Raw genomic sequence first — 57,671 nt, forward strand, 5'->3', positions numbered from 1 at the left:
CAGAGAAGGGAAAATATAGTACACAGCGTATAAGATTTAACTCCAATTCTTCTGCTTAATTTTTTGTTACATACTTATAAATTTTTCCCACGGCTTACTTACTCCCAGTCAAAAAAATGAAAGGAATAATTGCTGTGTGAGGATCTTGGCGCAACCTAGCCAAAACGGTGTAGCCATCCATATCTGGCATTTGAATATCGCAAATCACTAAGTCGGGTAAATGCTGTTGTGCTTTCTGGATACCAGCTACTCCATCTTCAGCACCTATGGTGTCAAAACCTTGAGCCTCAAGAACCTCTAAGAAGAGATTGCGAGTAACAGCATCATCTTCAATTACAAGAATTTTTTTCGACGATTCGTATCTCATTTTTCCATCACTAGGATTTTTGTGGCAGGGAATGATGACCAAATTTTATGCCGAGTCATTTGTTAAAAAAGTTATGTGTGTTGAGTTGAAAATGATTATTAATTAACAACTCAGAACACTACCATTAGGAAACCAGCAAATCTCTAATTCTGGCTATAGCACCAATGAAGAGTTAGATTGAACTAACGTAATAAAGGCCAGAATCAATATCCCTAGTCACTCGGTTAAATAAGTCAGTGCTATAGCCATTGATGAGTTGCTAATCATAAATTTCTAAAATCATCATGGTGCTATTGGCTATTTATAAAGAAATGGAATTCAAAAGAATCAGAAGTTATTTAATGCTTTTAAAGATAATTTTAACAATAAAAAGAGAAATTTTTATATTGGTAATATAAAGATATTATTGCTAGATACATAAGTAAGCACTATCTTAGTGTTCATTCAATATTAGAAGAGTAAAATAGTGTTTATTCTTACTGACAGATAATTATTTTTTATAAATTAAAACCAAATATATAAGACTTGATATAGTCAAAATTACAATATCAAAAAACTACCTTTTTTATCCTTTTGACTATATTAATAAAATTAAGGGCAATATCTGATGTTTATGCTTTAACTTAATTCACATAGATATACATAACTGACTTCAACCCATTAGATATAACAATAATGCAGTTTTTAGCCATCTTCAGCAATTTATCTCTGAGAAAGATTTTGATCATCTCTTTTAAAGTTATATCCAAAAATGCAATAAGTAATATGCTGCAAAACTCTATGCTAATTTTGATTTTAGCTAATCATTTATAACTGTTATGCAATCAAGATAAAAACCATAAGCCAAAAACTTTAGTGCATAATAAAATAATTTTGTCAATTCTAATTTAGATATATTTGTTCTAAGATTTATAGTTTTAATAAGTAAATTATTGCTCATTAATTTAACTGACCCTAAATTTGCTCACTTAGGTATCTAATAACATGATTGGACAGCTTGTCATCTGTCACAAGGAGTAAATTATTTTTATCGCTCATGCACTTATAGCTTACAAATATTCCAAAAGAAATAGGAAATATTAAGTAAGGATGTATTGATAAATACAATTTATGATTTTTTTGGTACTTATACCTTCTGAAAGGTCTAATTTGAGGACATTGCAAGAGAAGTTCAATAAAATCACATCTCTTTACTACATATATAAAACTTAATAAATTCCATATCACCTTTCCAAAGTCTAAGTTGGTTTGACGCTAATGAAAATAAATAAGATTTCAAAAGCGAAAAAATAGACATATCTATCAAAAAATCGTTCATATACTCCTTTGCTAAAGATTGAGTAAGCTTAACGAAGAAGCAGCTTCTGCAATACGGTTTATCTGTAAGAGCGGGTTTAACAAGATATTTTATGATCCTGGTTAATCCCGCCCCTACTTTCAATATAAAGTTGTAATAGTTATTAACTTTATTTAATTTAACTTAAGCATTATTTTGTAATCTTGTTATTTCAGATATGGACAATGCTCTTGAAGAAATTGTAGCAAATGATGTGATTCGTAGAGTCAAATATTAAACATTTATAATAGTTAATCATTTTTAGAATAAGTCCGGCTGGTATTTATTGTAATAGATGGGCAGACATCAAAGCTAGATAACTTGCTGGATTGGAGAAAGTAAAAATAAGATAAATGTTGCCAAATACAAAACAAGTTTTATTTACATGCAAGAGCGTATTTTATGACTCAAAATCTCACTGATTATCAAACAGAAACGGTTAAAAAAATCAACAATGAACAAATTGAGCAAATTCTCAAAGCGATTATTGCTGGGAAATATTCCTGGGCATGTGTTTTAATTCTGCGTTTTGCTGGGTACAATCCCATAGACTATATACCTTACCGCACCTACATTCGACTGCTCAAAAATAACTGCTTAGTCGAAAGTTCAAAACAAGATACAACTGATACTAAGGCTGTAGAAGCGTTAAGCCTAAAATCGACCTGGCTTCATCTTTGAAAATAAAAATAATCAAGATAGAAAGATTAGTATAAATGAATGTCAGAAATTGAGGCTATTTCAAGGAAATTGACCACAAAGTTCCACGAGGCAAGGATGAAGACTGAAAACTTTAAATGTCCGGTTATTTACAGATATATATTTGTTAAAGGCATTTTCTCAAAGGCCAATTAAGAAGAATATCTGTTAGATAGCCTGAAATTTTATAATTCATACTTTTTTGGTCACGCCATCCTTAGCAATTATGACTTACCCAGTTACTACCCCTAATAATTATTTGCAACCTACTCTGAAAGAGATTATATGGCAGAAAAAGCATGAAGTTGCACAAATCCAGCAAGAGATGTCTTTGGCTTCTTTGCAACGCCAGTTAGCTGCTACGCCGACTGTGCGAGATTTTATCTCTGCTTTGCAACAGAGTCATTACCAACCTTCTATTATTGCAGAGGTGAAAAAAGCATCCCTAATTCATGGAATTATTAAAGCAGACTTGGACTCAGTAGCGATCGCTAAAGCTTATGAACGTGGTGGCGCAACTTGTATCTCTGTCTTCACCGATCAGAAGTTCTTTTATGGCAGCTTTGAAAATTTACGCACCATCCGCTACCGGGTAAAATTGCCTCTACTGTGCAAGGAGTTCATTTTAGATCCCTGCCAAATTTATTTAGCACGGGCAGCAGGCGCAGATGCAGTACTATTGATTGCGGCAATTCTCTCAGATAAGGAACTTCAAAACTTTTTGCGAGTGATTCACTATTTGGGAATGAATGCTTTGATAGAAGTCCATACTTTAGCAGAACTAGATCGGGTGTTAAAGCTTGATGATGTACGCCTAATAGGAATTAACAATCAAAGTCTAGAAGATTTTAGCATCAATATTGACACAACTAAGCAACTACTAGCAGCTAGGCGATCGCAACTACAAAGCTTGGGTATTATCGTTGTTAGTGAGTCTGGCTTGTATACACCTGCTGATTTATCCCTTGTAGCTGAAGCTGGTACACATGCCGTTATACTTGGCGAATCTCTAGTTAAACAAGAAGATATACAACAGAGTGTGCGTAATCTGCTCAAACCTACAGCTATTTTCAGATAAATAGAGCAAATTCTATATATCTTTCTTTGCTGCACTCTTGCTTCTCTAATCAAGCTTTTTGGGATTAGCGTAGACGCGGAGGGGCTTATCGTCAGACATCGCTCATTGAAAAGCAGATGTTGTAATTTTGGTGTATAGTGTAACCCTCGACTTTAACAGATTTTGGGTTGACACTTTATAGACTGGCTGAAGATTCATAAATTTATACGGAATTAATACCAGCAACACTGAAATTGATAGCAACAACATCACTTATGAGCAAAATTATGAACACAACTAAAAGATATTTTTTACCACTGATTTTTGTGACAATGGTTGTCAGTCTCAGCAGTTGTAATTCTAACCCCACCGCTCGTAAAATTGACAGTCCAACGCCATACTCTACAACAACACCAACGAATACCGTATCTTCTCAGACTTCTAGCCAAATTCCTAGCGTAGCTCAGTTGAGAGAAAAATCTCCTAATCAAGCATCTCCTAAAGAAAATACGCCTTCCTCATCAATTCCTAAACCTGTCACTAGCAAAACTACTAATGTCACGCTATACACAAGTGATACCCAGTGTCAAGAATTCATTCCTGAAAAAGTTTCAGTACCAGCCGAAGAACCAGTTACAAACGTAGTAAGTAAGATTTTAGAAAAACGAGATACAAGCGACTTTAGCTTGTCTGGATATCGCGTCAATATCAAAAATGGCGTTGCTACAGTTGATCTCCGAATATCTCCGGAGTCAAAGCGGCAAATAGCTTCTCTTTCTAGCTGTGAACAGTTTGCTCTATTTGGCAGTCTCCGCAAAACCTTAACGAGCAATAGTCAATGGAATATTAAAGAGGTTCGCTTCACTGAACGAGGTGAGGATATTGTTCTTTAGCTAAAGATAGTAGTAAGTGCCGTCATTAGCTAGCTAAAAAGATTTTCAATCTGAACAGCCACAGGACTTATAGATCAGCAGTTGCCAAAACAGTATATGTTTTAGCCAATTGAAAACATCTGTAAATAGTGGTATAATTTACATCAGCCTTAAGTTTATGGCAGCAATTCGCGGGCGTAATTCAGTGGTAGAATGTCATCTTCCCATGGTGAACGTCGTGGGTTCGAGTCCCATCGCCCGCTTTAAAATTTAGAATCTAAACTACCAATATAATTGTTTCTGTTGGTATGGTTGGTTTTGAGTTTGTGGAACCAGACTTCACTCGGCTTCTAGAGTCTGCGATCGCTATCACTACACTACAAATACTACAGGTTGCCCATAAAGCGACGAAATTCAATAGACTAATATTCCTATTGGGAATTGTCAGATGCAGGGAGTAAAAACGTCTAGACGCTCGCTAATAGATGACGGCTAATGGTAAAAAACAATTAGCGATTAGCAATTAGCACTATGGCAAATTTTCTCCAACCGCCAAGATTACGCATTGGTCAAGACACTGAAGAAGAACGACGCGCCACTTGGCTAGAACTTTTTTATGATTTGGTTTTTGTAGTTGCAGTTTCTCAACTCGCCCACAATCTCAACGAGGATATTTCTCTATCAGGATTATTTGGGTTTGTAGTTCTATTTATACCAGTTTGGTGGTCATGGATTGGTACCACATTCTACGCCAACCGTTTTGATAGCGATGATGTAGGACATCGATTACTGATTGGTATACAAATGCTCACAGCAGCAGCAATGGCTATTAATATCCACCACGGCTTGGGTGAGAGTTCCCCTGGTTTTGCCATTTCTTATGCTCTGGGCCGGGCTGTACTTGTAATAGAGTATATCCGTGCTGGAAGACATATTCCCTCCGCACGTCCTTTAACTACTCGCTACGCTATTGGTTTTGCGATCGCAGCCTTGCTTTGGTTGATATCAGCATTTATACCCATTCCTTGGCGGTTCGGATTTTGGACGTTAGGAATCATTATTGACTTTGCTACACCTTTAACAGGATACAAGTTTCAAATGGGGTTACTTCCCCACGCCTCCCACTTACCAGAACGTTTCGGGCTATTTACCATTATTGTCTTAGGTGAAGCAATCATTGCAGTGGTCAATGGTGTTTCTGAGCAGAAATGGGATATTTTAACAGTGATTTCTAGCGTGTTTGGTCTGATTATCGCCTTTAGCTGGTGGTGGGTTTATTTTGATAATTTGGGTGGTAAACCTATTGAGACGGCGCGGAAAGAAGGAAAGGTCAGTGTTGTCAATCTCTGGTTATACACCCATTTACCGCTAGTGATTGGGATTACTGCTGCTGGTGTTGGTGTAGAACAAATTTTGGTGAGTAAGGCAACTTTAGCATTACCCGATTCCCAGCGATGGCTCATCTGTGGCTCAGTAGCATTATGCTCTCTAGCTGTCAGTATTCTTCACCGATTTGGAGTGATCCGTTATTGCAAAATTCGTTCCCAGTACCGACTTGGGGGTGCAGTTATGCTGCTAGCGATCGCTATCTTTGGCAAAGGTTTGTTACCTGTTGCAGTCATTGCCCTTGTAGCAGTAGTTTCTGCTGTCCAAGTCGTTCAAGATTTGTATCAGAGTCGTCCCACTACCCGCTTGGTTGACCCGGAAATTTAGTTTAGGGACTTCCAAGAAATAAATTATCCAAAATTATTTATCAATTTGTAGGGGCGCACAGCTAGCTGTGTGCCCCTACTCAATTCATAGCCGTCTATCAGAGGTAGCAGAACCAAACGAGGAATGTCATCATTAGAAGATGTACCTTTAGGTATTTAAGTCAAGTAGGCGAAATATTTATTAATATTATAAATAGGCAGTGTAAATTCAACGGCAGGAGTCAGAAAAGAATTCTTAGTGGCAGGTATTTCGCATTAATCATCAAATTTATCAACAACGGGATAGAAGCTCATGAAAGACCAGAAACCATCAGACTCTAAGCAATTCGTCGGAAATCTCAAGAACGGGATTTGGCTGTTTGGACTGTCATCCTGGGTATTTGGGATTACCGATCGCAGTATTGCTTCATTTGCAGATGGCTATCTATCAGCTTTAGACTTGACGCAACTATTCACTGCGGCTACATTCTTTGTGGCGTGGCTATTTTTGAAACCGGCATCCAGAGTCTAAGATCGGTGGCTGGTTGAGTATCGAGTCACTCTTAACGCTAGTACTGTCAAGATTCGGAAAGTTAGGATATCGTCAGAGTCGGGCAAGTAAGCTCGTGGATTGTACTTATGATGGGTTCGGGAATTTTCACCATCCAGACTTCTCAAATTGTTGCTAGATTGGATCTTTTTCCTTTTAAGGTGAGAGTTATAGCTTTTTTGATTTGGGTGTATCTAAAAAAATTTTCTAATTTTCCGGAATTGATTATGCTCAGGTGGTAGTCTCTATCAGACAAGCGATTTATACTGAAACTCTATAACGAAACCTTCGGGGTATATAACCCCATATTAAAAGCCCGGTCATGAAGACCGGGCTTTTATTAACACTTAGGAGTTAGGAATTGTTCTTAACTCCCAACTACTAATTAAATTAGGCAAAAGCAGCAGTTGTTACATCGTTATTCGATAGAATTTCTTGCAACTCTTCGGCATCTACCGTTTCTTTCTCAACCAACATTTGGGCGATTTGATCTAAAATGTGACGGTTGCCTACTAACACTTCTTTAGCGCGTGTATAGGCTACATCCACAAGTTTACGCACTTCTTCATCAATGGCGGCGGCAGTTTCTTCAGAGAAATCACGCTCTGACATGATATCCCGTCCCAGGAACATGTTACCTTGTTGACGACCAAGGGCAACTGGGCCTAAGCGATCGCTCATCCCAAATCGGGTAATCATCTGACGCGCAACCCGTGCTACTTGCTGCAAGTCATTAGAAGCACCAGTGGTAACTTCTTCTTCACCAAAGATTAATTCTTCAGCAATCCGACCACCCAAAGCCACAGCCATCTGATTTTCCAGATAAGCGCGGCTGTATAAACCAGTGTCCATCCGGTCTTCGCTAGGGGTAAACCAAGTTAAACCACCAGCACGACCGCGAGGGATGATGCTAATTTTTTGTACTGGGTCATAGTCGGGCATTAAAGCACCAACTAAAGCGTGACCGGCTTCGTGATATGCCACCAAGGTTTTGCGCTTCTCGCTCATTACCCGGTCTTTCTTCTCTGGCCCAGCTAATACGCGATCGATTGCGTCGTTGATTTCATCCATTGAAATCTCAGTCAAATTCCGGCGTGCTGCCAAAATTGCGGCTTCATTCAGCAGGTTGGATAAATCTGCACCAGTAAATCCAGGGGTACGACGAGCGATTTTATCCAAGTCCACATCTTTCGCCAAGGTTTTGCCACGGGCGTGAACCTTGAGAATTTCACTGCGTCCGGCATAGTCGGGACGGTCTACCACAACTTGACGGTCAAAGCGACCAGGACGCAACAGTGCTGCATCTAGAACATCAGGACGGTTGGTAGCAGCAATAATGATGATGCCTGTATTACCTTCAAAGCCGTCCATTTCGGTTAGCAACTGGTTGAGGGTTTGTTCCCGCTCATCGTTACCACCGCCTAAACCGGCACCCCGTTGACGACCTACTGCGTCAATTTCATCGATGAAGACGATACAAGGAGCATTGGTCTTAGCTTGTTCAAACAAATCGCGGACGCGGGATGCACCTACACCGACGAACATTTCGACAAATTCTGAACCGGAGATTGAGAAGAAGGGTACACCTGCTTCACCAGCTACGGCACGCGCGAGGAGGGTTTTACCTGTACCAGGAGGGCCAACTAACAACACACCTTTAGGAATTTTTGCACCAACGGCGGTAAAGCGATCGGCGTTTTTCAGGAAGTCTACAACTTCGTTTAATTCCAACTTGGCTTGGTCAATACCAGCGACATCGCCAAATGTCACCTGAGTTTGTGGTTCCATTTGCACTCTGGCTTTGGATTTGCCAAAGTTCATCGCTTGGCTGCCTGGGCCACTTTGAGCGCGACGTAGTAAGAAGAATAAGCCAACCAAAAGCAATACAGGGAAAAATAAGCTGCTCAGTGCCTTAAACCAAAATCCTTCGTCGGTTTGGGGCAATACAGAAATATCAACGCCTTTAGAAGTCAGAGTATTAATCAAGTCTGGATCGTTGACTAAGGTAACAATCCGTTTAGCTGGGTCATATTTGGGTGTAACCAGTGCTGTGGAGCGATCTGCACTCAAACTGACTTTTTCTACTCTGCCTTGCTGAACTTCTTGAATAAAGCGACTGTATCGCCATGTCTCTCTGCTTTGGGGTTGTTTGTCAAAAAATGCTGTTCCCAGCGCAATGACGACAATAAACAGCAGCGCGTACAGCCCTGCATTTCTCCATCTTTTATTCACTAAGGTCTATCCTCCGGTATTTTTCGCGCAATCGCCTAGCTTCTCTGCTCGGAAAGGTGATTATTAAGAATTATGTTAACTTATCTTAAGATATAACAAATTTGGCGTGGTTGTCATGCTAAAAAAAGCTCCCTTATTAGCTGAAAACTATGATGGTAGGGATTACATTGTAGCGACCCTGAAGGCAGATGAACGGTATGAATGGGAATAATTTCTACCACACTATTAGTGTAGGCGATCGCTTCAAATCTCTGGACTAACTCGGCACTCCAAGTTTCTTCTCGCACTGGCTGTTGGTGCTTTTGCAACCAGTTTACAAGTTGCGATCGCACAATTCCCGGCAAAATTCCGGCCTTTATTGGTGGAGTGTACCAACTGCGATCGCACCATCCCCAAAGGTTGCCTGTACTGGTTTCTAGCCAATTTCCTTGAGTATCGACTAATATTGCTTCTTGAGCATCTGAGCTAGTTTTTGCCAACCAAGCACTTAAATAATTTCCAGTTTTATGAGAAGGGAGAGAGCGAGAAAATTCAGGACTGGTAACAGCGCATAAGGTACCATTTTTTTGTTTTTCTGTCAAATTTTGTGGTAATAATCTACCAGTTATCCATTCCCGTCCATCGGGAAAGAGAGTAATTCTGAGAACGGGGAAGTGTGCAAGGAGAATTTGAGCGCCTTGAAGTAGACGCTTCCAGTCTGGTTGCTGCCAACCAAAAGATTGGATTGAGAAAAGTAAGCGATCGCAATGTGCTTGCCAATTAGTTAAATTACTATCTAGGGAGTTCTCATAAACCCGCAACGTTGTAAAAACGGTAGCCCCATAAAGTAAACCCGGATCGTTAATGTTTAGTTCTAGGGTTTGAGAGTGAATTAATTTGCCGTCATACCAAAAAATATTATTTGTCACAACCAAATTGCTTATCGTTACAACTACATTGAAAAGTGATGACTTGTAATACTCATACGCTGCATGAGATAAAACCTGTGAGCTGCAAATCGCTGAACACCAGAATCAAGACTCAGGTGTTTACACTCATGATTTCTGGCATATTCAATTAGCCACTGAAATAACTGCTGACCATAGCTATGCGATCGTTTCAACTCATCAACAACTAAATCATCAATGTATAAAAACCTACCCAATGCTAAACAAGTAGAAATGCGAAATCCAGTTACTGCTACAGCTTGCTTTTCTACCTCCAAAAATGCAAGTTGATATCCTTCTTTCATTTGATATCGAACTTGTTCTACAAAGTTATCCTGCTCAAGGTGAGGGCGCAACTGAGAGATAACAGGAAAACACCCTAATATTTGAAAGTCAGATTCTGCCAATTGTATTGACATCAGTATTACCTTACTCAATCATGTATGAAAAACTTGAAAATAATTGAGCGAATATAATCCTCTATTACACTTGCAATATTTAATCTTTAGGGGGAAATATAATTTTATTAGTCCCTTCGGGAGTTGTAACTATTTTTCCTCCCAAAGCTTCGATTTCCTTAATTGCGCGTTTCTGAGTTCTCTCATCAGCATGATTATTTAAAACCATTGACCATGTAGAAATTTGAGCATATTTACTATTAGGATTTCGACTCAGAAATTCCGCAGTTCTTTGGGAAGTATTAGCTATAAGCTGACTCTCTGGATCTGAAAATTTACTCGCCCAGTTTGCCGCCATTGCAAAAGACTGTTGGGCAGCTTTAGCATTGCCTAAAAATAATAACTCATCGACTCCTTTATAACGCCAAACATAATAAGACCTTTCGGGAACTGAGGGAGATATTGATTTTAAGCCTTTCTCTGATAGTGCGATCGTGCGTTCTGGCATAGCAGCATACAATGAAGTACTGATAGAAAGACTCCGATACGCTGCTAAAAATCGTGGGTCACGTTCTAAAATTACTTCAAAATATTCTGGACTTAAACTGTAACCTGTTTTATCCCGAACTTCATCATCTCCGAAGTACTGTAAGAAATTGAGATATACCAAATCTGCAATTAAATTTTTATAACTAAAAGTAGGCATTTTTTTGAGAAAACTCAAACGGAGATGTTCTGATTTTATTTCTTTTTTTAGAGTCTCTAAAGAGGCAGATTTTTTACTATCTATAAGTGTTTGCAATTGAAGGAATTGAATCAAGCCAATTCCTAAAATAGACACACAAATTATCAAAGGTGTAGCTATGGCTTTACGCTGTAACAACATATTTTTCTTGTCTTATCAGGCAGAAGCAACTCATTATATATAATATACTTCTTATAAAATTACTCAGCTATGTAGTCACAGAAGAGTATCTATTGAGCAGCTACTATCGCAGTCTATCTTTACTTCAAGAGAAACTGAAAACGGGTAGAACCGCAAGCCAAGCTCAAAGTATTATATTATACATGACATAAGTATGTATGGCATGATTTATGCTTTCTTATTTGCAAAATCTAAATAAATTATTTTCTTTTTTGAGATTAAATTAGCTGCTACAAATTCTAGCATTACTTTTCTTAAGTTCCTTTGATATTACTGAGTTTTGTTAAGTAACAGTAGTAAGATTTAGAACATCATTTAAAATAAAATTTTGTTCGCAATTAGACCTGTTGTGTCCTTAATCTTATGCTAGATACTGTAGTTACGAACAACTTGGAAAATAATAGTCTATCGATTCAGGCAAAAAATAGTGATTTTAAAACAATAGTTACTAATCTTAATGCCGATAAAAAAGGACTGGATGTTGATGAAATTATTGATGCCATCAAAACAGTAATAGTTGAAGCTATTGATTTAAAAATTACTACTTGGGTAGCAGAGTCATCTGATCAGCAACAAAATGACATAGAAGTAGCCAAACCAGGTAATCGAATATATACCCGAATTAATCTTGTTAGTGGTGATATCCAAAATGAGATTGGTAGTCAATTTACTGATAGTGGCCCCTATAAAGAAATTCGCGAATTTCATTTGACTCAAATTAGAGATGGTCGGGAGATTATTCACAAGAACATAGAAAGTGTGGAAAAATTGTATGGATTTTTTATGGAAATTGTGAAAAATCGCAAAAAATCAGAACTTTAAGCATTCTTTGTTAATTACCCATTTAAGCTAAAATAGCTACCGAAACCTAGCCAAATCGTTAAGTTTATTTACTTATATCTAGCTATTAATAAAATGCTACAGCCAGAACTGTGAGAGGGTGAAACTATGGCTAATAATATTCAAACTAAAGATCAAAATGGTATTCAGACTCGAAACCGAAATGTTGCTCAACCTCAAGATATCCAAAACCAAGCTAGAGTCTTGTTAAACAATTTAGTATCTTCTGTACAGACATTAGTTTCTGACATCACAGCCTTAGAAGTAAATACGATGGTTGTAGATAGAATTAATGCTTCAAAGTTTAATGCTTGGGAGGCATATCAAGAAATTTATTCTATACACGATCCTGACTACTTTAAGGCAAAAGGTATTCCAGAAGAAGGTTCTCAAGCTCAAGAACTGCATAAGCGTTATAGAAGTCTATTTAACCAAATTGAAAGAGAATATTTTTACCTTCTTCTTGAAGAAGGGTCAGATTTTTATAATCCACAGGATGAGCGAGTAAAACGATATCGCCAGAGGCTTGAATATGCGAAGAAGCATCAAACAAACCTAGTCGAAGCCGATCAGGAGCATGTTAAGCTAGCTCAACCAATACTACCTGCTCCAACTCCCATTCTTGATGACAAAGATGGAAACAATCAAGAAGATTGGGTTGAAACTTTTAAAGAGATTCAAAGACTTTTAAATAATGATAAATTTGTTCGTACTTTACGTAAAATGTATGAACTTAAAGCTGCACTTGATGGTGGTAATGTGAAAAGTACCAAAACTGATATTATTTTTGCTCAAACTGTCATGCAGTTAGATGGAGATATTATTACTCGTTACCATAAAGAACTGTTTACTCTATCTGAAGACGCGAAAAATCTCATCATTAATACACATAATCAAGGAGTTATTTCTGGAGAAAAGCAGTGGCGTGGAACATTTAGTTTTTTGATTAGTTTGGTACAGGGTATCGCAAATTTATCTCGATAATGAACGCCAACATAACAAAAACAGACAACCAAGCTGATGTTGTACTCTCTCTATTTCTACAAGTTCCTCAAGGCGATCGCTTTGAACTTAAGGTTGAGCGATCGCAGTGTAGTTTTTACCTAAATGAGACAGTTGTAGAACAGATTCAGCAAGCACAAAAAACTGGTGTTTCTCTATACATTCCGCCAAAACTGATAATTCCTCTTTTGTATTACGCCTGTTTCGGCAAGAATGTTGTTTTCGGAAATAAAAAAGAAGTTACTGAAAAAGAAGTTAGTAATTTTTTTTACGTTACTGTTATAGTCAATATTATAAAATCTTTTCTGAGTAAAACTGCACGGGGCAAAGCAAGTTTAGAGTCTGGACTCACTTTTAATTCTTACTATGAGCAGCCTGAATCAGTTTCAGATACTTATAAAGAGAAAGATATTATTTTGCAAAGCACTGTCCTTCTTCATGGTGATATATTCCACAAAATCAAGTTGGATTTTATACAAAATTCCAACTGTTCCACAATTATTTCTGCTCATTATTGGCTAACCGAACAAATACTAAGTTGCTTTCGGACTAAACTAAATCCGCTAGTTTGGGAGATAGCTTCCCTATTTCCTGCTGGTTTGATTGTCTCCAGTTTATATACAGCAAACGCAATATTATCAATATTTGCTTTCATAGGCTTCACTATACTATTTGCTACTACTCGCTATGTACTTATAAATCAGCTTCAAAGACGTACTTCCATCAACTCTAAATTTATAAATTGGTTGGCATGGACGCTGATTTGTATTATACCTATCTTTGTTGTTAGTGCTATTCATAGTTTTAGGGATGTTAATGCATTATTTTTGTCATTCTTGTCACTTATTGCCCCAAAAATTTCAGAGTACATTTTAAATTTTATAAGACCAATATCTGGAAAATTTATCCTACGTCGGTTACTATCGAATGTAAATTAAGCATAATGCAAAACTCCTCTATAAATTCTTAAGAGGAAACTCTTAAACGAAGCTAGTTTAGCCAACTCTTACAACAAGTTAGCTTTTTGATAATTTTTAGTTTTTTAATATTTGCCAACAATGTTGAGCGATCGCCCAATCTTCTTGAGTATGAATCACTAATATTCGCACTGTTGAGTCAGTTGTCGCAATATCTTCATCCACTGGCTGTTGTTGATTTTTTTCAATATCAAGTTTCAATCCCAAAAAACCGAAGGCTTCACAGGCGGCTTGGCGAATTTCCGCAGAGTGTTCACCCACACCTGCTGTAAACACCAGAGCATCTAATCCACCCAAGCTGGTAAGCATTGCACCGATACCAGAACGCAGACGATGCACGTAGATATCCCATGCCAATTGAGCGCGGGAATTACCTTGAGCGTTGGCGTAGCCCGTCGTAGACATCGCTTCTCTCACCTCACGCATATCGCTAGATACACCCGAAATTCCCTTTAATCCAGAAGCTTTATTTAATATCTCATCCAACTTTTCGACGGAATAATCGCAATACCGCAACAGATAAATCAGAATTCCCGGATCAACTGAACCAGAACGACTACCCATCATCAATCCTTCTAAGGGCGTGAATCCCATTGTGGTATCAATACTGCGGCCGTTTTTAATTGCTGCTAAAGAGCAACCATTGCCCAGATGACAGGTAATTAACCGCTCAGGTGGAACATCGCGATCGAGGATTTGGGCAGTACGTTGGGAACAGTATTGGTGACTGATACCATGAAACCCATAGCGACGAATACCTTGCTCTACCCACTCATAAGGGCCGGGATAGATTGCTGCTGCATCAGGGAGAGTGGCATGAAATCCAGTATCAAAGACTGCTACTTGGGTGACATCTTTTAAGATTTCTTCAATTGCTTCTATACCTTCCAAGGCAACTGGATTATGTGCTGGAGCGAGATTAGATAAGCTAGCGATCGCCTTTTTGACATCCTCCGTAATTACCACACTATCTCGATAATCCTGTCCACCATGTACTATCCGATGCCCAACCACATCGATATCTGACAACCGATCTATTACTTTTGTAGCACCATCACTCAGAGTATGAAGCATATAGGTGAGGTGTGCCTGTGGGGAATCATCAGAGATGGTTTCTTGCAGTGTTGCACCTGTAGCAGTTTTCACCTCAATTTCGGCCACACCGCGATCTTGAGTCCAGTTGATTTTCCCTTCCCAAAGGGGTTGAGATGCTTGGGTGGAGAAAGCCTCATCTGTAATCTCATACAGACAACTTTTTTGGGTACTCGATCCGGCATTCAGCACCAATATCTTCATAGGACGACATAAAAACATGATCTCCTTTGATCATGTCACTAAGTGTAGCCTAATGCTTCTTGTATATAGGGATAATATGTAGCAAAGGTGTGTTTCCATAATTAAAATTTGTTGAATCTATACCTTGGATATGTTTTAGGTAGAGGAAATTCCTCTAAGTAAAGCTGCGTTGCCTCTCTCAAGCTAGCAATTGCCTGTTCGATTGTCTCTCCCTGATCAACCTACCAACTTCGGGACACTCAGCTATATACATATCGTCCTCTTTATAAATGAGGACTGCAAAGCTGCGAGTTTTCATCGTACTGTATCTTCATTCGCTTCAAGGTTTTGTCTCATCTCTGCACCGACAGCGCGAGCAGCCGGATCTGAACTTTGTAGTAGTGTACTTGACACATTGTGCTGCTCAACTTGGCTTCGGTTTTGACTAAGTTTGTACTTACCTTCCAAACGTGTAACAGTTATTTCAAATCCCACAATTCCATTCATCATACCTTCACGAAATCCGTCAGGTAAACTGTGCCAATGCGATTTGTAGTCAGCTTCATAGGTGTCTATCATCTCGTTTATCATTTGGTTCATTGATTCTGGGGAGTCATTGAGCATAATAACTTTGGGAATACCATAGGCGTGAACAGCAATATAGTTCCACGTCGGTACGCTCTCATAATTTTCATACAAGGTAGGAGAAATGTAAGCGTGTGACCCAGTGAAGATAGCAAGTGATTCAGTATCAAGGGCTTGCGATTGAGGATTTTGCTTTGCCAGATGACCAATTAATTTAATATTATCCTCTTGCATTGCAATAACAAGAGGAACGTGTGAAGCATAAGGTACACCGTCTACTATCGATACCAATGTAGCAAAACTATTCGCTTTCATAAAGGCAATTAGTTTATCTACATTATTTTCTTGAAAAGCAGTTGGTCTATACATGGCTATTTAACCTTACTATTAACTTATAAAAGTCTCGTTAATTCTCCTTTATATAGCAACTCAAGAATGCCAAATTTCTAATACCCCTGCTCTCAATTCGGCAACCCCTCAACCCGCATCAAATCCAATTCCCGCTCAAATATTTCATCAATTGGCAACATTTGACCATCAACAGTCATAAATTTATGGTCTTTTGTTGCCCGAATCACTGAACCATCTTCCAAGCAATACTCAAACACCTCTTGTTGTCCGCGATCGTGCCACTGTGCTACAGATTGCGTGTAAATATTTCCATTAATATCAATGCTATAAATAGTACATTCAATGCGTTTTTCTACAATTTTACCAATCGGTAATAATCCATATTCTACTGTCAATATTTCCGTGTCATAACTTAAACAATATTCAGCAAACTTCAACATTTGCTCAAATAATTCATCAGCAACTTTTTTCGGAACACCATTTTTCGCTGCGCCATCCACGAATTTTTCTCGCTGCTTTTGCATCTCAGAAACTTTCTTTTTACCCATCGCCCGACGCAGCAAGTCAGCTTGTCCTAAAGAATATCCAGCCATATCCTGAGCAATTTTCATGATTTGCTCTTGATAGACCATAATTCCATAGGTTTCGTCTAATATTGGTTCTAAAACAGTGTGTTGATAATCAATATTTTCTCGACCATGTTTGCGGTTAATAAACTTAGGAATCAGACCCGCATCTAATGGGCCCGGTCGATAAAGTGCCAAAATTGAAGAAATATCTTCTATATTAGAAGGCTTCAAATCTCGCACTATCTGACGCATTCCCGAAGATTCTAATTGAAATATACCTTCTAACTCACCTGCTTCTAATAATTCATAAGTTTTTTGTACATCTTTAGGTAAGCTGCTATGTTCACCTTTAGCTAATATCTTCTGGGCTTTTCTTTCCTGGCGAGGAATTTCATCAGGATCGACCCGATATCCTCTAGTTTCTTGAATCAAATCAACGGTTTTTTGAATCAGGGTCAGGTTCCGCAAACCCAGGAAATCCATTTTCAACAAACCCATTGATTCCAAGTCTTCCATGAAATACTGGGTAATCACGGAACCATCATTATTCTTCTGTAGCGGGACAATTTCATCAAGTGGTTCGTCTGAAATTACCACCCCGGCCGCATGAACACCAAAGGTTTTGTTAGTTCCTTCAATTCGCATCGCCATATCAAGCCAATGTCGAACATGGGGTTCTTTATCATATTTCTCTTTAAACTCTGGTTCTGGAGTTTTATCGGAAACCATCACCTTGAGTTTAGTTGGTTTCCCCCGCACTACAGGAATTAATTTCGCCATTTTGTCAGCTTCCCCGTAGGGAATATTCAATACTCTGGCGACATCTTTCAAAACTGCTTTAGAGGTTAGACGGTTAAAAGTAATGATTTGAGCAACTCTATCTGCGCCATATTTCTCAGTGACATATTCAATAACTTTATCCCGTTGTTCAATACAGAAATCTGTATCAATATCAGGCATTGATTTGCGTTCGGGGTTCAAAAAACGCTCAAATAGTAGCCCATGATGCACAGGGTCAATATTAGTAATTCGCATTGCATAAGCGACTAATGAACCAGCCGCCGAACCCCGACCTGGCCCAACAGGAATGTTATTATCTCTAGCAAATTTGATGTAGTCCCATACAACTAAAAAGTATTTGGAAAAACCCATCTGCTGAATCATTTTCAGTTCGTATTCCAATCTTTCTTTATAGACGGAATCAACTTCCTGGCGAGATTTGCGATTTAATCGTTCTAAAAGTCCATTCCATGCAACATCTTCGGCGTAAGTGTCAGCAGTATGACCAGAGGGAATGGGGGGTGTAGGAATCTGAGGCTCACCCATAATATGGTAAGGCTCGACTTTATCAGCGACTTCTTCAGTAGTGGCTACAGCTTCAGCAATCACATCATCTGGCAAATGATCACGAAATAGCTGCCGCATCTCATCACCAGATTTGAGATATTCTGTGCCGCTATAACGCATCCGTTTATCTTCAATAATTAATTTGCCAGTTTGAATACATAGCAAAGCATCATGGGCTTCAACGTCAAAACAAGAAATAAAATGTGAATCATTAGTAGCAATAATTTTAATGCCTAGTTCTCTAGCAATTTTCACTATTTCAACATTCACAATTCGGTCTTCTTGGGAGCCGTGGTCTTGAATTTCTAGATAATAATCATCACCAAATACATCTTTATACCACTGAGCAACTTTCCGGGCTGCATCTGGTCTATTACTGAGAATCGCTTGAGGAACTTCTCCACCCAAGCAAGCACTGGTGACAATCAGTCCCTCATGGTATTGTTTTAGTAAATCTTTATTAATACAAGGACGTGAAAAAATTCCTTTGCCTTGAACACCTTGAAGATGAGAAATTGTGGTTAATTTGACTAAATTTTTGTAACCTTTGGTATTTTTAGCTAAAACGACTTGATGATATTTTGGGCGACGTTCTTGTTTTTCGATATCGCCATTAATTACATACATTTCATTGCCGATAATCGGCTTAATATTTTGACTACGGCAGATTTTGATCAGTTCAACGGCTCCATACATGACACCATGATCCGTAAGAGCGATCGCTTTCATCCCCAGTTTGATCGCTTGATCTACCAACTCTGGTAGCTGACTGGCCCCATCTAGTAGACTGTAGTCACTGTGAATATGTAAAGGCACAAAGGACATAAGCATCTCCAACCACAAGCCAAAATATCTTTAGGGGTCTACCTTGTGGTATACCCTTTCAAGCCGGATTTTGCAAAGCAACGGAATATTACATTAGCAGTTTTTACCTAAAATTAAAGCTGTTCTTTTTCCGAAATTGTCACTGTCATCAGTGTTGTTTTAATAGTTACAGCAGTTAATCAGCATCTAACTAATGAGTGAAACAGAGAGTACTACTTCGCCTGAAACCAAAGCTAGCCCTTGGTGGCAGCGTATCCCTCTCACATTGCAAATTCTCATCGCCCTAGTAGCCGCAGTCAGCGTTGGAATTGCCCTTGGTGCGGGAAATCCCAATCCCAGCAATGCCACCTTAATTAACAATTTAGCAATTCCGGCTGAGTTGGTGCTAAAGGCTCTCCGGGCCCTAGCTACGCCCCTGATTTTGGTAGCAGTGCTGCATACCTTAATGACTACCGATATCCCTGGTACAGCCGGACGGCGGCTGGCAGTGCTACTTTTGACTAACACTACCGTAGCCATTTTAGTGGGACTTTTGGTAGCGAATGTGCTGCGTCCGGGAACGTGGGGCAATGTAGCTACTTCAACAACTACAGAAATAACTACTCAGAGTCTAGACCCTTGGGGAATACTCAAAGATGCTGTACCCGAAGCTGTCCTCAAGCCATTAGTTGATAATAATGTTATTCAACTAATTGTTATTGCCCTAAGTTTTGGCATCGTCCTACGAGGCTTAAAATCTGAACAAATTGCCCAAGGGAAAAAAGGATACCAGCCGATAGAGGATGTCATCGGGATTTTGTTTGAGGCGGTAGTCGGTGTCCTCAACTGGGTAATTGCCTTAGTGCCTTTCGCCGTTTTTGGGATTGTTGCTAAAACAGTTGCTATGCAAGGATTTACACCGTTTAAATCTTTGGGTGCATTTATTCTGGCGGTGCTGTTAGCGCTGGCATTGCAGGCGTGCTATTACCTCACTAGAGTAAAATTTGGTTCTTGGGTACCCCCGCTAAAATTCCTAGCTGGCGGATCTGATGCCTTTTTAACAGCTTTTTCAACTTCCTCCTCTGCGGCGGCAATGCCCGTAACTTTTGAGGTTTTGCAAACAAAAGTTGGTTTAAGAGAATCTTCTGCTGCTTTGGGGGCATTAGTAGGGGCAAATTTCAATAATGATGGCACTGCCCTTTATGAAGCAATGTCTGCGTTGTACATTTCCCAACTGATTGGGCAACATCTGACTCTAGGACAGCAGTTAATTGTCATTCTGACCTCGATTTTTGCATCTGTAGGTGCGGCGAATATTCCCAATGCTGGACTGGTAACGATGACACTAGTGTTCACTTCTGTAGGCTTACCTACCCAGTACATTGCTTTGCTAGTTACCATCGACTGGTTTTTAGATCGCTGCCGCACCGCGATTAATGTTATGGGAGATATGACTGTCAGTGCTTTACTTGACGGCAAAAAGCCTCGTTCTTTAGACGAGGCTTAGTTTGAAGCTTTTCAGGTAGTTAATGCTGTTGGGGCCCTTTGGCATCACATTCTTTAGCCCAACAGCGTTCTAGAAGTCGAAGCCGCCAGATCAATGCAAAGCGTTGGGGATTCAATACTAATTTAGTATCGTGACTAAATAAAGGCTGGTTCAGATACTGCCAAAGGGGAAACTTAATTTGGGTGTGTTTTGGAGCCATAAGAACAACAAATATTATAAAAGTTTAGCGGCCATAGTCGGCATTTTGTCTAGCAATTGCCTGATAGTGTTTTTCTAGTTAAAGACTACACTGCGGTTTTGCAATTGTCCTGGTGGCAATTGCGGAATTTCATCAAGTAAATTTATATTATTTCCGCTTTAATACTGAAATTGTACTCACCCCTGACCATTGATGACATCAGTTGAGTTGCCAAAAGTTTTGCAGGATAACTTTTTCATCAGCCATCCCTTCAAAAGTGATTTCCAGATTGTTACTATTCTGAGTGAGTAGTAGATTTCGGGCAGTTAGAGGATAGGCGTTGCTGAATTAAAGTATGAATCTGGATGTAGAGACGTAGCAGTGCTACTTCTCTACAAGGATTTTGGTATTATGCAAAATCATTTTCATACATGGAATCAGCAACGCCAGAGGATATTTTAAAAGTTGCAAAATATACTATAAATTCCGCTTCCAAACCTCTTCTCAAAAGTTAAAGAGGCTTTAAAACCCCCATTTCCTTGTAGGGAATAGGACTAGGGGTTTAAGTTTCCGAGGCTTAGATGTTAGCAATCATACTTTTCAAACAACTCTAAGTCAGCTCGTCTTGCTTTCTAGAATCAATAATGTGGATTCCTATATCTATACCTTTAATATTGCAACTTATGTATGACAACAGCGCATAAATAAAGATAACTATGCCCAGCATCTCTAGCACTTCTTCTATAGTTGTTATGAAGACATAAATCATGTTATGGGGGGTGTAGTAATATTCATAGTATCCACCTACCAATTCACTCACAATTGCACCTGCTACGTAGATTGTTCCAGCAATGAAAAATAAGCGTCGTGTCTTGCCAGGAAGAGTAGCCACAAATCGCCCAAATACTAGCAAAAAGAGGAGTATGAAGATAGCACCCGCAATCACCCAAGCGTAGTAAAGAAAACCACTAGTATTAAATGTATCTCGCAGTGGTGCAGTTAGTCTTTCATGAAGACCGATCAATTCATCTAAGAATAAACCAGCAAAAACTATTGACAATCCTCTCCATGCCCAGACATCTTTATTCTTAGCTAACCTCTGAGCTTGGAAGATGATCTCCAGCAGAATAGAACAAAATAGTAAAGCTCCTCCAGAGTAAATTGCAGGAATATTATCCTCGCTGTTGAGATCGAATAGAATGCTAAAGATATCTCTCCCAGGAAAGTCAGGTAGATAGTAGACATTGTAATTAGCCAAAAGACTGACAAGAGTCAAGCACAATACTACGCCTAGCAGGAATTTGAGGGTTTTGTTGGCAGAAAGATATACTTTCAATTTATGCGATGATTGCAACGCTGCGATCGCATCTTCTGGTTTTATAGAACTTCTTGATTCAACTATAGATATCCTGTCACTCTTAGCATTGTCTGAATAAGACTGGTTTTTGAGGATCTTGCGTCGCTCTGGCAATACAACTTGTGACATGAAGTACTCAATGGTTTGCTGTTTAACAAAACCATGCATTGCCAGAATTTCTCCCAACTGCTCACCACTCAACTCTTGTGTCTTGAGTGCTATGTCTAATTCATCTGGAGTAATTAGTTCAGCTTCAACTAAGTACGTCCCAAGGGGCTTAAGCTGAAAACCTTGTGTGTCTATTTTCCTAATCAATTAGGATCTCCTTCTTTTTGCTGCCTGAATGTAATAAATTTTTAGGCTTTTAGTCATGAAAAATTACAATTACCAGATAATATCAGATTTTAAGAGTTTCATAACCTTTACTTAATCACATTTTGCATAGGCTAAATTATTAACTATACAAGTGTAAATTTATGCTGAAGCAAAGATGAATTTATTAAGTAGATACGTCAGTTCTGCCGTTGCTGTTATTTCTAAACGCATTGTTCCTAGCAAAAAAATAAATCCACCTATCACTCTCATGTGTAGGTGGATTTATTCAGATGTGCAGACATCTAGCGCGGTTGATTGTATCCGTAGCAGACAGAGTAAGTAGCAAAAATCCTGCTAGAGTTGCATTACAGGTAATCTTCAACTTAGGATGATTACCTATAATTAGTAATGAGTGCCAGTTTTGCGATGGTTGATGGCAGTAACAGCATCAGGTTTGAGTAATTTACCCTCGTCCACAGTTGCATATACAACCCAGTGATCGCCACATTCCAGTCGTTGATTGACTGAGCATTCCAAATATGCTAGAGCGTCGGTGAGGACAGTACAACCGTTATCTGCAACTGCTGTACTAAAGTTAGCAAACCGATCTTCTCCAGGCGCGAAAGATTTGCGGAAATGTTTCATGTAGTCTTGATGATTGCCTTCAGGTAGAATATTTAAGGCAAACTTACCGCCTGGATACATCAAAGATTCGATCGCTCGGTCTTTAGCGATCGCCACACTTATTCCAGGTGGGTTGAAGGTAGCTTGAGAAACCCAAGCGCCTAACATGGCGGTAGACACTTCTCCTTGTTTCGCTGTGATCACGCATACGGAACCAACAATGCGACCAACAGCCTGTTCTACTGGAGTAGCGGCTTGTTGTGGTACACGTACTTTTTTAGCCTTTTTCAGTGTTTGGGCAAAGTCTGTACCTAGTTCTTCACAGAATTTGAGTGTGACATCATCAGGTTTAAACTTGACCTTCAATGTGTCAAAGCCAAAACGGTATCCAGAATCCCGGAGTTTACCTTCTATTAAGTCAAAGGCTTCGCCACTCCAACCATAAGAACCAAAGACTCCAGCGAGTTTGCTGTTGTCACCGCTTGAGATCACAATCCCTAAAGCAGTATGAATAGGAGTTGGCGCATGACCACCGATAGTAGGAGAACCGATGATAAAACCTTCTGACTGTGCTAGGTTGATGCGAATTTCATCAGGGGTGGCAAATTCGCAGTTAATTGATTTGACTGCGACTCCACCTTTAGTTAATCCCAGAGCGATCGCTTGTGCTAAAGTCGCCGTGTTGCCGTAAGCTGAAGCGTAAAGTAGGGCAACGGAAATCTCGCGATCATTATGAGAACGGCTCCATTCTGCATAAGCTTTGGTAAGCTCGATTAAGCTGGTGCGTACTAAAGGCCCATGACCCACAGCATACATTCTCACCTGCAAATCTGATATTTTCTCCAAAGCTGCTTGCACATGAGGAGTTTGGGGAGCCATCAGGCAGTTAAAGTAGTAACGCTGGTCTTCTTTGAGCGCTTCCCAATTATCATCAAACACTTCATCACCACAGAGATGAGTTGCAAATAACTTATCTGTGTAGAGAATTTGGGTTTGCTGATCGTAGGTACAAAGTCCTTCGGGCCAACGTGGGCTAGGAGTGGGCAAGAATTTCAAAACATGACCTTTGCCTAAATCCAGAGTTTCTTTCCCCCGCATCACCAAGACTTTCAAATCTTGCTCTAGAAAAGCAGCACGCAAATTGTTTGCACCGGGAAGAGAACAGACAAAAGTTACCTGTGGTGCCAGTTCTAAAATTGCTTTGAGGGTTGCAACTCGATTGGGACTAAAATGACCCAGGATTATATAATCCAAACTTTGTAAATCTAAAGTCTGCCGCAATGCCTCTAAATAAATTTCGGTAAAGCTTTCTGGCGGTGGATCAATAAGTGCGGTTTTATCAGCTTCAATTAAATAGCAATTGGAGGTAGTACCTCTTTCAAGTGCATATTCAATTTCAAACCGCAGACGTGACCAACTACGTGCTTTGATCGCCTTAGTATTTGTAGCAATTGGTAGAACTTGTACGTCGCGTGGCTTGGAATTGGTCATAGCTGTTAAAAGTTAGCGAATTGGGCATTGGGCATTGGGCATTGGGAATTGGGAATTGGGCATTGGGCATTGGGAACAAGGAGAATAACCCATACTCCTTACCCCATGCCCTATGCCCCATTCCCTATGCCCATATTTAGTAGTAATTACCTACTTTGCGATGGCGAACGGCTGTGAGTCCATCGTTTTTAGAGACACGACCTTCTTGGACTGTGCAGTATAAAATCCAGTGGTCGCTGCATTCCATGCTGCTTTGTATTTCACATTCCATGTATGCCAAAGCATCAGTTAGAATCGGAGAACCGTTTTTCGCTGTTTGAGTTTTCACTCCTGCAAAGCGGTCAGCACCAGGATGCAAGCGCTTGAGGAAATGCTTTTTCAATTCTTGATAATTGCCTTCTTCCAAAACGTTGAGGACGAAGCGATCGCCTACTTGCATTAAGGAATCAATGGCGCGGTCTTTCGCAACGGCAATTGTTAATCCTAATGGTTGCAAACTCGCTTGCGTTACCCAGGATGCCAGCATTGCACTTGAGGCATTATCTTTTTTAGTGGTGACTATATATAGTCCACTACTAATACGACCCAATGCCTTTTCCATGTTGACATCAAGAGACTTGATTTGCTTGATGTTGCGATCGCGCACTAGCAATTGTCCGATGTCTTTACCAGCTTCTTCACACAACTGGAATGTTGATGCGCTGGGAGTCTCTTTAATCCGAATGGGTGGGAAAGCTTCTTTGATGCCAGAGTCAAGAAATTGTCTGCGGAGTGTATCAATGGGTTCATCATCCCCACCGTAACATTCAAACAGCCCAAGAAATTGCTTGTTCTTAGCGACAGCTAGCACTGAACTGATACTAGCTTGGGCGGCGGCGGCGGTACTTGGAGGCATACCAATAATGATGCCAGCAGCTCTTCCAGCTAGTTCTTGAATTTCTTGGCTCTCAGCAGTACTTAAATCTAGTACTTCTACTCCAACCCCAGTTTTCAGGATACCTTCGGCAATTGCGTGACCAAGGCGCTCGCCATAACCGTAATCTGAGACAAAAAACAAGCCTACTGTTGTTTCTGCTTTAGCTTGTTTTTGGCTCCAATTTTCGTAACACCCGGTCAGAACATCTAAATGGTGGTATAATAAGGGGCCGTGACCATTTGCGATAATATTAATCTTTCCTAGATCGCCCATCCGCTTCATCGCATTCAGCAGCGAACGAGCGTTAGGGCCCATCAAGCAGTCGTAGTAAAATCTAAAGTCAGCTTCGATCGCTTCTAAATCTTCGTCAAAGGTGCGATCGTCACAAAAGTGCATCCCAAAAGCATCACAGGTGTAGAGAATTTGGGTTTTGCGGTCAAAGCTAAAGATTGTATCCGGCCAGTGCAGATTAGGCGCACTCACGAATTCCATTTCGTGTCCTTTGCCGATATCGATGCGATCACCAGTTTTGACAACCCGCTTAGAAAATGGGTCGTGTACTAAGCCTTCCAAAAATTGCAGCGCAACTTTTGAGGCTAAAACAGTAGCTCTAGGAGCTAATTGCAGGACATCTTCTACTAAGCCGCTATGGTCTGGCTCTGTGTGGCTAACAATTATGTAATCAATTGTCTTGGGGTTAACAAGACCTTTGAGAGTCTCTAAATACAGATCGCGAAACTTCTGGTGAGAAGTATCAATCAAAACTGTTTGTTCGCCCCTAATTAGATATGAATTGTAGGTTGTACCGTTTTGCAGTCCGAATTCGATATCGAAACGATCGCGATCCCAGTCAAGAGAGCGAATCGCCGTTGTGTTAGGGGCAATTTCTACAGTTTGTATAGTTAGCCGATGTTGAGCGTTCTCTGCGTTGGCCTTGCCGGTCGTAGACATCGCTACCATTATTCGTCTCCGAGCGCAAATTGTCAGGTTTTTCTTCTGCCCCCATTCTCTCTATTATTTTTTGTTTAAGTTGTAATGAATATCAGTTTTTGAGAAATTTAACTTGTATCAATTGTTGCTGTTTTCTAGCAAGAAATATGACTCAAAAAATCTACTGAATATTAATTTATTCCGAAAAATATACTTAGTATTTTGTTTTGCTATTTATCTATTTTTATTCTAATTTAAAAATATCATTTTCTTTATATTATTCGACAATAAAAGCTGAAAACCTCAAAACTAATATCATACATCTAAGACTATTATATAAAACTTAGTGCAACTCAGAAGCCTACTCTTTAATTGCTTTTGCCTCTTAAATGGCTGCATAAGGAAGTTGATAAATAAAAGTTAATTCTTTTGAGAATGACGTATAAATGATAAAAATATACTAGGTTTTACAAACAAACTCTGTAGTTATGGCGTAGAATAATTGTCTTAAGAGGATAGATTAAAAGTTAGTTTTTTAAGACGCTATTTTACAAAAAAGTAGGAAAAGTAGGAAAGGTAGGAAAAGTAGGAAAGGTGGTAAAAATAGGAAAAGCAACACAATTTTTCTATCTTAAATAGGTATTGAATATATTTTTATTTCAAGCAATAATATTGTTATGTGAAATATAAAATTTATGTGAAGTCGAGAAAATAGATATTTTTGGGAGATAGGTAAGAAAAATTTCCAGAGATGAGTTGAATAAAAAGGAATAAGGCTTCTATGTATATGCTTTTCTGCTCATTTCAATGGAAAATAGCGTGAAAATTATTTTTAAAGTTTCGATAAATCGCCGTATTCATAAGAATAATTGAAGAATTTTAATGATACAGTCCTTTATTATCGACTTTAGACATTAATTAGAATAACGCTAACAAATTCTTAAGAAAAGATGGCAACAATTAACTGTGTAAAAGGTTATTAATTATGGGATGCAGATTAAAAGTCTTTCTAACTGAGCAAGAAAAGCTGACTTTAGAAGAGTTAAGAAAAGCCAAACAAGTTCCTCAACGCACCAAGGATCGGGCTCAAGTCTTACTGCTAAATAATCGTGGCTTAAAAAATGAGCAAATTGCTAAAGGTTTGAACTGGGCAATTTCAACAGTACGTCAAACTCTTCATCGTTGGGAAAAGATGGGTTTAGCAGGTCTGTGGGATGCTCCTGGCCGAGGTGGAAAACCTCGATATTCAGAATCAGATTTGGTTTATCTAGAAAATTGTTTAGCTCAAGAGTCACAGACTTATAACTCTAAACAATTAGCAAAAAAGCTGGCATCTGAACGCCAAGTAAGCTTGAGTGCAGATCGGTTACGACGGGTACTTAAACAAAGGGGAAGAAGGTTTGGAACCGCACGCAAACAACTCCAGGAACATAATAATTAGTTGAAGAACAATAACTAAGAAGAATTCAGAAGTCAGGAGTAAAGCCAGAGACACTCCGCCTCTGGTCAGAATCAAGACGCTCGTTCGCTTTTAGTATCTAGTATCTCCCCTTCTCCCAAAGGGAGAGGCTAGCGCCAAGGGAGAAGACTCGGCCATAGCCCAATACGGTTCAGTTAAGGGCTACTGGCAAAACCTTGGGTTTTTGAGACGCGATAAATCGCCGTCTCTACAAGGGTTTTGGTCTTATCTGAACTGTATTGGCTCATAGCCTTGCTATGCCCGTACCACTTCCCTACGGGAGGGACGCTACGCGAACGTGGAAGCAAGCTACGCATAGCGTCTCGTAGAGAAGGCGCTACGCTATAAGTCGGGGCTACTGACTCGTGAATTCTTTTTTGATAAAACAAAATCCACCAAACATTTTACTGTTTGGTGGACTTGTTATTTATTCTTAGTGGATCCGAGCAGAGTCGAACTGCTGTCCAAATTGGGTATTGACCCCCCGCTCATTCACAGGTTTAGCCTTTCTGACCCTCAAGGCGGGAATCGTTCATTATCCCGAACGTAGGATTCTCTGATTTAATCTTAGCTAGCAAGCCAACCAGAGAACGCTTACTAGAGCATCCGTTGGGGTTTGGTCTTCAGTCCTTAACGGAGTCAAACCGAAGACGCTCGAACCTATAAGAGGTGTTTAGGCAGCTACTAGAGCATCCTTACGAGCAAAGTTAACGATGTTATTCGCATTTACTTTTTGTTTGAGCCTTTGATTTCCGAGAGGAGACTCACTCTCGACCTGAATCACAGAGCAGCGTTCGCCAACCTGTCGAAACCGTGACGGACCCATGCACTTCATACTTCGATTATAATACGCGATTCTTGAATTTGTAATTCGTAATTCGTAATTCGTAATTATCAAAGTCAGAATATATGGCTCCACTTAGTCAAAATAGCCAATCGCTAATTTTAAAACCATTAGCAATTGGCTATTTGCCATAATCCACAACAAATATTTTCCTAAGTTAGTGCTTCAGCACCACCTACAACTTCTAGGAGTTCTTGGGTAATGGCAGCTTGTCGAGCTTTGTTGTAAGACAGTGTGAGGGTATTAATCAATTCGCCCGCATTTTCACTAGCATTACTCATAGCTGTCATCCGCGCTGCTAGTTCACTAGCCGCAGATTCTTGCAGCGCCCGCAATAGCTGGTTACTCAGATACAGGGGCAACAGAGAATCGAGGATCTGTACTGGATCTTGCTCGAAAATCATGTCAGGAGCCAACGCGCGAACTTGGCTAGCCACTTTTTCCCGTTCTACTTCAAATTTACCACCACGGGTTGTTAAGCGGAAGATTTCGTCATCACCCGCTTCTAGACCTTGCGGATCGAGGGGCAGTAAGGTTTGGATTACAGGACGGGAGCTAACCAAGGAAAGAAATCTGGTATAGATTAATTCGATGCGGTCTACTTCTTCCGAAAGGAATAAGGAAAGTAGTTGATCGGCAATCTGATTGGCTTCGGCTGCGGTGGGAATTTGCTCTAAGCCGCTGTAAGTGGCATCAATTGGCTGATCGCGGCGTTGAAAGTACTGTGTAGCTTTGCGCCCAACGATCACAAATTGATAGTTTAAACCTTCTGCCTTGATTTCCTTGGCGCGATTCTCTGCACGACGGATAACGTTATTATTGTAGCCGCCGCATAAACCGCGATCGCCTGAAATTACCAATAGCCCGACTGACTTAACTTCTCTTTTTTTCAGTAGTGGCAGGTTTGCTTCTTCAAAGCGCAAACGGCTTTGCAAACCATATAATACTTGTGCCAAGCGATCGGCAAAGGGGCGAGTCGCTAGTACTTGTTCTTGCGCCCGACGCACTCTAGCCGCAGCTACGAGACGCATGGCTTCTGTGATTTTTTTGGTGTTTTTGACCGACTGAATGCGATCGCGTATTGCTTTTAGATTGGCCATAACTTTAAGTTCTGAGTCCTGAGTTCTGAGTTCTGAGTTCTGAGTCCTGAGTTCTGAGTTTGAAATTTTGAGTTTTGAATGAAAAACTTTCTTCAACTCAACACTTATAGCTACTCAGCACTCGGCACTCAGCACTCAGCACTGTAATTACGCTGCTGCTTTGAAAGTCTTCTTGTATTCGGTAAGTGCTTCTTTCAAGGCAGCTTCTTCTGCATCACCTAGTGCTTTGGAGGCTCTTACTCCTTCGGCATACTGGGTTTTACCAGTCTTTAAGTACTCCCGCAGACCTTGGGTAAAGGTGGTGACTTTATCTACAGGCACATCATCCAAGTATCCATTGATACCAGCATAAAGAATTGCTACTTGCTCGTATACTGAGAGTGGCGAATTTTGTGGTTGCTTAAGAAGTTCGCGCAACCGTTGACCTCGTGCCAACTGGTCTTGAGTGGCTTTATCTAAGTCAGAAGCAAATTGAGCGAAGGCTTGCAAGTCGTCAAATTGGGCTAGTTCCAATTTAATCTTACCGGCAACTTTTTTCATTGCCTTGGTTTGCGCCGCAGAACCTACGCGGGATACTGAAATACCTGGGTTCACAGCCGGACGGATACCAGCGTTGAACAAGTCAGAAGATAGGAATATCTGACCATCGGTAATGGAAATTACGTTTGTGGGGATGTATGCCGAAACGTCACCAGCTTGGGTTTCGATGATTGGTAGGGCGGTCATGCTGCCTTTACCTAATTCATCACTCAGCTTGGCGGCTCTTTCTAACAAACGAGAGTGAATGTAGAATACATCTCCGGGGTAAGCTTCGCGTCCGGGTGGGCGACGTAGCAGCAGGGACATTTGGCGATAAGCTTGGGCTTGCTTGGAAAGATCGTCGTAAATTACTAGGGTAGCTTTGCCTTTGTACATAAAGTACTCGGCAATAGTTGCGCCTGTGTAAGGAGCTAGGTATTGTAGTGTTGCTGGTTCACTGGCACTAGCGGCAACGACGATGGTGTAATCCATCGCGCCTTTTTCTTGCAATGTCTGCACCACGTTAGCTACGGTGGAAGCCTTTTGACCGATGGCAACGTAGACACAAACTACATCTTCTTCTTTTTGGTTGATGATGGTGTCGATCGCGATCGCAGTTTTACCGGTTTGGCGATCGCCAATGATCAATTCCCGTTGACCGCGACCGATGGGAATCATTGAGTCAATAGCTGTAATCCCCGTTTGCATGGGTTCGTGTACAGATCGACGAGCAATAATACCAGGCGCTGGAGATTCAATCAAACGGCTTTCTGAGGATTTGATGTCTCCCTTACCATCGATGGGGCGACCCAAAGCGTCTACAACTCTTCCAATTAAGGCTTCCCCTACTGGAATTTGAGCAATTCTACCAGTAGCGGTTACAGAACTACCTTCCTGAATTTCTAGCCCTTCACCCATCAACACCGCGCCCACGTTGTCTTCTTCTAAGTTTTGGGCGATGCCAATTGTGCCATCTTCAAATTCTAAGAGTTCCCCAGCCATAGCCTTTTCTAGACCATAGATCCGGGCAATACCGTCACCTACTTGTAGGACAGTACCAACGTTAGCAACTTTGACCTCTTGATCGTATTGCTCGATTTGTTGTTGGATAATGCTGCTAATTTCGTCAGGTCTAATTGATATGCTCATGTGTCTATCTTGTTTACTTTCGAGACGGAATTCAGTGCTGAGTGCTGAGTTAAGAGTGCTGAGTTAAGAGTGAGTAGTGATGAGTTAAAAAAGCAAAGGTTAAAAGTTAAAAGTCAAAATAAATTACTGTTTACTTAACTCCCAACTCCTAACTCCTAACTCCTAACTCCCAACTTCTAATCCTAACCTTCTAGCTATTAGTTAAGCGCAATGAAAGGCGGCGCAGTTGACCCCGGATACTGGCATCAATTACCTGCGAACCTACTTTAATAATCACACCACCAATTAACTCACTGTCTACCTTAGTTTCTAGTTCTACCTGGCGAGCATTACTGATGGCAATGACCTTTTGGATAATTGCCTGCTGTTGAGCTTCTGTGAGGGGAACGGCTGAAATTACTTCCGCTAATACGGTTTGATTCAGCTGCCGCAACAGCGCCAGATATTGTTGAAAAATCGATTCCAAGAATGCAATGCGGCGTTTGTCTACTAGTATCAACAAAAAGTTGCGTAAGTAGGGGTTAGAGCCTTCACCGAGTATTTGTTTGATGAGAGCTTTTTTGTTCTCAGCCTGAATAAACGGGTTGCTGAAGAAGTTGTGTAGCTGTTTGTCTGCTCTGAGCAATCCCAGGAAAGTACGCGCATCTTCCCCGAACTCTTCTGTCAAATTTTTCGATTGCGCTATTGACAAAAGTGCCTGTGCGTAAGGTTGGGCTACTTCGGCTGCCGCTACCTGACTTGTCATACATTGCCTCCCAATTGTGCGATGCTACGATCAATTAAACTCTGTTGAGCATCGTCGGCAATCCCGCCTTTGAGTTGCGATTCGACTTTTTGCAATGCTAGTGTAGCAACTCGTTGCCGTAGTTGAGCGATCGCTCGCTCGGTTTCGGAATTTAAATCTGCTGCTGCTGTTTGTTTCAAGCGTTCTACGTCTTGCGCTGCTTTCGCTAACAAGGCTTCTTTCGCTTTTTGAGCATTTTCTACGGACGATTGGCGGATACGTTCTGCTTCTGCTTGAGATTGCTTCAACTGCTCTTGCGCTTGGGAAAGGGCAGTCTTTGCATCTTTTAAGCGCCCTTCTGCTTCCTGAATTGCGGTGGCAATATTGGATTGTCGCTCGTTCAGGATATTGCTTAAAACTTTACGTCCGAAGTAGAATAGTATGCCAACCAGAATCGCTAGATTGATCAGATTGGTTTCAAAAATGTCTAGGTTTAGACCGAAACCACCTTCTGCTGCGCCTTCTGCCAATTCAGAGTGAACAGCGTTCGCTTCTGCGGCAAGTAATAAGAATGTCCCCATGATACCCATTTACAAGTGCGCTGCTCGCTTGCTAGTACGTTGTATTTTTCCCTAGGGAAGGAAATTTAAGTATCTTTTCCCTGTCAGGAAATTAAGTATCTTTCCCAAGAAGGGAAAAAGTGCCTTTTTTTGACACTTAAATTTTGCGCTCTGGACTAGGGGCCAGTTGCGCGTATGCTTTACACAGAACCAATCTCGTTAGCTTATCTAACTGGAGTTGGCCCCAATAGTTTTTCTAGAATCTGCCTACTTAGAGCATCAACTTGTTGCTCTAAGGTGCTAAAAGCTTCTTGTTTTTGTTGCTCTATTTCAACAGAAGCTTGTTCTCGTTGAGACTGAGCTTCCTTTTGGGCCTCAGCGATTTTCTCGGCAGTAATTTTCTTAGCTTCAAGTTGAGCTGCTTCTACAGTAGCTTGCGATTGTCTGCGAGCATCTGCGAGTTGCTGCTCATATTCGGTAGCCAAGCGTTCGGCTTTAGCCAAGCTTTCTTTCGCCTCAAGGGTATTCGTTCGGATGTAACTATCGCGATCGTCTAGTACCTTGGTCAGTGGCTTATAGAAAATTGCATTCAACACAGCTGCTAATAGCAGGAATTGCAATGCCATGAAGGGCAAGGTAGCATCGAAATCAAACATTTGTCTCCTCTTTGGCTGGAGTAGCAGTTTTCATGGCTAGCAACGTCATCCAACCTTTCATATTTTAGAGACCCATAGCCAACAAGGGTCAACTGAACATTATAACTATTGAGATACCCAAAACGTTTTGATTGTAGAGGCGTGATGATTCACGTCTCCACACTCGCAAAAATTTTCAGGTATTAACCGAAGGGGTTAGCGAACAGCAATACCAGGGCAATTACTAGACCATAGATAGTCAAGGATTCCATGAATGCCAAGGTTAATAGCAGAGTACCGCGAATTTTTCCTTCTGCTTCAGGTTGACGAGCAATACCTTCTACTGCTTGTCCAGCAGCGTTACCTTGACCAATACCAGGGCCAATTGCAGCTAAACCAATCGCTAAAGCAGCAGCGAGAACTGAAGCAGCCTGAACTAATGGATCCATGTTGATTTTCCTTGCTTTGATTACAAAACTAACAAAAGTACGTTAACGACTAGAAACGTGGTTTTCACGCTGCACATGAGTTCTTTGATCGCGCTTTGCGATGTTTTGAGCAAAATGCTCTTGGAACTGTGCTATCAACTGAGAAGTTTAATGCTCCTCATGTTCTTCTCCACCATGTCCCTCCATTGCCTCATGAATGTATGCTCCGGCGAGGGTGGCGAAAACCAGAGCTTGAATGGCACTGGTAAATAAACCCAAGGCCATTACAGGCAGAGGTACAAATAGAGGAACTAGCAGCACCAATACCGCGACTACCAATTCATCCGCCAAAATATTACCAAATAGCCGGAAGCTTAGGGAGAGGGGCTTGGTGAAATCTTCGAGAATTGCGATCGGCAACAAAACGGGTGTTGGCTCTATATATTTCTTAAAGTAGCCTAAACCCCGCTTGCTAAAACCCGCGTAAAAGTACGCTAAGGAAGTTAGCAGTGCTAATGCAACAGTCGTATTGATGTCATTGGTTGGAGCTGCCAATTCGCCTGAAGGTAGCTTGATGAGCTTCCAGGGAATTAGCGCACCTGACCAGTTCGATACGAAAATAAACAAGAACAATGTGCCAATAAATGGCACCCAAGGGCGGTACTCTTTCTCACCAAGTTGGTTTTTGGCCAAATCACGAATAAATTCTAGGGCATATTCCATCAAATTCTGGATGCCCTTGGGAATTCTTTGTGCGTTGCGAGTAGCAGCTATTGAAGCCACTACTAAAATGCTAATCACAAACCATGACGTGAGAAAAACTTGCCCATGAATTTTAAGATTGCCCAACTGCCAGTAGAAATGATGACCTACTTCTAATTCGGCGAGGGGAAAAGAATTAAAGGCGTTTAAGACACTAAGCATTTGCATTCTTCAAGCATTTTCCCCAACGATCGAGGATGGGATTACTATCTTTGTGAGCCTGACTTTTTAAGAATCAGGAATGAACGCAATTTGCACCATATAGACGAGGAGCGTGGCTTTGTAAGTTAGAAATCCCAAAAATATGGGCAAAATCTGTAGCTCACGCCATTGAGTTGCCACGATCATGACTCCCATAAATAGAGCAAAACGAGTTTTGCTCAAACTGGTTTTTTCACTACCAAGTTGCTCAACGTCTCTAGCCAACATTTTTAAGTAAACCACACCTGTACACGCCCCAATTAAATAATTTAGGGCAATGTTTAAGGAATAAAAAATCCACACAGAGATAAAAATAACCCCCGTCAAGACAAGCGTGATTACCAACAATCGCTGGAAGAGTTGATAAAACTCTTGCATAGAGTTACCTGATTCTGTGTCTCCAGAATCAGTTTTAGCATCTTGTTGCGTTGTCGGAGTGGGCGCAATTGATTCGTCTGACAAGCTCACGAGACTTGAAACCAGTACAGTTAAATTATGATGACTGCACATTCAGTCAGCTGAATCATATCACGATCCGGTAACAATACTTTAGGAAAAAACAATTAACTTCTTGGCAACGTTACACAGTCAGTAAAATCGCGCTCCCAGAAGCGAGAGAGCGGCTGATGATGTAAAAGACTGTGTGGGTGAATAATCAAATTATCGCTGCCGAAAAATTCAAAATTTCTTCCAATTCCAGCTTTTTTGAGTAGATTATTGTCCTCCAAAGTCGTTACATAGCATCTTGGTGTTTGAAGTAATTGGGTGTCAATAAAATCAACTGGTGCTTGAGGAGTGTATGGGCGTACCGCAAATCAGAAATCGGAGAGTAGCGGCTTCTCATTAAGCAGCGCACCACTGCTGAATTTCAGAAAACTCCAACTTTTGGGATTTAGAATACCCGTTTGTTGGGCACTTTCCTAATCTACATTAATTTACCAAAAGTGGTGATGGGCGATCGCTCATCACCATAAGTATAAATTGCTTTTATTAAGCCAGCGTGGAATTGGAGTGCGATTAAGCAGGTGTTAATAATATCAGTTGCTGCTGAAGAAGTTTTCTGACTTCATCTAATCCCAGTTGCACATCTGTCAAAATATCTGCAACTGTAGAATTAGCATCACACTTTTGCATAAATTCAAACTCTGGTTCAGATAAATTAACAATTTGGTAATTGTAATTAAAGAAGCATTGACTAGGAAATCCTTCAATACAAGGATTAAGTTCGGGAATCGCTGCTAATAAAGCTTTGTCGTCTGACCAGTCAGTTTTAACTAAGGGAGGACGGCCAAGGAAAAACTCGTAATGAGTTACTTCTGGATCTAGTAATTCTATCAGGCGATAAAGCTGGCGATCGCTCAATTCTTTTGCCCGTTCTACTAACTCTGGTGCTTTGCCTAAAAGTCTATCCAAATCCCAGAAACTTGGATTCGAGAAACCAATAAACTCTAATCCCGAAGCATCAATCAATTCAAACAGCGTCTCAATGTTGTAGTCAATTTCCTGGGGATGAACATACATATCAGCAAAGTTTTCATCCTTGTGGTTTTCTAATGACCAACGCTGCTTATCGTATTTGACAATTCGATTATTTTCTGGTAAAGAAGCGAATATTTGTCGTCCGACTTGGACACCATCGCGGTAGTCGCCTTTTTTGTCACCTTGGAGAAGTGCGATCGCTTTTTGCATGAGTTGAATTTCCCAGCGTCCTAACTCTCCGTACACAAAAATGTGCATCAAGCCGCCTGGGGCTAACTTCTGCGCCAAAGCTTGAATACCGCGAATCGGATCGGAGGTGTGGTGCAAAACGCCAACACAGTTAATTAAATCAAACTCACCCGGTAACTGTTCCACATCGAACAGGCTGAGGTGATGAAACTCAACACGGTTAGCACCAGAACGCTGGCAACGTTCTTTTGCTACATCTAAAGCCCCAGTACTGAGATCAATCCCCACAACAGAAGCCTGGGGATTGAGATGAACAAGGTACTCTGTACTTACCCCTGTACCGCAACCTGCATCTAAAATCCGAATATCTTGCCTTTGGGGTTTTTGACCTGTGCAAAAATTATGAGCAGCTAGCCAGTTCCAGCGCCAGTTATAGCCTGGAGGTGGCTCATCCAACAGGGCCTCCGGCGGAAAGGGATAGGTATTGTAGAGTTTGGCAACAGCAGCACTAACAGTTTGGGAATCGGACATGATGAGGAATAACGCAGCATTTCTGAGTTTAGCGGATAGTGGATGATTAGGGCAAAGATTACTATTACTTATTTCCTGCTAATTATCCAACAGCAAAGTCAGTAAATTCGCGTTTATAAGGAGCATGAAATCCTAATACAATATCTTCTTTAGGTACACCAGCAGCAATTAATTCATTAGCGATGCCGATTTCTGTACCATCTCTTTGTATCCAAATCTTTTGGTCTTTGATATCAACATGAATGATGACTCCATAGATTCTCCGTTGTTCTTTCCAGCCAATATTTAAGACTTGATAATGATGGCGTTCTGCGTCAAACAACAGTTGAATTTCTGTGCCATTAGCCACATCATTAGCGGAATGGTTACTTAAAATATCTTGAATAATTTGAGAGTAATTTATTCCTTCCATAAAACAATGTCCTGACTTAAAGAATTAAATATTAAAAGTTTAATTTGATATTCTTTTAAAGAATCTTGAATAAATTGACGTGAGAAAAAGTCTTGGTATGTATGTTGGCTAATAGCTAGATATAGAATGCGTTCTGGTTCTTCTTTTTTTAATGCTAGTCGATAAATTCAAGGTTTGACCTAAAGCGAGATGAAATTCTGTTACTTCAGATGCACCTACAAAGGATTTAATTTCTACAGCTATTTTTTGACCTTGTTTTTGTGCTGCTAATAGTCTTTCTGCTCCTAAATCCACAAAAAATTCAATATCATCAACTTTCAGATGCAGTGGGTCATGGGTAATCATCCAACCATCTTTTTCTAAAGCAGTGCGGACAGATTGATGGAATATATCTTTAGAAGGCATAGGTATCGTAAAGTCTGGCAACAGCAACGCTAACGGTTTGGGAGTTTGACATTTCAGAATCAATATAGCAGCAATTCTGAGTTTAGCGAATGCGGAACACTTCAGGTATAGAGATAATTGCGATCGCCATCAGCCCATATATTTTAAGCAGGAAAATTGTTTCAGTAAAAACACTACTGTTTAAGTATTTATTAACTAATAAACTTTAATTGTGATTTGTATAAAAATTTACTTATCTAGGAGCATTAAATGGCCGTAGGAATGCCTGAATTCGTTGAAAATCCAGAAAATCGTTGCCCTGTAATTCTGTTACTCGATACTTCTGGCTCTATGTCAGGTCAGCCTATCCAAGAGTTAAATCGAGGACTTGCTGCTTTCAAGGCAGATGTACTAAAAGATTCCCAAGCATCGCTGAGTGTGGAAGTGGCTATGATTACATTCGGCCCCATAGTTAAACTCACGCAAGACTTTGTAACGATTGACCAATTTACACCGCCTATATTGGAAGTAGGTGGTTTAACCCCAATGGGTGGGGCGATTGAGTATGCTTTAGATTTTCTAGAAAACCGTAAACAAACTTATAAAGATAACGGTATTCTCTATTATCGCCCTTGGGTATTTTTGATTACAGACGGAGAGCCAAATGACTCCTGGCAGCCAGCCGCGCAAAGGTTGAGAGAAGCAGAAGCACAAAGCCGACTGTCATTTTTTGCGGTTGGTGTACAGGGTGCTGATATGAATATCCTCAAACAAATTTCTCCTCCTGAACGTCCACCAGTTATGCTAAATGGCTTAGATTTTCGTGAGTTGTTTGTCTGGCTTTCTACTTCGATGAAACGGGTTTCTAGTGGCAAAGTAGGGCAGGCTGTAGCTTTACCAGCTATGGGATGGGGTCAAATTACTAGTTAGAGGAAATTTTGTGAATTGGAAAGCTGTTGCACGTTCCGAGATTGGAACAAGTCATCAAAAACAGGGGATAGTTTGTCAAGATTATGGAAATTATCGCATCTTGGATGATGTGATTGTAGGTGCTGTTGCTGATGGTGCTGGTAGTGCCAAACATTCTGATATTGGTTCTCGGTTGGCGGTAGAAACGGTACTCAAATGCTTTTCTGAAATTAATGAATTTCCTCAGAAGGAAGATTATCAACCACTATCCAAAGAAGAAGCTCAGAAAGTGTTTTCTGAGATTGTAAACAAAGTTATTACAGAATTACAGAAGCAAGCAAATGAAGAAGATTATTCTATCAATGATTTAGCTTGTACATTATTGGTTTTTCTGGCAACTCCTGACTACGTTGCAGCTATGCAAATCGGAGATGGATTTATTGTAATTCGTTCCCAAGAGTCAGAATATCAACTGTTGTTTCAGCCAGATAAAGGTGAGTTTGCCAATGAAACAACTTTTATTACCTCAACAAATGCACTAAAAGAAATGCAGGTAAAGGTCATTCCCGAAAAACAAGAGTTTATTTGTGCTTCCACTGATGGACTAGAAAAAGTAGCAATTCGCTTGAGTGACTGGCAACCCTTCTCGCCTTTCTTTAAACCTTTGGAGGAATACTTGCATGAACCTGTTAATTCAGAGGATGAAGATAAATATTTGATGGAATTCCTCAACTCTGAACGGCTAAATTCTCGCACTGACGATGATAAAACCTTACTTTTGTGCTTGTTTGATAGAGAGTAAAATTCGATGACAGTTCTCACCTGTGCCAGTACGGGAAAATCAATTACTCTGTTGGGTGAACCGATCGCTAATAGTGGTGAAGGTAAGGTATGGCGAACTAATCACAATGGTTACTTAGCAAAAATTTACCACTTGCAAAGTCCTGAGCGTGTGCAAAAGTTGGCGGTGATGATAGCGCACCGCCCCAAAGAGCCAAACTCTCACCCGAATCATATTTCTTTTGCTTGGCCTAAGTCGGTATTGAAAGATGCTCAAGGTGATTGTGTGGGCTTTTTGATGCCGGAAATTAAGGAAGGAAAAGAACTTATTAATGTATACAATTACCAAAAAAAAAGGCTTTGAAACTTGATGTTGATTGGCGTTTTCTCCACACAACAGCGCTGAATATCGCCTCAATTATTGAAGCAATTCACATTTCTGGCTATGTTTTAGGTGACATCAAGCAGCAAAATATCCTTGTTAACGATCGCGCCTTACCTTCAATTATTGATACTGACTCCTTTCAGGTTCGGAATCCGGTAAATGGCAAGATTTATCGTTGTCCAGTTGGTTCACCAGACTATACACCACCGGAACTGATTGATAAAAATTTTTCTAGCATTGATCAAACGGAAGTACATGATCGCTTCCGGTTAGCAGTAATTATCTATCAGTTGTTGTTTGGTGGTCAAACTCCTTTTGCAGGAAAGTGGATAGGTGCGGGGGAAACTCCACAAACTAATGAACTTATCCGTCAGGGTTTATGGCTGTATGCACCAAACCGTTTAATGCAACCTGTAGAAAGGACAATTCCTCTTGAGATTATTCACCCAGAGGTTCAGCGATGTTTTCTCAGATGCTTTAACGATGGTTATAAAAATCCTAACTTGCGCCCAACTGCTGGGGATTGGGTAAAGGCACTCAGACTTGCTGTTAATGAGTTAACTATCTGTGGAAAGGTAGACAGCCACTATTACAGCCGAACTTATGGTAAGTGTTATTGGTGCGATCATTCTACAAAACTTGGTATTGATATATTTCCTGGCTTTGCTAGACCAAAACAAGCTGCTTTTGCTGAATCAATATCACAACCTAATCAGTATTTAAATTCATCTAGTCAGGTCTCGCAACTAGCAGCTTCAATACCTCAGACTCAACTTGCAAAAATTCAACTACCTAAAACAAAGCTATCCGTAAACAAAACCAAGCTGAGAAAAGTATTGCTAGTAAGTGCATTGCTAGTAAGTGCCATAGTGGTATTAATGGGAACTCAAATTTATGGCTATGTGCGTTATGGTTTGTTTCCGACTAATCCAATATTTGTAATTGCGAGTTTATCTAGCAGTATCTTCCTAGAAAGAACACTTACCAGACATTCCGACTGCGTTAATTCTGTAGCATTCAGCCCAGATGGTCAAATCCTTGCTAGCGCGAGTAGTGACAGAACTATCAAACTGTGGAATGTCACTACAGGAAAGCTACTTCAAAGCCTACTAGGGCATTTCAACTCGGTTAATTCCGTAGCATTCAGCCCAGATGGTCAAACTCTTGCTAGCGCGAGTAGTGACGGAACTATCAAACTGTGGAATGTCACTACAGGAAAGCTACTTCAAAGCCTACTAGGGCATTCCAACTCGGTTAATTCCGTAGCATTCAGCCCAGATGGTCAAACTCTTGCTAGTGGTGGGAGTTATGACGGGACTATCAAACTTTGGAATGTTACTACAGGAACCCTACTCCAAATCTTCCCGGGGCATTTCCACTGGGTTAATTCTGTAGCATTCAGCCCAGATGGACAAACCCTTGCTAATGGAAGTCATGACGGAACTATCAAACTGTGGAATGTCACTAGAGGAACCCTACTCAAAACCATCTCAGGACATTCCGACTCGGTTAATTCCGTAGCATTCAGCCCAGATGGTCAAACCCTTGCTAGTGGTGGGAGTTATGACGGAACTATCAAACTGTGGAATGTTACTACAGGAACCCTACTCCAAATCCTCCAAGGGCATTCCAACTTGGTTAATTCCGTAGTATTCAACCCAGATGGCAAAACCCTCGCTAGTGGGAGTTATGACAAAACTATCAAACTGTGGAATGTAACTACAGCAAGGGAAATCCAAACCCTCCCAGGAGATTATAACTTGGTTAATTCCGTAGCATTCAGCCCAAGTGGTCAAATCCTTACTAGTGGGAGTAGTGACGGGACTATCAAAATTTGGCGGATATGGTGAAATGGAATGTTGATCAAGTGTGATAGATGAACATTCTAACATTACACATTTTTTCTGCTTAGGTTAAAAATCTCTTTTCCCATAATTAGCACTTATATTTACAGTGAACTGAGTGCGATCATTTTTACCTATAAATAGATAAGTCAATTTACTTTGGTAATTAGAATACTAATCAATAGAAATAGCGAATATGGAGTAAACATTATTAATAATCAACATCAACTTATTCCCAGAGAGGGCAGTATAGGTAATTATGGAGACTTACTCAAACTAGGACGTAGAGGCGATAACCTTACACCTCATCATATACCTGCGGATGCTTTTATGAAAGCTAAAGTTCCTGGTTATACTAAAGATAAAGGAATTGCCATTATGATGGAACATTTATCACTAGGAAAAGGAGGTCGTCATCGGCAAACAATCTCTTACGGTAAATCTCCTAATTTAAGTTTATCAGCAAGAGAAACGTTGGCCCAAGAAGTTTGGGATGTGCGTTCTATTTATCTTCGTCAAGGTTTGTACAATAGAGAAATCAGGAAAAGTTTGCAAGGTTTAATTAACCTGAATAGACTAACTTGGCAAGGTATTTTTGATAAAGTAGGTTGAAACCAATGAATCAAAACAAACTATTGGCTATTTTAAGAGAAAATCGCTTGATGCAAACTCAACAGCAAGTTACCGACTTTGAAAATGCTTTAGCTAAAATAGCTGATAATCCTGATGAGCAAAATTTATCTGCATATCATCTTGTTTTAGATGATCAATGTCAACAGCCAGAAGTGATGTTCAGCTTAATTCATTTTCTCGAATCTTTTGATATAGAAGAACAAATTGCGGCTTTTATTAAAGTTGTACCCCAATTAATGATCAATGCACCTGAATGGACAAGAATCATCCATGACAGGATTTTAAATGATGGTTCAGCTTGCCAAGTTTATCAAAAACTTTTACACTCAGCTAATTTAAACACACCTCATTTTCTTTATCATCTTTTGGAAGAAAGTATTGTAAATAAACTAAAAATTAAAGAAAATTTGTCCAGAATAGCTCAATAAATATTAAACTACTTTGGCGTTCAAACTCAGATTAAATTTTGATGAGTATTAATGGCAGTGTCTTCAGAATTTACTGCATTAATACGCTGTGTAACAACTGGATGCAGTTGTTGAAAAAGTGAGACGTGATCCGTATCAAGTATCCACAAACTCACTTAGGTTCATTCTCCGCATCAAGTTGATGATAATATTTCTCCATTTGTGCGTCAAGTTCACGGCGATCAGATTCTATATATACCAGCATCTCGTCAAATTGCGGATCATCCTTGAACATACCCGCAAATTTCATCCAAGGATGTTCGGTTTGGGGAGGTTCAATTTCCAAAGTCACTATTTCTGGTTCTCGGTCTTGTAAAAGTTGAATTAGTTTCTCTAGTGCTTTTTCTTTAGTCACACCAGAGGCTTTAAAATCTGGTAAGCCTAGTACTATCGCACTAACTTCGCCATCTTGTTGATTTTCAATCAGCACATCATAAGTTAACTTGGGTGTAGTTGTTATGGAGGTACTTTTTACAGCTAAATTAATAATATTTTGATCTTTCAAGTTTTATATTGATTATAACATTTAGGTCAATTTAGCCTTGAGACAAATTAAGATCACTGGCTTGGTTAATTTGTGGTTTGATTTTTGTCATATTGTCTTTTGCGATCGCACCAATGATTTACAACCAATCAGAGTTTAATTTACGCTGTGAATGGGGGCCACAAGGAGTTGCTGAACTTGCTTCCATCAGTGATGTAGTTGTGATAGTTGACGTTCTTTCTTTTTCTACTTGTGTAGAAATTGCCACCAACAACGGCGCAATAATTTTTCCTTACGCATATAAAGATGAATCAGCTATAGATTATGCGAAGTCAGTGCAAGCAGAATTGGCAAGTCATAGACAACGTTGGACTACAACAGGATATTCTCTTTCGCCAAAATCGGTGGCTCAGATTACTGCTGGAACTAGGCTGGTTTTACCTTCACCTAATGGTTCTTTTCTGACTTTACTTACAGGGAATACCCCAACTTTGGCTGGTTGCTTGCGAAATTGCCAAGCTGTGGCGGAGTTTGCTCAAAAGTATGGCGATAAAATCGCTGTGATTCCTGCTGGTGAAAGGTGGAAGGAAGATGGTAGCCTACGACCTGCATTTGAAGATTTAATTGGTGCTGGGGCAATCCTCAGTTATTTAGATGGCAGTCTATCACCAGAAGCCGAAGTTGCTGTGGCAATATTTCAAGCTTTCCGGCAGGATTTACTAGGGTACTTGAAAAAATGCAGTTCGGGTAAAGAGTTGATTGAAAAAGGCTTTGATCCAGATGTTGAATTATCAGCCGCCTTTAACATAAGTAATTGCGTGCCTTTATTTAAAAATAATGCCTATCTAAACGTGGAATTTTTTTGATTGAGTCAATTATAGGGACACTATATGAGCCGTCGAATTCAAGTTATCTAAATTCCAAAAACAAGGTTAATTAGGTGCCAAATTTTAATTATGCGTATGCCATATTTAGATGCCTTTGTCTTGCCAAGTTACTCTTATGTTTTTCCCAAGTGATAGTTGTGTCGATAATTTCGTCTAAATCATTGTGCTTTGGTTGCCAACCCAAAACTCTACGGATTTTATCAGCACAAGCTGCAACACAGGCAGGATCGCCCGGACGACGTGGGGCAGCAATAACGGGAAAATCTACACCAGAAATAGCCTTGACTCTTTCAATAACTTGTCGCACGCTGTATCCTTGCCCATAACCGCAGTTAAAAATTTGGCTCTCTCCTCCTTTTTCTAAGTAATCCAAAGCATCTAAGTGAGCAGTAGCCAAATCTTCAACATGGATATAGTCTCGAATTGCGGTTCCGTCGGGCGTAGGAAAATCAGTACCAAAAATTCGGACTTCTGGCTTACGCTTGAGTGCTGCATCACAAGCAGCTCGAATCAAGTGAGTGGCATTCGGTGACATTTGCCCCAATAGTCCACGTGGTTCAGAACCCGCTACATTGAAGTAACGTAAAATTACGTAGTGCATTGAAGATGCTGCCGCATAGTCCTGTATCAGCCATTCACTCATCAACTTTGAACGTCCATAAGGATTAATGGGCTGTGTAGGATTCGACTCAGTAACAGGATTTTCTTTCACTTCCCCGTACACTGCGGCTGTGCTAGAAAAGATGAACTTGTTAACACCCATAACACTACAGCAGTGCAGTAAATTTAAGGTGTTGCGGGTGTTGTTTGCGTAGTAATCGAGGGGATGAGCTACTGATTCTGGAACAATCAGGCTAGCGGCGAAGTGTAAGACTGCGCTGAATTCATACTGGGCAAAAACTTGATAAAGATGCCCGGTGTCTACTAAATCTCCAATAATTAATTTCCCGTGTAGTACGGATGCTGGTGAACTTGTAGAGCAGTTGTCGTAAACCACGACATCATAACCAGCTTCCCCCAATTGACGAACTACATGGGAGCCAATGTAACCAGCACCGCCAGTTACCAATATTTTCTTTTTCATTTCTTTTTCCTTATCTACCTTTACCTAACAAAACAACTCGAATCGTTTTGAAGGCGATCGCTAAATCCAACCAAATGGAATAATTTTTGATGTAATACAGATCGTAAGAAAGCTTTTCGTAAGCATCTTCAATAGATGCTCCGTATGGATACATAACCTGTGCCCAGCCTGTAATTCCAGGTTTGACCAAATAGCGAACTTCATAGTAGGGAATGGCTTTTTTGAGTTTGACATCAAATTCTGGTCGTTCTGGACGAGGCCCAATCAGACTCATTTCACCCTGTAAGACGTTCCATATTTGAGGTAATTCATCAATACGTAACAAACGTAGCCAATATCCGAGTCTAGTGATCCGTGGATCGCGTTGACTAGCCCACTGCGCCCCCAACTTTTCTGCATCCTGATACATGGAGCGAAATTTATAAACTCTAAATGGTTTACCGTATAACCCACTTCGCTGCTGACTGTACAATACTGGGCCAGGGCTATCTAATCTAATTAGTAATGCAACCAACAACAGAAGTGGTGCAACTAATATTAGTAAAAACAGGATCAATATGAGATCGATAACTCGCTTCAGTTTCATACTGAAGTAACCAGGCATTAGGTTAAAACCATCGCTAAAAGCCAACCATTTATCTTGTAGCAGCGATGAAGGAAGTTTATACCAAAATGTTTGGTAAACATCCGGCAATGTGTAAACCGGAATGCCTCGCAACCGCATCTGCATTAACTGTTGTGCTTGAGATTTGGAAAAATTTATCTGGGCTGTAACTATAACCCCAGACCAGGATTTTTGACTCCATTGCGACAAATCGCTCAGATTTCCCTGATAACTCAGATTGCTTTTAGGTAAGTCTATGGTTATTTGATTTTCTTCTGCTAGAACAGTCAACTTTCCTAAAGGATTAAGTACCAGCAATTTCTGTGCAAATTTAATCGCATTATCCCCTGCTCCTAGTATCAACCAACGACTTTTCAGGGCGTGCGATCGCACCCAATTCACTGCCATCACCCGCAATACTACAGCCCAGATAGTAAAGATTCCCAAGCTAGGTAAGAACACACTCCGCCACAATACCGGGTGATGTTTGCCAATACCTGACAAATAAATTAGGGCAGAAATGAAAAACGCGATCGCAATGTTACAAACAATAATTCGAGCAGGCGCTCTTAAACCTGCAATTTGCCGCTCTGGATGGTACGCATCTGCTAAATAAAATCCTGCAAGTGTCATACACACAAATCCATAAAGCAATGGATTGAGCCAATGTAAGGGTTGATCTAAACGCAACCATTGGGCGATCGCTAAACAAACGAGCAACCCAAAAATATCCCCTAACAAGAGCAATATTGGTAGGCTGCGGACTATGTTTGGCAACCTAGTATTAGCAGGAGAACTGACATAACTTGTAAGAGTCATTGATTTTTTTGATTCTTCAGTATCCTGGTATTTATTTGTTTGTTAAAGGCAGCAAGAGATTCAATGATAGTAGTATAAAGATTAGCTCTTTTGTTTCAAGGCATACATAGATAACAAACTTTTGTAATGCTCTGTTTTTCAAAAGAATTGGGTATTGAATATTATGGACTGGAAGAGCAGTTGTCAGTGCGCTTACGTGGCATGTATGTAATACATACATCTTACTAAGGTTATCTGTCCAAGCTTTATATTTGCATGATGCCATGAATATCGTCAATATAAACTTGAAATTTAATTAACGTAAATTTAATTAAAAATACGTATTGACATATAGATGTAATTTTGGTACTAAATTGTTCAGCATAGTAAAATACTGTTAATCAAGCAGTATAAAATATTGTAAATATTAAGGATATAGTAATCTAATATTCCCTGTTTGCAAGAGTTTACGTTTTTCTCAAGGCGTGATTACTAGTTAAGTCAATAACAGCAGAGCAAGCAAAATCTTTACGTAGTAATACTCGATCAATAAAAATTTTTAAACCATATATACAATAAGATAGTGATTGTTTAATTTAGCTTATGTAGTTTTATATACTAGTAAAAAGGTTATATGAAGGTTAAAGTTTTATTTAATTTAAATACTTGTCAAAGTAATATAAAATCTCAGAGAAATGTGGATAAAAAATACCTTGACATTTCGATAATGTTTCTGGGATAAAACTAAAAAGATGTATAGAAAGGAAAATAATCCAAAAATTACAGGAGACTAAATACTGTTTATACAGGTTAACTCTAAGTAATTATATTTAAGTATGTCCAAACAACTATTTTGGGCTACCAAAATTTTGAAGCAAAATTAGTAAGTATTTCAGATATTCGCAATATATTCCATGCCCTCTAACCAAGAAGACCAATCCCCGGATTTGCAACAATACTCGCTGATTCTGAAAAGGCGTTGGCTAGTCATAGCTGCGGTGACTGCCTCTGTTTTTGGACTGTCAGCTTTAATTGCCATCAGACAAAAACCAATTTATGAAGCAGAAGGCAAGTTGCTCTTCAGTAAAACTGACCGCGTTTCTTCGCTGACAAGTCCCTCGGCACAAGTTGGAGAGTTGAGCAGTGTGACTCAACTCAGCAGCCCTTTGGATACAGAAGCAGAGGTAATTCGTTCTAACCCGATAGTTGAAAAAACTATCACTAGTCTCAACTTGGTAGGTAAGCAAGGAATACCCTTAGAAATAGATGAGTTTCTCAAAAAAATCAAAATTAAGAGTGTCCGGGGTACAGATATTTTGGCGATTTCCTACAGCAGTAGCAATCCCAAAGAAGCCGCAGATGTTGTGAATTTGCTGATGAGATATTACCTGGAGAATAATATTCGCATTAACCAAACCCAAGCGACAGTGGCACAGAAGTTTTTGAGCAAGCAATTGCCTGAAGTTGAAGCAAGGGTAGTCAAATCAGAGGCCGCTTTGCGTCGGTTTAAAGAAGAAAATCGGGTAATTGCCTTAGAGCAAGAAGCGGCAAAAGGAGTCGACAGACTCGCGGATTTATCAGACCAGATTACCCAAGCTCAGGCAAATTTAACGGATGCTGAGACTCGCTCACAACTTCTGCAACGTCAATTGAGATTGAATTCCCAGCAGGCTGTGGATATGGGGAATTTAAGTCAATCAAAAGCTGTGCAGGAGGTATTAACAGAATATCAGCAGGTGCAAAATCAGTTAGCAGTAGAACAGACTCGCTATACAGACAAACATCCTGCGATCGCTAATTTGTTAGCAAAAGAAGCAGCCCTGAAAAAGCAGCTAGAGATTCGAATTTTTGAGAATGCGGGCAGAGAAAAATCTGTACCAGCGCAGAATTTAGGGATGGGAGAACTCAAGCAGACCCTACTGGTCCAACTGGTACAGTCGGATGTAGAACGGTCAGCATTAGCTAACCGAGTTACAGTTTTGCAGAATGCATACGCACTTTCCCAAAGACGATTGAGTGTCTTACCCCAACTGCAAGAAAAACAGCAGCAGCTAGAGCGACAGTTGCAAGTAGCGAGGTCTACCTATGAAGAACTGCTGAAGCGATCGCAAGAAGTCGAAGTAGTAGTAAATCAGAATGTCGGTAATGCCAGGGTAGTATCTGCGGCTTTACTTCCTAAAAAAGCTGTTTCTCCTAAAATTGCCCTTTACCTGGCGCTAGGTGGATTTGTGGGAATTTTACTGGGTGTAGGGTTAGCTCTGATGTTAGAGGCTATGGATCAATCCCTCAAAACTCTTGAGCAAGCCCAGCAGTTATTAGGTTATCCTTTACTCGGTACGATTCCTCATTTGGGTCAAAAAGCTAAAAATGGTGGGGAAGCTTTAGTTGAACTGCCGGTCAGAGATAATCCATATTCGGGAGCAAGTTCAGCCTTTGAGATGCTTCAGACAAACCTGGATTTTACCATCTCTGATAAACCACTAAAAGTAATTGCTGTAGTTAGTTCAACTCCAGGTGAAGGCAGATCATTTGTAGCAGCAAATCTGGCAGTAGCCAAGGCACACATGGGACGCAGAATCCTATTAATAGATGCGGATATGCGTCACTCCTGCCAACAGGAAATCTGGAAATTATCTAACCCAGTGGGACTAAGTAATGTTTTAGTTGGTCAAGCAGAGTTTCGTAGCACCACCCAAGAAGTATTAGTTAACTTGGATCTATTAACGGCTGGGACAATTCCACCCAACCCCGCAGCATTGCTAGATTCACAACGCATGGCTTTGTTAATTCAAGAGGCAGCCAAAAACTATGATTGTGTCATTATTGATACTCCTGCCTTGAGTTTATTTGGTGATGCACTGATGCTAGGCAAGATGGCAGATGGGATATTGCTGGTTGTACGTCCTGGAGTGCTTGATTGTGCTGTTGCTAAGAGTACGAAGATGATGCTTGAGCAAGCGCGATCACGTGTTTTAGGAATGGTGATGAATGGAGTTACTGCTGATAGTGGTTTTAGTTACTACAGCCAGAAGGGTTATTACAACAAAAATAGCAGCGATGCCTACGGCGGCAAGCTACGGAATGGTAAGGGTGAACTGAAGTTTCCCAATATACGCATTTCCTAATCTCTTGATAGCGATTTAACTTAACTATTTTAGTATTTTTGCGGTAATGCTTGTATTAAAAGAGAATATTTTTGGTGAAAAATAGCTTACTTAAGAACGGTTTTTACAACTCAATAACGGGATTAATCAAAATAGGGCTAGGCATACTAATTATCCCTATACTAATTCGCCTGTTGGGAATTGAAGAGTATGGACTATGGACTTTAGCTTCTGCTGTAGTGGTAATGGTTACTTTAGCTGAAGCAGGTCTTTCTACAGCCACAACAGTATTTGTTTCTCAAGACTTAGGAAAGAAAGATGTTGATGGACTATCGCAAACCTTGACTGTCACTCTTGGCGTAATGTTGATATTGGCAACTTTAGCAGTAGTTGCTCTTTGGATGGGTGCTGAACCGATTATGAATTTATTTCCTAAATTGGGTCAGTTACAACAGTTAAAAGTTATACAAGCTATCAAAATTGGTGGGTTAGTAGTAGCAGCGCGATTGTTGCAACAAATTTTGATTGGTGTCGAACAAGCCCATCAGCGCTATGACTTGATGAATGTGCTTAATACAATGCAGTCCGTACTACTTAATGTCGGAATGTTGATTGTAGTTTTGCTAGGAGGTCACACAGTCGAGTTAATGCAGTGGCAGGCTGGAATTGGTGTAGTGAGTTTGTTCAGTCATATCTGGGTAGTGCGATCAATACTCCAAAATATGAACCTACGTCTGAGTTGGAATCAACACAAAGCATTAGCAGTAGGAGGCTACAGCTTAATGATGTGGTTAAATACCTTGGGAAGTATGCTTTTTAGTCGAGGCGATCGGCTGATTGTCGGCAGCTTGCTAGGTAGTCAGGTACTTGGAGTATATGCAGGAATTACTGATATCACGGCGCAAATTAACTCATTTTCTGCATTACCTGTACAGCCTTTACTTCCCACTTTAAGCAATCTAATTGGACAGCCAAACATTAATCAGCGTCAACTAGAACAGCAACTTAAACAAGCTACCCAAATCAATGGATTAGTTGCTTTGGGAATGGGAGCAACTCTCATAACACTTTCTCCATTAATTCTCAAACTATTATTTTCTGAGCAAACTGCAAGTCAATGCTTAATGATCTTCTGTATTGCAACAGCAATTTACGCACTTTATTCATGTCATGCAGTCGGCTACTATTCTTTGTTAGGGACAAATGCAGTTAAGACTTGTGCATTAATTCAGCTACTAAGCAGTTTTTCATCACTAGGATTAATTGCCATTGGCGCTTATAATTTTGGCTTAACAGGAGCAATTCTAGGTAATCTTGGATATCTTACAACCTCTATAGTAACTGTATTTGGAATGAAACGTTTATCTGTTTCTTATACTCTCTGGTTCAAATGGTTATGTTTTCCATTGATTTGGTTTTTTATAGTTGTGTTGTTGAATTTTAAGCTTCAAAATGACTATATAATAAGGTGTATTATATTTTCGATACAAACAACTATTCTATTGATATGGTTCGCTATAAGCAATGACTACAATTTTTCAGTCATCAAAAAATATATTGCTGCTAAAAAATAAGCTTGGATGCTATGGTTTTCAAATAATTGTTAAGTTAAAATGAATTAATTGCTGTATTTATTGATATACTAATTCGTAGATACAACAATACTAATCTACGAGAGTGTGTTCTTAGAAAATCTTTCATTATCAAAAGTAATTCCTAGCTATCAATGGACAGTTTTAGTTGTAGATAATAACTCTACAAATGTTTAAATACTACACATTTTAATAAGGGATAGGTAAATTTGGATGGTATCTGTTATTAAAGAAAATATACAACTTCTAGCAAATAAAGTTTTAAAACCTTTTAACTTACGACTTGCTCGACTTGCTCAGGGAGTAGGTATGGACTTATGTCTGAAGGGTCTTGCTCAACGTGGCTATAGCCCTCAAGTGGTCCTAGATATTGGAGCGGCACAAGGTTCTTGGACGAAGTTAGCAATGCAAAGTTGGCCAGATGCTGGATATTTTATGATCGAGCCTCTTGAAGAGCGATTACCACCTTTAAAGGTCTTGACCAATCAACATAGTAATACCAAGTTTATTTTGGCTGCGGCTGGTTCCGAGCCTGGTACATTACAGATAGGTGTGACTCAAGATTTGGATAGTAGTAGTCTGATGTATTCTGGTATTGGCTCTCGTGAAGTACCAATTGTATCTATAGACAATCTGTTTGAGCAAGGAGTTATTAAACAACCACATTTTATAAAAATTGACGTTCAAGGTTATGAATTAAATGTTTTATCGGGAGCGAAAAAAGTCCTAAAATCTTCAGAATTTATTTTACTAGAACTGCAATTTTTTCGATTTTCATCAGAGATGATTCTACTGCATGAATCAATAGCATGGATGAATGAACAAAATTTTCAACCCTATGAAATTGTCAATGTTCTGCGTAGACCATTGGATAATGCAATGGGACAATGTGATATTTTATTCATTCGTAAAGATCACTGGCTTTTAAAAAGCCAAAACTGGTCTTAGTACTTATTTGAAAATGCTTATTTTATAATAATAAGAATCCTAAAGCCTACTTGAATCTTGCTAGCTATACTGAAAAAGAAACCTTTGTATGACAAGTTGCTATGCAATTATATTTTTCAAAAATCAAATATGATCCCTATATCTTGATCAGTTCCTTGCTTGTGGAGTATTTTACTTATGGATATTGTAATTTGTACTTATAACAATGCAGCTTTATTAGATCGTGTTCTCACAGCAATTTCATTACAGAAAGGTTATAAAATTTATAATTCGTCAGTTTTAGTTGTAGATAATAACTGTACAGACGAAACTGCCGATATTGTTAACAAGCACATTAATTCACGATTAATCCCTAACTTGCGTAGGATAGTAGAGCAAAAACAAGGATTAACTCACGCCCGTTTATGTGGAATTAAGAATACAACTAGTGAATGGCTCGCTTTTGTTGATGATGATTGCCTTTTATCAGAAGACTGGATAGATAAAGCAATACAATTTGCTGCAACTCATCTAAATTGTGGTGCTTTTGGTGGCAAGGTAGTTCTAGATTGGGAAATAACTCCTTCACCCATCCTTGTTAAACATTCAGGTAAATTTGCTGCTTATGAGCGTGGCGAAGCTTCAAAACAATTAAATCGTCGTAATTACCAAATTCCAGGTGCAGGTTTAGTTATTCGTAGAACTGCCCTTGAGAAAAGTGGCTGGTTAGATAAACAATTACTCAACGATAGAGAAGGAAAAAAGCTAAGTGCAGGAGGAGATTCTGAGATAGTTTTACGAATTATGAACGTAGGTTATGAACTTTGGTATACACCTGATTGTGTGCTGCACCATTTTATCCCCACAAAGCGCATATCAGAAACTTATCTTTTTAACTTAATGTATGGTTTTGGTGCCGCAGCTCCTTACATTGCTGTTATGCGTTGGAACCGTTCATATTATATTTGGTTGTTTATATCCATTCTCCGAATTTTTAAAGGTTTTTTACAAGTAGTCGCTTGCTATGTTAAAGCTTCAATTAATCCGAAAAATCAAGCAGAAACATTAATTATGTGGAACTGGACTAAAGGTCAAGTTCATAGTTTATTTACTATTATGAGCATGAATGGAGAAGAACATATAGTCTGGTTAAGCTTATTTAACAAATCTTTGATTACCTAAGTATAGCATTAGATAATGACTTTTAATTTATCAAGTGTCCAAACCAACTATCAAAAGTATATTCTGCTATTTGTTGGAATAATTATATGGATAAAAATCCCGATAGTTGGAGTTTTACCACTACTTTTATTTGTATTTCTCAATAGAAGCTCAAAATCTTATAGCCTAGACAGCTTACTCAATAATTCTATACTTTTGCTAGTTGCGGTCACTATCAGTCTTTTCTGTTGTCTTATAGATATTCAAGCTGATACCGAGCAATATTTAATAGCGTATCGAGATTGTAATGGTGATAATCCAGTAGAATGTTTTCAATCAGCCAAGTTTCCATTTGAACCAGGTTTTTATTTTCTCGCTTCTATATTATTTATTATATGTAATGGTTCAGAGCTTGGCTTTCTATTACTTTGGTCTTTTATTATTAATTTTCTAACATTTTTCGTAATTTGTAAGGGGATTTCAAAAAAATATTATGCTTTATTAATATTTGTTGTTTTACTGAATCCGGCATTTTATCTTCAAGCATTTATAATGCGCCAATTCATATCAAGTACTTTTTTCTTGTGTGCATTAGTTTCTAAAAAAAATAAGATTACTTGTATATTATTCCTATTTTTAAGTATTATAAATCATTACTCTATACTTCTTTATTTACCTATAATAATTATACAATTTATCGATTTAAATAACTTATTAAATAATAAAATTTTTCATAAAATTATTGTTTCAATTAAATATACAAGTATCAGTCTATTTATATTTGGATTAATATATTCTGTGAACCAAGCTACTATTACATCTATCTTTGATAAAATTAGTAGTATTCCTCAACTCAGTTTCTTAGCTGCTAAAAGTTCATTTTTCGTAAAAAATCAACTATCGAGTATTGGTTTCTTAGCTCATTTAGTACTTGTAGCATTTCTTGGTTATTTTTATATAAATCTTTCACGAGATAATTACATTGGTACAAGCTTAAATTCTTGCCTTACTTTAGAAGAACAGCGTTTAGACTTAAGTATGCTATGTCTTTATGTATTGCAGTCAATTTTATTTTTATTTACCCGCAATCTTGATTACCTTCCTTTGAGATTGAGTCTTATACTTCTATCCTTTTTAGGAATTTTCTTCTATTTACCACTAGAAAGAAAGAGTAAGCTTAAACCACCAATAAAATTATTTTCTATAATTATTTTTGTTTTTTTGTCAGTTAGTTACTTTATTTATTTTTTACAAGCTAATACTCGTGCAAATCCTACATTCAATTACTTAGAAGGACGTGTGTTTAATTCATCTATTATAGATTATATTAATCTCACTATTTCTCGGTGGTAAATAAATTCTTTTAATTTTAAAAAATCATGAATAACCTAATTGAAGTTGATGTAATAACTCTAACAAAAAATTCTTCAAATTGTATACTCAAAACTTTAGATAGTGTTAGCATGCAAGACTATAAATATATAAATCACATTATTATTGACGGACATTCAATAGACGAAACAGTGACTCTTATCAATCAATATAAACATGAGAAAAAAATAACTATGTTTCAGCAAAATGGTGTTGGTATTGCTAATGCTTTTAATGTAGGATTAATGAAATCATCAGGTACTTTATTGATTTTTTTAAATTCTGGAGATACTTTAGTTAATAAAGCAGTAATTACTAAAATTGTAGATTCTTATATGAAACAAAAATGGCTTTGGGCGTTTGGAGAAACTATCTCTTTGAGCCGTAAGCAATACTTAAAAAGACATATTAAGCAGTATAGTTATTGGAATCAAAGCTTATTTTTATCTCGTAATCCTATTTGTCACCAGTCTACCATTTTCTCTCAAATGCTTATCCAAAAAGTCGGCTTATATGATGAGCGACTAGCTTTAGAAATGGATTATGATTTTAATATTAGAGCTTCTTTAATTGCTCAACCACACCTGCTATATTTTCCCATTTCTTACTATGACACTACAGGCATATCTTCTATAAAAGTCTTTAAACATTATAAGGTACACAGACAGTTACGTAAGAAATACTTTCCACTATCTCCTATTAATAGCTTGAAAACTGATAGTTTATGCTTTTTAAAAGCATGTATGCGCTTTATGATGATCCCTATAAAAATCTTCTTGTAATTGAAATTGTTATTTCTTCTAAGGTAAATTCAATCTGATAGCTAAATCTAATATGTTAGTTGAACCCAGAGCCAATACTTTTCCTTCTGTAACTGTAGCTATACCAACCTATAACGAGGTAAATTATATAGAAAACCTAATTTTAGGGTTTTTAAGAACAAGTTATCCAAACCTAATCGAGATATTTGTGGCTGATGGTGGCAGTAATGATGGCACTCAAGAAATAGTCAAAAAACTATCATATAAAGATGCACGAGTTCAATTAATATATAATCCTGAAAAAATTCAATCGGCTGGTCTTAATTTAGTTCTATCTGAATGCATCGGTGATGTTTTTATTAGAATTGATGCCCATTCGGACTATGCACCTGACTACATTGAAAGATGTGTCGAGGCTTTAATAGAATCAAAAGCTAACAATGTTGGTGGAGCGCAGCGTTTTGTTGCACAAACTTCCTTCCAAGCTGGTGTTTCCCTTGCATCCAAAAGTTTTCTTGGTAATGGTGGAGCTAGATATAGAAATCCCAACTATACAGGTTATGCGGATACAGTTTATTTAGGGTGCTTCTGGAAAAAGAGTTTACTAGAGATACAAGGCTATAATAGCCAAGCAAGTTCTAATGAAGATGCTGAATTAAACTTGAGATTAAAAAAGGTATTTGACACAACACAAATTACTAACCAAGATGCTGAATTAAATCAAAGATTAATTTCCCACAATAAACAAGCAATATATATTGACTCCAAAATTCGTGCCTGGTACTACCCTCGAAAAAACTGGAAGTCCTTGTTTATTCAATATTTTAGATATGGCAGAGGTCGCTATTTAACGAGTACAAAACACAAACTAAAATCGCAGTTAAGAGGTTTATTACCTTTTGTATTTATATCTACTGTAATTTTACTGCTGATTGTTGATTTACTATTTCCTAAGCTAGGTCTGCCTATAGAAATATTAGTAATAATAGGTTTATTTTTGCCTTTTTTAGAGAGTTTACGAGTTAATTTGGTATATCGGAAAAGCTTTTCTGCCGAAATTTGGCGAGGTAATGAAGATAAAATACCATCATTTTTTAGCCGTTGGTTATTTTGTGGTGTTACTTTATTAAGTATGCCGATTGCTCACTTTTCTGGATATACATATCAATTATTTCGCCAGAAAATTATGGGAGTAAAAAATTGGTAAATTAATATGTGACGCACCTTTTATTTCTTTGCAGAACTTTTAATTTCCTTGCTTCTAATATCCTCTAGCTCAAGACAGTTGTCTCCAAACTTATCATCAAATAAGCTGATTTTTGCAACGCTATTAAATTACCCTAATTATATTTTTCAAAACTAAGCAAGAATATGAAGGTTTGCAGATATAGCAATCCTATTTATGTTATGAAAATTAACGAAGTCCCTTCTGGTGTGTCTTCTACACGTAGCGTCTTGTTAGAGAACAGCCCTAAGAGAATAAAGAGAAGCTTTCACGTATAATTTAGGACTGTTATACTTAAGTTTTTAGGAAAAAAGGTTGAAGTGCCTACTCTTTATTTTATTTAGAGAATCTCTAATTCTTAGAGAAGGATTTTTTATATCACAATTTGATATAGCAGAACTTCGTAAGCTTTTAAAAGAATACTGAATCCTGCCTCAGCAGATAGTTTGGTAATAGGGTTTTGATTAAAAGTAACTAATTTATTAGCTAATTTTTGAGGGAGTTTTACGGTGAGATTAATCTCAGTATCATTGTGATTAGCAGCTATCATCACAAAATTTTTAGTATTAGGAATAGAGAATAATTTAACTTCTATATCTGAGTGATTTACTTGTACTTGATTCTTTGGATCTTCCTCTCTAACAATTGCAGGAACATAATCTCGAAATTCCTGAATAGTAGGATACAAAACTGACTCATTCCAGAAATGTGAAGAGAGGTAGTGCGTCCAAAATAGCAGCCCATCTGCTCCTGTAAGGACTGATAAGTAAAACATATAGCGAAATTCTCTTTTTGTTGGTAGTCGTTTTTTGAACTGATTTTTGCTATAAGCCTGTAGTACGTTCCAAAATTTTTTCTTTTTAACATAAGCTAGAGAAATTACTTTATACAGTGCCTTTCGGTAAGATAATACCCATTCAAATTCTGAAACTCCCTCCTCACAAGGATAACGATCCCACATCAGTATATCCATTGCATCGGCGTAAGATTCAATTTTTTTAATGTCAGCAAAGACTAAAGCAACTGGCTTAGTTTTATCTTCTTCTTTAATAGCTTTGTATACCTTTTCTAATAAATCTGGAGAGAGCGGTGTAGGTTTTTTAATCTCTGGTTCATCATACAGATACCAACCATAAACGGAAGGATGATTTTTATAAG

49 protein-coding genes, 1 tRNA gene, 1 other RNA gene and 2 pseudogenes (1 of these 53 running past the window's edge) are annotated in these 57,671 nt (G+C 39.2%); 25 read left to right on the forward strand and 28 right to left on the reverse strand.

Annotated elements, in window-relative coordinates:
- Positions 1 to 100: 100 nt before the first annotated feature.
- Positions 101 to 367, reverse strand: a pseudogene (locus tag H6G86_RS08745) (response regulator); the annotation flags it as partial.
- Positions 368 to 2,105: 1,738 nt separating this feature from the next.
- Between H6G86_RS08745 and H6G86_RS08750 the strand changes: the two are divergent.
- From H6G86_RS08750 to H6G86_RS08775, 6 genes are all read left to right on the forward strand, one after another.
- Positions 2,106 to 2,384: a HetP family heterocyst commitment protein gene (locus tag H6G86_RS08750; RefSeq protein ID WP_190933994.1), complete on the forward strand. Its 279-nt coding sequence runs from the start codon at positions 2,106 to 2,108 to the stop codon at positions 2,382 to 2,384.
- Positions 2,385 to 2,628: 244 nt separating this feature from the next.
- The gene (trpC, locus tag H6G86_RS08755; protein WP_190933995.1) at positions 2,629 to 3,480 is read left to right on the forward strand and encodes an indole-3-glycerol phosphate synthase TrpC; all 852 of its coding nucleotides are present in this window, start codon (positions 2,629 to 2,631) and stop codon (positions 3,478 to 3,480) included.
- A 254-nt stretch (positions 3,481 to 3,734) separates the two neighbouring features.
- Positions 3,735 to 4,352, forward strand: coding sequence for a GerMN domain-containing protein (locus tag H6G86_RS08760; RefSeq protein ID WP_190933996.1), 618 nt, complete (start codon positions 3,735 to 3,737; stop codon positions 4,350 to 4,352).
- A gap of 170 nt (positions 4,353 to 4,522) precedes the next feature.
- A tRNA-Gly gene (locus H6G86_RS08765) sits at positions 4,523 to 4,594 on the forward strand.
- A gap of 268 nt (positions 4,595 to 4,862) precedes the next feature.
- Complete coding sequence (locus H6G86_RS08770; protein ID WP_190933997.1) at positions 4,863 to 6,044, forward strand: low temperature requirement protein A; 1,182 nt, start codon at positions 4,863 to 4,865, stop codon at positions 6,042 to 6,044.
- 291 nt (positions 6,045 to 6,335) lie between these two features.
- Positions 6,336 to 6,554 carry a hypothetical protein gene (locus tag H6G86_RS08775; RefSeq protein WP_012411184.1) on the forward strand — a complete coding sequence of 73 codons (219 nt, stop codon included), beginning with the start codon at positions 6,336 to 6,338 and terminating at the stop codon, positions 6,552 to 6,554.
- 408 nt (positions 6,555 to 6,962) lie between these two features.
- Here the strand turns inward: H6G86_RS08775 and ftsH3 are convergent, their stop codons facing one another.
- From ftsH3 to H6G86_RS08795, 4 genes are all read right to left on the reverse strand, one after another.
- Positions 6,963 to 8,804: an ATP-dependent zinc metalloprotease FtsH3 gene (ftsH3, locus tag H6G86_RS08780; protein WP_012411183.1), complete on the reverse strand. Its 1,842-nt coding sequence runs from the start codon at positions 8,802 to 8,804 to the stop codon at positions 6,963 to 6,965.
- Between the two features lie 113 nt (positions 8,805 to 8,917).
- A complete protein-coding gene (locus H6G86_RS08785; RefSeq protein WP_313930744.1) occupies positions 8,918 to 9,712 on the reverse strand; it encodes an aminotransferase class IV in 795 nt (264 codons plus the stop codon).
- 23 nt (positions 9,713 to 9,735) lie between these two features.
- Positions 9,736 to 10,149, reverse strand: coding sequence for a GNAT family N-acetyltransferase (locus H6G86_RS08790; protein ID WP_190933998.1), 414 nt, complete (start codon positions 10,147 to 10,149; stop codon positions 9,736 to 9,738).
- A gap of 79 nt (positions 10,150 to 10,228) precedes the next feature.
- On the reverse strand, positions 10,229 to 11,014 hold the full coding sequence (locus H6G86_RS08795; protein WP_190933999.1) for a hypothetical protein: 786 nt from the start codon (positions 11,012 to 11,014) through the stop codon (positions 10,229 to 10,231).
- A gap of 402 nt (positions 11,015 to 11,416) precedes the next feature.
- On the opposite strand from H6G86_RS08795, the gene H6G86_RS08800 reads away from it, so the two are divergent.
- The 3 genes from H6G86_RS08800 (at position 11,417) to H6G86_RS08810 (ending at position 13,833) form a co-directional block, all read left to right on the forward strand.
- Positions 11,417 to 11,875: a hypothetical protein gene (locus tag H6G86_RS08800; protein ID WP_190934000.1), complete on the forward strand. Its 459-nt coding sequence runs from the start codon at positions 11,417 to 11,419 to the stop codon at positions 11,873 to 11,875.
- 126 nt (positions 11,876 to 12,001) lie between these two features.
- Positions 12,002 to 12,877, forward strand: coding sequence for a DUF8581 family protein (locus H6G86_RS08805; RefSeq protein ID WP_190934001.1), 876 nt, complete (start codon positions 12,002 to 12,004; stop codon positions 12,875 to 12,877).
- Positions 12,877 to 13,833: a hypothetical protein gene (locus H6G86_RS08810; protein WP_190934002.1), complete on the forward strand. Its 957-nt coding sequence runs from the start codon at positions 12,877 to 12,879 to the stop codon at positions 13,831 to 13,833. The genes H6G86_RS08805 and H6G86_RS08810 overlap by 1 nt, the downstream gene beginning before the upstream one ends.
- A gap of 96 nt (positions 13,834 to 13,929) precedes the next feature.
- Here H6G86_RS08810 and H6G86_RS08815 read toward each other — a convergent pair whose 3' ends face one another.
- The 3 genes from H6G86_RS08815 to H6G86_RS08825 form a co-directional block, all read right to left on the reverse strand.
- Positions 13,930 to 15,168 carry an acetate kinase gene (locus tag H6G86_RS08815; protein WP_190934131.1) on the reverse strand — a complete coding sequence of 413 codons (1,239 nt, stop codon included), beginning with the start codon at positions 15,166 to 15,168 and terminating at the stop codon, positions 13,930 to 13,932.
- A 294-nt stretch (positions 15,169 to 15,462) separates the two neighbouring features.
- Positions 15,463 to 16,101, reverse strand: a complete 639-nt coding sequence (locus H6G86_RS08820) for an FMN-binding negative transcriptional regulator (protein ID WP_163931943.1) — start codon at positions 16,099 to 16,101, stop codon at positions 15,463 to 15,465.
- Positions 16,102 to 16,193: 92 nt separating this feature from the next.
- Complete coding sequence (locus tag H6G86_RS08825) at positions 16,194 to 18,824, reverse strand: DNA polymerase III subunit alpha (protein ID WP_190934003.1); 2,631 nt, start codon at positions 18,822 to 18,824, stop codon at positions 16,194 to 16,196.
- 193 nt (positions 18,825 to 19,017) lie between these two features.
- On the opposite strand from H6G86_RS08825, the gene H6G86_RS08830 reads away from it, so the two are divergent.
- Positions 19,018 to 20,310, forward strand: a complete 1,293-nt coding sequence (locus tag H6G86_RS08830; RefSeq protein WP_190934004.1) for a dicarboxylate/amino acid:cation symporter — start codon at positions 19,018 to 19,020, stop codon at positions 20,308 to 20,310.
- 19 nt (positions 20,311 to 20,329) lie between these two features.
- On the opposite strand, the gene H6G86_RS08835 is transcribed toward H6G86_RS08830, so the two are convergent.
- The 4 genes from H6G86_RS08835 to H6G86_RS08850 all read right to left on the reverse strand — a co-directional run bounded on the left by H6G86_RS08835 (position 20,330) and on the right by H6G86_RS08850 (position 26,151).
- The gene (locus H6G86_RS08835) at positions 20,330 to 20,509 is read right to left on the reverse strand and encodes a hypothetical protein (RefSeq protein ID WP_163931935.1); all 180 of its coding nucleotides are present in this window, start codon (positions 20,507 to 20,509) and stop codon (positions 20,330 to 20,332) included.
- 589 nt (positions 20,510 to 21,098) lie between these two features.
- Positions 21,099 to 22,160, reverse strand: coding sequence for a DUF8692 domain-containing protein (locus H6G86_RS08840; RefSeq protein WP_190934005.1), 1,062 nt, complete (start codon positions 22,158 to 22,160; stop codon positions 21,099 to 21,101).
- A 402-nt stretch (positions 22,161 to 22,562) separates the two neighbouring features.
- Positions 22,563 to 24,275 carry a diflavin flavoprotein gene (locus tag H6G86_RS08845; protein WP_190934006.1) on the reverse strand — a complete coding sequence of 571 codons (1,713 nt, stop codon included), beginning with the start codon at positions 24,273 to 24,275 and terminating at the stop codon, positions 22,563 to 22,565.
- Between the two features lie 136 nt (positions 24,276 to 24,411).
- The gene (locus H6G86_RS08850; protein ID WP_190934007.1) at positions 24,412 to 26,151 is read right to left on the reverse strand and encodes a diflavin flavoprotein; all 1,740 of its coding nucleotides are present in this window, start codon (positions 26,149 to 26,151) and stop codon (positions 24,412 to 24,414) included.
- A 955-nt stretch (positions 26,152 to 27,106) separates the two neighbouring features.
- On the opposite strand from H6G86_RS08850, the gene H6G86_RS08855 reads away from it, so the two are divergent.
- Positions 27,107 to 27,562 (forward strand): helix-turn-helix domain-containing protein, encoded by a 456-nt coding sequence (locus H6G86_RS08855; protein ID WP_190934008.1) that lies wholly within the window; start codon positions 27,107 to 27,109, stop codon positions 27,560 to 27,562.
- Between the two features lie 452 nt (positions 27,563 to 28,014).
- Here the strand turns inward: H6G86_RS08855 and ssrA are convergent.
- From ssrA to H6G86_RS08915, 12 genes and pseudogenes are all read right to left on the reverse strand, one after another.
- Positions 28,015 to 28,404, reverse strand: a transfer-messenger RNA (tmRNA) gene (gene ssrA, locus H6G86_RS08860).
- A 172-nt stretch (positions 28,405 to 28,576) separates the two neighbouring features.
- Positions 28,577 to 29,524, reverse strand: coding sequence for a F0F1 ATP synthase subunit gamma (locus tag H6G86_RS08865; RefSeq protein WP_114086146.1), 948 nt, complete (start codon positions 29,522 to 29,524; stop codon positions 28,577 to 28,579).
- A gap of 147 nt (positions 29,525 to 29,671) precedes the next feature.
- Positions 29,672 to 31,192: a F0F1 ATP synthase subunit alpha gene (gene atpA, locus H6G86_RS08870; RefSeq protein WP_114086145.1), complete on the reverse strand. Its 1,521-nt coding sequence runs from the start codon at positions 31,190 to 31,192 to the stop codon at positions 29,672 to 29,674.
- A gap of 190 nt (positions 31,193 to 31,382) precedes the next feature.
- Positions 31,383 to 31,937 carry an ATP synthase F1 subunit delta gene (gene atpH, locus H6G86_RS08875; RefSeq protein WP_012411165.1) on the reverse strand — a complete coding sequence of 185 codons (555 nt, stop codon included), beginning with the start codon at positions 31,935 to 31,937 and terminating at the stop codon, positions 31,383 to 31,385.
- A complete protein-coding gene (locus H6G86_RS08880; protein ID WP_190934009.1) occupies positions 31,934 to 32,506 on the reverse strand; it encodes a F0F1 ATP synthase subunit B in 573 nt (190 codons plus the stop codon). The genes atpH and H6G86_RS08880 overlap by 4 nt, the downstream gene beginning before the upstream one ends.
- Before the next feature lie 194 nt (positions 32,507 to 32,700).
- Positions 32,701 to 33,132 (reverse strand): F0F1 ATP synthase subunit B', encoded by a 432-nt coding sequence (locus H6G86_RS08885; protein ID WP_190934010.1) that lies wholly within the window; start codon positions 33,130 to 33,132, stop codon positions 32,701 to 32,703.
- A gap of 182 nt (positions 33,133 to 33,314) precedes the next feature.
- Positions 33,315 to 33,560 carry an ATP synthase F0 subunit C gene (gene atpE, locus H6G86_RS08890; protein ID WP_012411162.1) on the reverse strand — a complete coding sequence of 82 codons (246 nt, stop codon included), beginning with the start codon at positions 33,558 to 33,560 and terminating at the stop codon, positions 33,315 to 33,317.
- A gap of 147 nt (positions 33,561 to 33,707) precedes the next feature.
- Positions 33,708 to 34,469 (reverse strand): F0F1 ATP synthase subunit A, encoded by a 762-nt coding sequence (gene atpB / locus H6G86_RS08895; protein WP_012411161.1) that lies wholly within the window; start codon positions 34,467 to 34,469, stop codon positions 33,708 to 33,710.
- A gap of 60 nt (positions 34,470 to 34,529) precedes the next feature.
- Complete coding sequence (locus tag H6G86_RS08900) at positions 34,530 to 35,012, reverse strand: ATP synthase subunit I (protein WP_163936151.1); 483 nt, start codon at positions 35,010 to 35,012, stop codon at positions 34,530 to 34,532.
- A 507-nt stretch (positions 35,013 to 35,519) separates the two neighbouring features.
- Positions 35,520 to 36,701, reverse strand: a complete 1,182-nt coding sequence (locus H6G86_RS08905) for a class I SAM-dependent methyltransferase (protein WP_190934011.1) — start codon at positions 36,699 to 36,701, stop codon at positions 35,520 to 35,522.
- Positions 36,702 to 36,783: 82 nt separating this feature from the next.
- On the reverse strand, positions 36,784 to 37,113 hold the full coding sequence (locus H6G86_RS08910; RefSeq protein ID WP_190934012.1) for a XisI protein: 330 nt from the start codon (positions 37,111 to 37,113) through the stop codon (positions 36,784 to 36,786).
- Positions 37,101 to 37,518, reverse strand: a pseudogene (locus H6G86_RS08915) (element excision factor XisH family protein). The gene H6G86_RS08910 and the pseudogene H6G86_RS08915 overlap by 13 nt, the downstream one beginning before the upstream one ends.
- 249 nt (positions 37,519 to 37,767) lie before the next feature.
- Here H6G86_RS08915 and H6G86_RS08920 point away from each other — a divergent pair.
- The 6 genes from H6G86_RS08920 to H6G86_RS08940 all read left to right on the forward strand — a co-directional run bounded on the left by H6G86_RS08920 (position 37,768) and on the right by H6G86_RS08940 (position 42,476).
- Positions 37,768 to 38,427 (forward strand): vWA domain-containing protein, encoded by a 660-nt coding sequence (locus H6G86_RS08920; RefSeq protein WP_190934013.1) that lies wholly within the window; start codon positions 37,768 to 37,770, stop codon positions 38,425 to 38,427.
- A gap of 10 nt (positions 38,428 to 38,437) precedes the next feature.
- On the forward strand, positions 38,438 to 39,208 hold the full coding sequence (locus tag H6G86_RS08925) for a PP2C family serine/threonine-protein phosphatase (RefSeq protein WP_190934014.1): 771 nt from the start codon (positions 38,438 to 38,440) through the stop codon (positions 39,206 to 39,208).
- A gap of 6 nt (positions 39,209 to 39,214) precedes the next feature.
- Positions 39,215 to 39,550, forward strand: coding sequence for a hypothetical protein (locus H6G86_RS40140; protein ID WP_524538507.1), 336 nt, complete (start codon positions 39,215 to 39,217; stop codon positions 39,548 to 39,550).
- The gene (locus H6G86_RS08930) at positions 39,547 to 41,421 is read left to right on the forward strand and encodes a WD40 domain-containing protein (protein ID WP_524538508.1); all 1,875 of its coding nucleotides are present in this window, start codon (positions 39,547 to 39,549) and stop codon (positions 41,419 to 41,421) included. The genes H6G86_RS40140 and H6G86_RS08930 overlap by 4 nt, the downstream gene beginning before the upstream one ends.
- 153 nt (positions 41,422 to 41,574) lie before the next feature.
- Entirely contained in the window at positions 41,575 to 42,027 is a 453-nt protein-coding gene (locus H6G86_RS38590) for a hypothetical protein (protein ID WP_242064749.1), read from the forward strand.
- 5 nt (positions 42,028 to 42,032) lie between these two features.
- Positions 42,033 to 42,476, forward strand: a complete 444-nt coding sequence (locus H6G86_RS08940) for an Imm30 family immunity protein (RefSeq protein ID WP_190934015.1) — start codon at positions 42,033 to 42,035, stop codon at positions 42,474 to 42,476.
- A 151-nt stretch (positions 42,477 to 42,627) separates the two neighbouring features.
- On the opposite strand, the gene H6G86_RS08945 is transcribed toward H6G86_RS08940, so the two are convergent.
- Positions 42,628 to 43,020: a hypothetical protein gene (locus tag H6G86_RS08945; RefSeq protein WP_199338213.1), complete on the reverse strand. Its 393-nt coding sequence runs from the start codon at positions 43,018 to 43,020 to the stop codon at positions 42,628 to 42,630.
- 77 nt (positions 43,021 to 43,097) lie between these two features.
- Between H6G86_RS08945 and H6G86_RS08950 the strand changes: the two genes are divergently transcribed.
- Positions 43,098 to 43,865, forward strand: a complete 768-nt coding sequence (locus H6G86_RS08950) for a 2-phosphosulfolactate phosphatase (RefSeq protein WP_242064751.1) — start codon at positions 43,098 to 43,100, stop codon at positions 43,863 to 43,865.
- Between the two features lie 88 nt (positions 43,866 to 43,953).
- On the opposite strand, the gene galE is transcribed toward H6G86_RS08950, so the two are convergent.
- Positions 43,954 to 44,970, reverse strand: coding sequence for a UDP-glucose 4-epimerase GalE (galE, locus tag H6G86_RS08955; RefSeq protein WP_190934016.1), 1,017 nt, complete (start codon positions 44,968 to 44,970; stop codon positions 43,954 to 43,956).
- Between the two features lie 10 nt (positions 44,971 to 44,980).
- Complete coding sequence (locus tag H6G86_RS08960; protein WP_190934017.1) at positions 44,981 to 46,393, reverse strand: sugar transferase; 1,413 nt, start codon at positions 46,391 to 46,393, stop codon at positions 44,981 to 44,983.
- An 893-nt stretch (positions 46,394 to 47,286) separates the two neighbouring features.
- Between H6G86_RS08960 and H6G86_RS08965 the strand changes: the two genes are divergently transcribed.
- From H6G86_RS08965 to H6G86_RS08995, 7 genes are all read left to right on the forward strand, one after another.
- Positions 47,287 to 49,497, forward strand: a complete 2,211-nt coding sequence (locus H6G86_RS08965) for a GumC family protein (RefSeq protein ID WP_190934018.1) — start codon at positions 47,287 to 47,289, stop codon at positions 49,495 to 49,497.
- 74 nt (positions 49,498 to 49,571) lie between these two features.
- Positions 49,572 to 51,050, forward strand: a complete 1,479-nt coding sequence (locus tag H6G86_RS08970) for a lipopolysaccharide biosynthesis protein (protein WP_190934135.1) — start codon at positions 49,572 to 49,574, stop codon at positions 51,048 to 51,050.
- A gap of 231 nt (positions 51,051 to 51,281) precedes the next feature.
- Positions 51,282 to 52,016, forward strand: a complete 735-nt coding sequence (locus H6G86_RS08975; protein ID WP_190934019.1) for an FkbM family methyltransferase — start codon at positions 51,282 to 51,284, stop codon at positions 52,014 to 52,016.
- 177 nt (positions 52,017 to 52,193) lie between these two features.
- Positions 52,194 to 53,177 (forward strand): glycosyltransferase, encoded by a 984-nt coding sequence (locus H6G86_RS08980; protein WP_190934020.1) that lies wholly within the window; start codon positions 52,194 to 52,196, stop codon positions 53,175 to 53,177.
- A gap of 15 nt (positions 53,178 to 53,192) precedes the next feature.
- Positions 53,193 to 54,509 carry an EpsG family protein gene (locus tag H6G86_RS08985; RefSeq protein WP_190934021.1) on the forward strand — a complete coding sequence of 439 codons (1,317 nt, stop codon included), beginning with the start codon at positions 53,193 to 53,195 and terminating at the stop codon, positions 54,507 to 54,509.
- A 26-nt stretch (positions 54,510 to 54,535) separates the two neighbouring features.
- Positions 54,536 to 55,309, forward strand: a complete 774-nt coding sequence (locus H6G86_RS08990) for a glycosyltransferase (protein ID WP_190934022.1) — start codon at positions 54,536 to 54,538, stop codon at positions 55,307 to 55,309.
- A 52-nt stretch (positions 55,310 to 55,361) separates the two neighbouring features.
- A complete protein-coding gene (locus H6G86_RS08995; protein WP_242064752.1) occupies positions 55,362 to 56,495 on the forward strand; it encodes a glycosyltransferase family 2 protein in 1,134 nt (377 codons plus the stop codon).
- A 391-nt stretch (positions 56,496 to 56,886) separates the two neighbouring features.
- Here the strand turns inward: H6G86_RS08995 and H6G86_RS09000 are convergent, their stop codons facing one another.
- A protein-coding gene (locus H6G86_RS09000; RefSeq protein ID WP_190934023.1) for a hypothetical protein crosses the window boundary here: on the reverse strand, positions 56,887 to 57,671 show its 3' portion. 349 nt of this gene lie beyond the right edge of the window; the window shows 785 of its 1,134 coding nt (coding positions 350–1,134); the start codon falls outside the window, past its right edge; the stop codon is at positions 56,887 to 56,889.

Origin of the sequence: Nostoc sp. FACHB-133 (assembly GCF_014698055.1) — a bacterium.
Taxonomy (GTDB): domain Bacteria; phylum Cyanobacteriota; class Cyanobacteriia; order Cyanobacteriales; family Nostocaceae; genus Nostoc.

Coding starts and splice junctions, on each gene's coding strand:
- H6G86_RS08820 (WP_163931943.1), bottom strand. CDS start 16,101: ATGTATAGACCAACTGCTTTTCAAGAAAATAATGTAGATAAACTAATT.
- H6G86_RS08905 (WP_190934011.1), bottom strand. CDS start 36,701: ATGTCCGATTCCCAAACTGTTAGTGCTGCTGTTGCCAAACTCTACAAT.
- atpA (WP_114086145.1), bottom strand. CDS start 31,192: ATGAGCATATCAATTAGACCTGACGAAATTAGCAGCATTATCCAACAA.
- H6G86_RS08865 (WP_114086146.1), bottom strand. CDS start 29,524: ATGGCCAATCTAAAAGCAATACGCGATCGCATTCAGTCGGTCAAAAAC.
- H6G86_RS08795 (WP_190933999.1), bottom strand. CDS start 11,014: ATGTTGTTACAGCGTAAAGCCATAGCTACACCTTTGATAATTTGTGTG.
- H6G86_RS08850 (WP_190934007.1), bottom strand. CDS start 26,151: ATGGTAGCGATGTCTACGACCGGCAAGGCCAACGCAGAGAACGCTCAA.
- H6G86_RS08835 (WP_163931935.1), bottom strand. CDS start 20,509: ATGGCTCCAAAACACACCCAAATTAAGTTTCCCCTTTGGCAGTATCTG.
- H6G86_RS08985 (WP_190934021.1), top strand. CDS start 53,193: ATGACTTTTAATTTATCAAGTGTCCAAACCAACTATCAAAAGTATATT.
- H6G86_RS08790 (WP_190933998.1), bottom strand. CDS start 10,149: ATGTCAATACAATTGGCAGAATCTGACTTTCAAATATTAGGGTGTTTT.
- H6G86_RS08910 (WP_190934012.1), bottom strand. CDS start 37,113: ATGGAAGGAATAAATTACTCTCAAATTATTCAAGATATTTTAAGTAAC.
- H6G86_RS08960 (WP_190934017.1), bottom strand. CDS start 46,393: ATGACTCTTACAAGTTATGTCAGTTCTCCTGCTAATACTAGGTTGCCA.
- H6G86_RS08800 (WP_190934000.1), top strand. CDS start 11,417: ATGCTAGATACTGTAGTTACGAACAACTTGGAAAATAATAGTCTATCG.
- H6G86_RS08880 (WP_190934009.1), bottom strand. CDS start 32,506: ATGGGTATCATGGGGACATTCTTATTACTTGCCGCAGAAGCGAACGCT.
- atpB (WP_012411161.1), bottom strand. CDS start 34,469: ATGCAAATGCTTAGTGTCTTAAACGCCTTTAATTCTTTTCCCCTCGCC.
- H6G86_RS40140 (WP_524538507.1), top strand. CDS start 39,215: ATGACAGTTCTCACCTGTGCCAGTACGGGAAAATCAATTACTCTGTTG.
- H6G86_RS08995 (WP_242064752.1), top strand. CDS start 55,362: ATGTTAGTTGAACCCAGAGCCAATACTTTTCCTTCTGTAACTGTAGCT.
- H6G86_RS08810 (WP_190934002.1), top strand. CDS start 12,877: ATGAACGCCAACATAACAAAAACAGACAACCAAGCTGATGTTGTACTC.
- H6G86_RS08855 (WP_190934008.1), top strand. CDS start 27,107: ATGGGATGCAGATTAAAAGTCTTTCTAACTGAGCAAGAAAAGCTGACT.
- H6G86_RS08825 (WP_190934003.1), bottom strand. CDS start 18,824: ATGTCCTTTGTGCCTTTACATATTCACAGTGACTACAGTCTACTAGAT.
- H6G86_RS08900 (WP_163936151.1), bottom strand. CDS start 35,012: ATGTGCAGTCATCATAATTTAACTGTACTGGTTTCAAGTCTCGTGAGC.
- H6G86_RS08920 (WP_190934013.1), top strand. CDS start 37,768: ATGGCCGTAGGAATGCCTGAATTCGTTGAAAATCCAGAAAATCGTTGC.
- H6G86_RS08770 (WP_190933997.1), top strand. CDS start 4,863: ATGGCAAATTTTCTCCAACCGCCAAGATTACGCATTGGTCAAGACACT.
- H6G86_RS08980 (WP_190934020.1), top strand. CDS start 52,194: ATGGATATTGTAATTTGTACTTATAACAATGCAGCTTTATTAGATCGT.
- H6G86_RS08760 (WP_190933996.1), top strand. CDS start 3,735: ATGAGCAAAATTATGAACACAACTAAAAGATATTTTTTACCACTGATT.
- galE (WP_190934016.1), bottom strand. CDS start 44,970: ATGAAAAAGAAAATATTGGTAACTGGCGGTGCTGGTTACATTGGCTCC.
- atpE (WP_012411162.1), bottom strand. CDS start 33,560: ATGGATCCATTAGTTCAGGCTGCTTCAGTTCTCGCTGCTGCTTTAGCG.
- H6G86_RS08940 (WP_190934015.1), top strand. CDS start 42,033: ATGAATCAAAACAAACTATTGGCTATTTTAAGAGAAAATCGCTTGATG.
- H6G86_RS08965 (WP_190934018.1), top strand. CDS start 47,287: ATGCCCTCTAACCAAGAAGACCAATCCCCGGATTTGCAACAATACTCG.
- atpH (WP_012411165.1), bottom strand. CDS start 31,937: ATGACAAGTCAGGTAGCGGCAGCCGAAGTAGCCCAACCTTACGCACAG.
- H6G86_RS08975 (WP_190934019.1), top strand. CDS start 51,282: ATGGTATCTGTTATTAAAGAAAATATACAACTTCTAGCAAATAAAGTT.
- H6G86_RS08885 (WP_190934010.1), bottom strand. CDS start 33,132: ATGTTTGATTTCGATGCTACCTTGCCCTTCATGGCATTGCAATTCCTG.
- H6G86_RS08830 (WP_190934004.1), top strand. CDS start 19,018: ATGAGTGAAACAGAGAGTACTACTTCGCCTGAAACCAAAGCTAGCCCT.
- H6G86_RS08845 (WP_190934006.1), bottom strand. CDS start 24,275: ATGACCAATTCCAAGCCACGCGACGTACAAGTTCTACCAATTGCTACA.
- H6G86_RS08815 (WP_190934131.1), bottom strand. CDS start 15,168: ATGAAGATATTGGTGCTGAATGCCGGATCGAGTACCCAAAAAAGTTGT.
- trpC (WP_190933995.1), top strand. CDS start 2,629: ATGACTTACCCAGTTACTACCCCTAATAATTATTTGCAACCTACTCTG.
- H6G86_RS08775 (WP_012411184.1), top strand. CDS start 6,336: ATGAAAGACCAGAAACCATCAGACTCTAAGCAATTCGTCGGAAATCTC.
- H6G86_RS08990 (WP_190934022.1), top strand. CDS start 54,536: ATGAATAACCTAATTGAAGTTGATGTAATAACTCTAACAAAAAATTCT.
- H6G86_RS08750 (WP_190933994.1), top strand. CDS start 2,106: ATGACTCAAAATCTCACTGATTATCAAACAGAAACGGTTAAAAAAATC.
- H6G86_RS08805 (WP_190934001.1), top strand. CDS start 12,002: ATGGCTAATAATATTCAAACTAAAGATCAAAATGGTATTCAGACTCGA.